Annotated in this window: 53 protein-coding genes, 1 tRNA gene and 3 pseudogenes (2 of these 57 cut by a window edge); 4 read left to right on the top strand and 53 right to left on the bottom strand. The window is 36.9% G+C overall.

Translation table 11 applies throughout. The features are described from left to right. Window positions 1–1395: the 3' portion of a polysaccharide pyruvyl transferase family protein gene (locus tag GL301_RS00565; protein WP_117383374.1), read on the top strand. The gene continues 123 nt to the left of window position 1, outside the view; only the last 1395 of its 1518 coding nucleotides appear in the window; its start codon lies off the left edge, out of view; it ends in the stop codon at window positions 1393–1395. A gap of 40 nt (window positions 1396–1435) precedes the next feature. Here the strand turns inward: GL301_RS00565 and GL301_RS00560 are convergent, their stop codons facing one another. The 16 genes from GL301_RS00560 to GL301_RS00485 all read right to left on the bottom strand — a co-directional run bounded on the left by GL301_RS00560 (window position 1436) and on the right by GL301_RS00485 (window position 21166). After that, on the bottom strand, window positions 1436–1786 hold the full coding sequence (locus GL301_RS00560; RefSeq protein WP_003721726.1) for a DUF2200 domain-containing protein: 351 nt from the start codon (window positions 1784–1786) through the stop codon (window positions 1436–1438). 121 nt (window positions 1787–1907) lie between these two features. After that, complete coding sequence (locus GL301_RS00555; protein ID WP_003728363.1) at window positions 1908–2297, bottom strand: DUF956 family protein; 390 nt, start codon at window positions 2295–2297, stop codon at window positions 1908–1910. A 126-nt stretch (window positions 2298–2423) separates the two neighbouring features. Further along, the gene (locus tag GL301_RS00550; protein WP_003721724.1) at window positions 2424–3335 is read right to left on the bottom strand and encodes a PTS system mannose/fructose/sorbose family transporter subunit IID; all 912 of its coding nucleotides are present in this window, start codon (window positions 3333–3335) and stop codon (window positions 2424–2426) included. 21 nt (window positions 3336–3356) lie between these two features. Further along, window positions 3357–4163 (bottom strand): PTS mannose/fructose/sorbose transporter subunit IIC, encoded by an 807-nt coding sequence (locus GL301_RS00545; RefSeq protein WP_003724931.1) that lies wholly within the window; start codon window positions 4161–4163, stop codon window positions 3357–3359. Window positions 4164–4186: 23 nt separating this feature from the next. Next, entirely contained in the window at window positions 4187–5152 is a 966-nt protein-coding gene (locus tag GL301_RS00540; RefSeq protein WP_003721722.1) for a mannose/fructose/sorbose PTS transporter subunit IIA, read from the bottom strand. A gap of 297 nt (window positions 5153–5449) precedes the next feature. Beyond that, window positions 5450–6082 carry a hypothetical protein gene (locus tag GL301_RS00535; RefSeq protein WP_003728364.1) on the bottom strand — a complete coding sequence of 211 codons (633 nt, stop codon included), beginning with the start codon at window positions 6080–6082 and terminating at the stop codon, window positions 5450–5452. Between the two features lie 174 nt (window positions 6083–6256). Continuing rightward, complete coding sequence (locus GL301_RS00530) at window positions 6257–6817, bottom strand: hypothetical protein (RefSeq protein WP_003724929.1); 561 nt, start codon at window positions 6815–6817, stop codon at window positions 6257–6259. After that, the gene (locus GL301_RS00525; protein ID WP_003724928.1) at window positions 6798–7130 is read right to left on the bottom strand and encodes a hypothetical protein; all 333 of its coding nucleotides are present in this window, start codon (window positions 7128–7130) and stop codon (window positions 6798–6800) included. The genes GL301_RS00530 and GL301_RS00525 overlap by 20 nt, the downstream gene beginning before the upstream one ends. A gap of 12 nt (window positions 7131–7142) precedes the next feature. Next, window positions 7143–8513: a F0F1 ATP synthase subunit beta gene (gene atpD / locus GL301_RS00520; RefSeq protein WP_003724927.1), complete on the bottom strand. Its 1371-nt coding sequence runs from the start codon at window positions 8511–8513 to the stop codon at window positions 7143–7145. Next, complete coding sequence (locus GL301_RS00515; protein ID WP_003724926.1) at window positions 8514–9383, bottom strand: F0F1 ATP synthase subunit gamma; 870 nt, start codon at window positions 9381–9383, stop codon at window positions 8514–8516. After that, window positions 9380–10876, bottom strand: a complete 1497-nt coding sequence (locus tag GL301_RS00510; protein WP_003728365.1) for a F0F1 ATP synthase subunit alpha — start codon at window positions 10874–10876, stop codon at window positions 9380–9382. Before GL301_RS00510 ends, GL301_RS00515 begins: the two co-directional genes overlap by 4 nt. Further along, window positions 10873–11904 carry a F0F1 ATP synthase subunit delta gene (locus GL301_RS00505; protein ID WP_077952675.1) on the bottom strand — a complete coding sequence of 344 codons (1032 nt, stop codon included), beginning with the start codon at window positions 11902–11904 and terminating at the stop codon, window positions 10873–10875. Before GL301_RS00505 ends, GL301_RS00510 begins: the two co-directional genes overlap by 4 nt. An 11-nt stretch (window positions 11905–11915) precedes the next feature. Further along, entirely contained in the window at window positions 11916–12158 is a 243-nt protein-coding gene (locus GL301_RS00500) for an ATP synthase subunit c family protein (RefSeq protein ID WP_003721714.1), read from the bottom strand. A gap of 56 nt (window positions 12159–12214) precedes the next feature. Continuing rightward, window positions 12215–14524: a hypothetical protein gene (locus GL301_RS00495; RefSeq protein WP_003728367.1), complete on the bottom strand. Its 2310-nt coding sequence runs from the start codon at window positions 14522–14524 to the stop codon at window positions 12215–12217. Continuing rightward, the gene (locus GL301_RS00490) at window positions 14521–20400 is read right to left on the bottom strand and encodes a hypothetical protein (RefSeq protein WP_014929309.1); all 5880 of its coding nucleotides are present in this window, start codon (window positions 20398–20400) and stop codon (window positions 14521–14523) included. The genes GL301_RS00495 and GL301_RS00490 overlap by 4 nt, the downstream gene beginning before the upstream one ends. Before the next feature lie 76 nt (window positions 20401–20476). Further along, window positions 20477–21166 (bottom strand): cyclic nucleotide-binding domain-containing protein, encoded by a 690-nt coding sequence (locus GL301_RS00485; protein ID WP_003724921.1) that lies wholly within the window; start codon window positions 21164–21166, stop codon window positions 20477–20479. 390 nt (window positions 21167–21556) lie between these two features. Here GL301_RS00485 and GL301_RS00480 point away from each other — a divergent pair, with 390 nt between their 5' ends. Next, window positions 21557–22540, top strand: a complete 984-nt coding sequence (locus GL301_RS00480; RefSeq protein ID WP_274758821.1) for an aldo/keto reductase — start codon at window positions 21557–21559, stop codon at window positions 22538–22540. Between the two features lie 55 nt (window positions 22541–22595). Continuing rightward, the gene (locus GL301_RS00475) at window positions 22596–22964 is read left to right on the top strand and encodes a MerR family transcriptional regulator (RefSeq protein WP_003724919.1); all 369 of its coding nucleotides are present in this window, start codon (window positions 22596–22598) and stop codon (window positions 22962–22964) included. A gap of 66 nt (window positions 22965–23030) precedes the next feature. Here the strand turns inward: GL301_RS00475 and GL301_RS00470 are convergent, their stop codons facing one another. The 7 genes and pseudogenes from GL301_RS00470 to GL301_RS00440 all read right to left on the bottom strand — a co-directional run bounded on the left by GL301_RS00470 (window position 23031) and on the right by GL301_RS00440 (window position 27494). Beyond that, the gene (locus GL301_RS00470) at window positions 23031–23372 is read right to left on the bottom strand and encodes a hypothetical protein (RefSeq protein ID WP_003724918.1); all 342 of its coding nucleotides are present in this window, start codon (window positions 23370–23372) and stop codon (window positions 23031–23033) included. A 125-nt stretch (window positions 23373–23497) separates the two neighbouring features. Continuing rightward, window positions 23498–23842 carry a DUF7957 family protein gene (locus GL301_RS00465; RefSeq protein WP_003724917.1) on the bottom strand — a complete coding sequence of 115 codons (345 nt, stop codon included), beginning with the start codon at window positions 23840–23842 and terminating at the stop codon, window positions 23498–23500. A gap of 183 nt (window positions 23843–24025) precedes the next feature. Continuing rightward, window positions 24026–24130 (bottom strand): annotated as a pseudogene (locus GL301_RS00460) (hypothetical protein); the annotation flags it as partial. A 184-nt stretch (window positions 24131–24314) separates the two neighbouring features. Further along, on the bottom strand, window positions 24315–24692 hold the full coding sequence (locus GL301_RS00455) for a DUF7957 family protein (protein WP_003724916.1): 378 nt from the start codon (window positions 24690–24692) through the stop codon (window positions 24315–24317). After that, window positions 24674–26197 carry an LXG domain-containing protein gene (locus GL301_RS00450; RefSeq protein ID WP_003724915.1) on the bottom strand — a complete coding sequence of 508 codons (1524 nt, stop codon included), beginning with the start codon at window positions 26195–26197 and terminating at the stop codon, window positions 24674–24676. The genes GL301_RS00455 and GL301_RS00450 overlap by 19 nt, the downstream gene beginning before the upstream one ends. Window positions 26198–26377: 180 nt before the next feature. Continuing rightward, window positions 26378–26450 (bottom strand) — tRNA-Lys (locus GL301_RS00445). A gap of 87 nt (window positions 26451–26537) precedes the next feature. After that, window positions 26538–27494, bottom strand: a complete 957-nt coding sequence (locus GL301_RS00440) for a 2-hydroxyacid dehydrogenase family protein (RefSeq protein ID WP_010958669.1) — start codon at window positions 27492–27494, stop codon at window positions 26538–26540. Between the two features lie 130 nt (window positions 27495–27624). Here GL301_RS00440 and GL301_RS00435 point away from each other — a divergent pair, with 130 nt between their 5' ends. Beyond that, window positions 27625–28263, top strand: a complete 639-nt coding sequence (locus GL301_RS00435) for a pentapeptide repeat-containing protein (RefSeq protein ID WP_003742409.1) — start codon at window positions 27625–27627, stop codon at window positions 28261–28263. 21 nt (window positions 28264–28284) lie between these two features. On the opposite strand, the gene GL301_RS00430 is transcribed toward GL301_RS00435, so the two are convergent. The 30 genes and pseudogenes from GL301_RS00430 to GL301_RS00285 form a co-directional block, all read right to left on the bottom strand. Continuing rightward, window positions 28285–29337 carry a bifunctional transcriptional activator/DNA repair enzyme AdaA gene (locus tag GL301_RS00430; RefSeq protein ID WP_274758820.1) on the bottom strand — a complete coding sequence of 351 codons (1053 nt, stop codon included), beginning with the start codon at window positions 29335–29337 and terminating at the stop codon, window positions 28285–28287. Beyond that, a complete protein-coding gene (locus GL301_RS00425; RefSeq protein ID WP_003724912.1) occupies window positions 29334–30107 on the bottom strand; it encodes an isocitrate lyase/PEP mutase family protein in 774 nt (257 codons plus the stop codon). Before GL301_RS00425 ends, GL301_RS00430 begins: the two co-directional genes overlap by 4 nt. 237 nt (window positions 30108–30344) lie before the next feature. Next, window positions 30345–30794: a hypothetical protein gene (locus GL301_RS00420; protein ID WP_003728376.1), complete on the bottom strand. Its 450-nt coding sequence runs from the start codon at window positions 30792–30794 to the stop codon at window positions 30345–30347. Further along, window positions 30782–31066: a hypothetical protein gene (locus GL301_RS00415; RefSeq protein WP_003728377.1), complete on the bottom strand. Its 285-nt coding sequence runs from the start codon at window positions 31064–31066 to the stop codon at window positions 30782–30784. Before GL301_RS00415 ends, GL301_RS00420 begins: the two co-directional genes overlap by 13 nt. A 68-nt stretch (window positions 31067–31134) precedes the next feature. Beyond that, a pseudogene (locus GL301_RS00410) lies at window positions 31135–31333 on the bottom strand (hypothetical protein); the annotation flags it as partial. 839 nt (window positions 31334–32172) lie between these two features. Beyond that, on the bottom strand, window positions 32173–32895 hold the full coding sequence (locus GL301_RS00405) for a membrane protein (protein WP_010958667.1): 723 nt from the start codon (window positions 32893–32895) through the stop codon (window positions 32173–32175). 136 nt (window positions 32896–33031) lie between these two features. Further along, a complete protein-coding gene (locus GL301_RS00400; protein WP_003728380.1) occupies window positions 33032–33325 on the bottom strand; it encodes a hypothetical protein in 294 nt (97 codons plus the stop codon). Between the two features lie 166 nt (window positions 33326–33491). Next, complete coding sequence (locus GL301_RS00395) at window positions 33492–33815, bottom strand: Imm59 family immunity protein (protein WP_010958666.1); 324 nt, start codon at window positions 33813–33815, stop codon at window positions 33492–33494. Further along, window positions 33816–34235 (bottom strand): TNT domain-containing protein, encoded by a 420-nt coding sequence (locus GL301_RS00390; RefSeq protein ID WP_149806079.1) that lies wholly within the window; start codon window positions 34233–34235, stop codon window positions 33816–33818. A gap of 141 nt (window positions 34236–34376) precedes the next feature. Further along, window positions 34377–34529 (bottom strand): annotated as a pseudogene (locus GL301_RS00385) (TNT domain-containing protein); the annotation flags it as partial. 420 nt (window positions 34530–34949) lie between these two features. Next, window positions 34950–35384: an SMI1/KNR4 family protein gene (locus GL301_RS00380; RefSeq protein WP_009918314.1), complete on the bottom strand. Its 435-nt coding sequence runs from the start codon at window positions 35382–35384 to the stop codon at window positions 34950–34952. A 1-nt stretch (window position 35385) separates the two neighbouring features. Next, window positions 35386–37083: a ribonuclease YeeF family protein gene (locus tag GL301_RS00375; RefSeq protein ID WP_010958664.1), complete on the bottom strand. Its 1698-nt coding sequence runs from the start codon at window positions 37081–37083 to the stop codon at window positions 35386–35388. Window positions 37084–37096: 13 nt separating this feature from the next. Then, entirely contained in the window at window positions 37097–37429 is a 333-nt protein-coding gene (locus GL301_RS00370; RefSeq protein ID WP_009912885.1) for a hypothetical protein, read from the bottom strand. Then, entirely contained in the window at window positions 37430–38131 is a 702-nt protein-coding gene (locus GL301_RS00365; RefSeq protein WP_010958662.1) for a DUF5081 family protein, read from the bottom strand. After that, complete coding sequence (locus GL301_RS00360; RefSeq protein WP_003727546.1) at window positions 38128–38427, bottom strand: WXG100 family type VII secretion target; 300 nt, start codon at window positions 38425–38427, stop codon at window positions 38128–38130. Before GL301_RS00360 ends, GL301_RS00365 begins: the two co-directional genes overlap by 4 nt. Further along, the gene (locus tag GL301_RS00355) at window positions 38420–38815 is read right to left on the bottom strand and encodes a hypothetical protein (protein ID WP_003727547.1); all 396 of its coding nucleotides are present in this window, start codon (window positions 38813–38815) and stop codon (window positions 38420–38422) included. The genes GL301_RS00360 and GL301_RS00355 overlap by 8 nt, the downstream gene beginning before the upstream one ends. Before the next feature lie 19 nt (window positions 38816–38834). Further along, complete coding sequence (gene essC, locus GL301_RS00350; protein ID WP_014929141.1) at window positions 38835–43331, bottom strand: type VII secretion protein EssC; 4497 nt, start codon at window positions 43329–43331, stop codon at window positions 38835–38837. A 13-nt stretch (window positions 43332–43344) separates the two neighbouring features. Further along, window positions 43345–44541, bottom strand: coding sequence for a type VII secretion protein EssB (gene essB, locus GL301_RS00345; protein ID WP_003724888.1), 1197 nt, complete (start codon window positions 44539–44541; stop codon window positions 43345–43347). A gap of 21 nt (window positions 44542–44562) precedes the next feature. Continuing rightward, window positions 44563–44814: an EsaB/YukD family protein gene (locus GL301_RS00340; RefSeq protein WP_003721683.1), complete on the bottom strand. Its 252-nt coding sequence runs from the start codon at window positions 44812–44814 to the stop codon at window positions 44563–44565. Window positions 44815–44831: 17 nt separating this feature from the next. After that, window positions 44832–45347 (bottom strand): type VII secretion protein EssA, encoded by a 516-nt coding sequence (gene essA / locus GL301_RS00335; RefSeq protein WP_003724887.1) that lies wholly within the window; start codon window positions 45345–45347, stop codon window positions 44832–44834. Beyond that, window positions 45337–48543 carry a type VII secretion protein EsaA gene (gene esaA, locus GL301_RS00330; protein ID WP_010958660.1) on the bottom strand — a complete coding sequence of 1069 codons (3207 nt, stop codon included), beginning with the start codon at window positions 48541–48543 and terminating at the stop codon, window positions 45337–45339. The genes essA and esaA overlap by 11 nt, the downstream gene beginning before the upstream one ends. A gap of 148 nt (window positions 48544–48691) precedes the next feature. Then, a complete protein-coding gene (locus GL301_RS00325) occupies window positions 48692–48985 on the bottom strand; it encodes a WXG100 family type VII secretion target (RefSeq protein WP_003721680.1) in 294 nt (97 codons plus the stop codon). A gap of 302 nt (window positions 48986–49287) precedes the next feature. Beyond that, window positions 49288–50580 carry an adenylosuccinate synthase gene (locus tag GL301_RS00320; RefSeq protein ID WP_003724884.1) on the bottom strand — a complete coding sequence of 431 codons (1293 nt, stop codon included), beginning with the start codon at window positions 50578–50580 and terminating at the stop codon, window positions 49288–49290. 258 nt (window positions 50581–50838) lie between these two features. Beyond that, the gene (gene dnaB / locus GL301_RS00315; RefSeq protein WP_003721677.1) at window positions 50839–52191 is read right to left on the bottom strand and encodes a replicative DNA helicase; all 1353 of its coding nucleotides are present in this window, start codon (window positions 52189–52191) and stop codon (window positions 50839–50841) included. Between the two features lie 24 nt (window positions 52192–52215). Then, window positions 52216–52662, bottom strand: coding sequence for a 50S ribosomal protein L9 (gene rplI / locus GL301_RS00310; RefSeq protein WP_003724881.1), 447 nt, complete (start codon window positions 52660–52662; stop codon window positions 52216–52218). 2 nt (window positions 52663–52664) lie between these two features. After that, window positions 52665–54638 (bottom strand): cyclic-di-AMP phosphodiesterase PdeA, encoded by a 1974-nt coding sequence (gene pdeA / locus GL301_RS00305; RefSeq protein ID WP_003721675.1) that lies wholly within the window; start codon window positions 54636–54638, stop codon window positions 52665–52667. Between the two features lie 166 nt (window positions 54639–54804). Then, window positions 54805–55533: a LytR/AlgR family response regulator transcription factor gene (locus GL301_RS00300; RefSeq protein ID WP_003721674.1), complete on the bottom strand. Its 729-nt coding sequence runs from the start codon at window positions 55531–55533 to the stop codon at window positions 54805–54807. 18 nt (window positions 55534–55551) lie between these two features. Then, window positions 55552–56847 carry a sensor histidine kinase gene (locus tag GL301_RS00295; protein WP_003721673.1) on the bottom strand — a complete coding sequence of 432 codons (1296 nt, stop codon included), beginning with the start codon at window positions 56845–56847 and terminating at the stop codon, window positions 55552–55554. Window positions 56848–56942: 95 nt separating this feature from the next. Then, on the bottom strand, window positions 56943–57104 hold the full coding sequence (locus GL301_RS00290; RefSeq protein WP_003721672.1) for a cyclic lactone autoinducer peptide: 162 nt from the start codon (window positions 57102–57104) through the stop codon (window positions 56943–56945). Next, a protein-coding gene (locus GL301_RS00285) for an accessory gene regulator ArgB-like protein (protein ID WP_003727551.1) crosses the window boundary here: on the bottom strand, window positions 57088–57671 show its 3' portion. It continues 31 nt past the right edge of the window; 584 of the gene's 615 nt are visible here — the last part of the coding sequence; its start codon lies off the right edge, out of view; the stop codon is at window positions 57088–57090. Before GL301_RS00285 ends, GL301_RS00290 begins: the two co-directional genes overlap by 17 nt.

Genomic DNA, 57671 nt, shown 5'->3' with positions numbered 1-57671 from the left:
ATACATGCTGACGGTCTTTCATCTAACCCCAATCTCGCAGAAAAAATCAATGAAAATTACGACCTCTATGTTATGCCTTTAGCTGACGCATTTCGAGACGACTTTAGGCCAGTACTCCGCAATTACACCCAACTCATTCGCAAATTAAAAATCCCAGTCATCGTAACAGGCGTCGGGTTAAGAGCGAATTACGAACCACAACTAGACGAAGGTTTTTCTTTTGATGAAGATGTTACTAACTTTGTTAAAGCAGTCCTAGAAAAATCAGCTCAAATTGGGGTTCGAGGACAAATTACTGCAGATTATTTAAAAAAACTAGGATTTAACGCAGAACTTGACTTCCGAGTAATTGGTTGTCCGTCCCTTTATACATTCGGACGAGAAATAAAAATAAGAGATTTTCACTTAACAGATCAATCCACCATCGCTATTAATGCATCCCCAACTTCTTCAGAAATAGCTATCAATTTCCTTAACAACATGATTACTACATATAAAGACTATCACTTTATCCCTCAACACCTAGACGAATTCCATTTAATGTATGCCGGCGGTCCAGATATCTCTAGTGATATCAATGGCTACCCAACAAATATCCAACATAAGTATTATCAAGAAGGTCGAGTAAAATATTTCACTGGCATGCCTAGTTGGTTCGATTTTGTGAAGAAAGTTGATTTTAGCATTGGCTCTCGCCTACATGGAAACGTCATTCCAACAATAGTCGGAACACCTAATATTTCTTTCGTACAAGATGCCAGAATGCGTGAACTAGCTTCCTACCATGCGCTTCCTCACGTAACCATCGATGAATTAGAAAAAACCAACAACCTCCAAGAATTACTAACTAAAGTGGACCTGAAATCAGCCGAAAAAGTCCAAGCAAGAAATTTTGATAATTATATTGATTTCTTAGATACTAATGGTCTCAATCATATCTATAAATACGATAAAAACAGAAAATCAGCTCCCATGGATGAACTTATAAACTCCATTACTTTCCCAACAAGTCCAGACCCCATTTCCATATTAAACCCTCAAGAAATGCTAAACCGAGTAAAAATCTCCACCAATTTATTAAAAGAAAGACATGATTTTAGCACAAGATACCGCGTCAATCTCGTAAATAATCAACTTACCCAACTGAAAAAAACAACTTCTGAACAAAACAAAAAATACCAACAAAAAATTACTGAAACACAAGAAAAAAATCAGCAATTAGAAAAACAACTGACAGATACTAAACAAAAATTACAGTTGACGATTAATAAAAATCACGAACTAACTAATAAAATCAGACATTATCAAGGAACATTAAACCGAAAATCTGTAAAAACTACTTTAAAAGTAGCGAACTCTCTAGCAAATTTAAAAAAGAAAGTCTCCAGAAGCTAAGCAATAAAAAAGCAGCCATCCAAATCCGGCTGCTTTTTTCTTATTTCCTTAAAATCTTCTCCATTTTTTTCCCTTTTGCGAGTTCATCCACCAATTTATCCAAATAACGAATTTGTTGCATTAGTTTATCTTCAATTTCTTCTACTCGGTAGCCGCAAATAACTCCGGTGATTAAGGAAGCATTCGGATTCATTTTTGGTGCTTCGGCAAAGAAGGTCTCGAAATCAATTGCTTGGTCGATTGCTTGTTGCAAAGAATCTTGATCATAGCCGGTTAGCCAAAAAATAATTTCATCCACTTCTTCTTTTGTGCGGTCTTTTTTCTCCGCTTTTTGTATGTAAAGAGGGTATACACTAGCGAATGACATCGTGTAGATTCTTGGTTTTTTCATATTGGTGTTCCTCCTTTGTTTACTTTAGATTATAACAAAGTACGTGGTTTGTTCAATTATTATGTACGAAAAAAAGCATCAACAGACATAAATCCATTGAAGCTTTTCGGTATAAATCGGCTTATTTATTTTTGTTTTTTTTCTTGCTAAATATCGACCGAAACGAGCGCTTCATAACATCAAAGAAACTGAGCGAGCTCACCATATTGGCTGGGTCGACATAAACTCGTATTTTACGTAAAACTTCTTTAGGTCGTTTAGAAGCAAATGTGTATGTGCCGTTGCGCTTTGTTTTAATGGCGTAGCGAGGGATCCACTTACCTTTTAGCATAACGGATACGATAACTTGATCTACTTCTTCCCAAGGGATTTGGACGAATTTACGCACATCACGTGAGTTAAAAAATTCAAAACCTTTGTCGCCAATCATAATTTTCCCGTAATCTGTAAGTCCAGTATACGCGGTGGCATCTATTGTTAAGTCTACCTTTGTATTAATCGATTGAACCAACTGTATTCGCTCCATTTCTTTTCGCTTGTTTTGTTTATTATACCGTATTCGTTTATCTGTGTCATATATCTAAACGAAAAGAGGCTCGGTGAATATTGCACCAGCCTCTTTTCGATCAGCTTATTTTTACAGAAGCCCGATTAAGTGACCAACTATACCAACTACGAATAGACCTAGAATGATGATAATTGGGCTGATTTTTTTCTTAAGTAACCACATACATAGGAATGTAAGAGCTACTGCTGCAAGTCCTGGGATTAAGTTATCCAAGTTATTTTGCAAGGTTGTTACTTTAATTTCAGAAAGAGCTAAACCTGCTTGTTGTTGTTCTAAAGCAGTTTTGATACCTTGAGCGCCTTGTGGAAGATGACTCCAATCAATATACGCACCTTCATCAAGTTTAACTTTCGAGATAATTGGCGCAAACTGGATATTTACCCATCTCTGCACCAAGGCGGCGAGGACGAACATCCCGAGTATCGAAGCACCTTTTGTAATGTCTTGTAGTAATCCACCAGAAAGGTCATCAGTAATTTTAGAACCAGCTTTGTAGCCGAATTCTTGTGTATACCACATGAAGCCCCAACGGATTACGTTCCAAGCAACGAAGAATAAGATTGGTCCAAGAATGTTTCCACTCAAGGCAAGAGAAGCACCTAATGCTCCTAACATTGGACGAATTGTAAACCAGAATACTGGATCACCAACACCAGCTAGAGGTCCCATCATACCAACTTTAACCCCTTGAATTGCTACATCATCAACTTCTGCTCCATTGGCACGTTCTTCTTCAAGAGCAAGTGTTACCCCTAGAATTGGAGATGCAATATATGGATGTGTATTAAAGAATTCTAAGTGACGTTTTAGAGCTTGCGAACGATCTTCTTTAGTTTTATATAATTTTTTAATAGCGGGAATCATAGAGAATGCCCAGCCACCATTTTGCATACGTTCGTAGTTCCATGAACCTTGAATGAACGTAGAGCGCCATGCTACGCGTAGACGGTCTCTCTTTGATAATTCGATTTTTTCTGCCATTCTATTCTCCTCCTTTTTTTATTAATAGTCGTTTAATATATCGCCCAGTGGATCGCGAGAGTTTCCGCCTCCACCGCCGTTTGAGTTACCGCCACCCATTTTAGATAGGTTAAGGTAAATAAGAGCAAGTGCAACACCTAGAGCACCAATTGCGATAAGTGTAAGTTGAGAAATTGCAGCTACTACGAAACCGATTACGAAGAACGGCCATACTTCTTTAGTAGCCATCATGTTGATAACTAGTGCATAACCAACGGCAACTACCATTCCTCCACCGATAGCCATACCATCTGTTAACCAAGCTGGCATTGCTTCTAAGAAAGATTGAACGCTGTCTGCTGGAATGAATAAAAGTGCTGCTGCAGGAATCGCGATACGAATACCTTGCATACAAATTGCTGAAATATGTAACCACTCTACGCTGCGTATATTCCCTTTTTCAGCGGCTCTGTCCATCAAGTGAACAATTGGAACTGCCAATGTACGAACGATCATTGTTAAGAAAAGACCTGCTACTGCTAGTGGAATTGCAATCGCGATTGCAGATGGAATACCTGCTACCCCTTGTCCACCTAATACTAATATAATTGCTGAAGCTACTGAGGCAAGCGCGGCATCTGGTGCTACGGCTGCTCCGATGTTTGCCCATCCAAGTGCGATCATTTGTAGAGTTCCGCCAAGGATGATACATGCTGTTAAGTTACCTGTTACGAGACCAATTAATGTACATGCGATTAATGGCTGATGGAACTGAAATTCATCTAGAATTCCTTCAATACCTGCTAAAAATGCAATAAGTACTACTAAAATTATTGATATGACAGACATAATAAACCTCCTATTTTAATTTTTTATTGTGTCTTTAGTTCGTGTTTTGCTTTTTTGATGATGTCTTCCATGTTTGCGCTTGAGTCATTAGGGACTTTACGCACATCGAATTTAACGCCTTTTTCTTTTAGTTTCTCAAAGGTTTCAACATCATCTTTCCCCATGGAAAGTACTTTGCTAACAACAACTTTACCTACAGAGTGAGCCATGGAACCAACGTTTACTTGTTCGATTTCTACGCCACCTTCAATTGCGCGTAAAACATCTTGAGGATTTTCGAATAATAAAAGTGCTTTTGTATTGCCGAAACGCGGATCTTTTGAAATCTCAATCATTTTTTGGACTGGGATAACGTTAGCTTTTACTCCTGGTGGTGCTGCTTGTTCGATTAATTTTTTACGAAGGTCGTCTTTTGCAACTGCATCTGAAACGACGATAATTCTTGTTGGGTGTGTTGCTTTTGTCCATGCAGTGGCTACTTGACCATGCAAGAGACGTGAATCAACACGAGTTAAAACGAATTCGATTTTTCCATCACCAACTGCAGCGATTTCTGCTTGTGGCTGTTCAGTAGCTGTTACTTGCGGCTGTAGTTCTTCTGGTTTAACGCGGACACCTTCTTGAGCTGGTGCAAGAATATTTGCTGCGATTTCGTGTGCGCTTTCCATTGTAAAACGTGATGAGAAAGCTTCAATCAGCATTGGCAAATTAAGTCCTGCTACGATTGCCCACTTATCTTTATGTAGTTCATAAAGACCGTTTGCTTGATTGAATGGTGTGCCTCCCCAAAGATCCACTAAGAATAAAACTTCATCTTGGCTATCAAAGGATGCAATTGCAGCTTCCATTTTAGCTTTGATGTCTTCTGGACCTTCGCTTGGCATCAAAGTGATTGCTTTAACGTTTTCTTGCTCGCCGAAAATCATTGTTCCGGACTGCAAAATACCTTCAGCAAATTCACCGTGAGTTGCGAGGATAATTCCTACCATCTTTTTCCCTCCTAATATAATTCATTTATTTTGCTACCCGCTATATTTATTGCAAGTTCTGTGCCAATTTATAGTATTACTCTCAAAACCCTTATACACCAATGATTTTAACATCTATATTAATACTATAATCATTAGTGTATCGCCTATTGATACAGAAAATACGTTTTGATTATTTAGTGTATCTGAAAATTGTTGTATCTATATCAAAAAAACGTAATAAATTTATCTTTTTTTATAGATCGCGTAAAAAAACCACGCAAATGTCATTTAAGCGTGGTTTTTTACAGGTCTGTTTTAAGCACAAGTTGCCTGATAAGGTCGAGTCAATAACCAAGGTGTTCCTTTTATATTTAAGTCACCTTCATTGACTAGTTCGTTTACAACTGACGACATAGTAGACACTGAGCATTTGGCAAATCTTGCTAGTACATTTATTCTTAACCATCTTGGAAATTCTGGTTTGTTCTCTGAATTTATTTGATAACGCTCGATAATTTTCGCCAAAATCATTTCCGCACGTTCTGCAGGATCAACAGAAATTAGCGTTCTTTGCCAGTCTAGACCTTTCTCAAAGTCTTCCGCTATTTCTAAGAAAAATGTTGGTAATAAATGTTGGTCTTCTAATTTTCCAATTAATTCTTCTGCTCGAATGATGCTATAAGAGGTATCTTCTAACGCCGTTAAGGTAATGTCTCCTTTTGTTGTAAAAATAATTCGTTGATCGATAAAAACACGATACAAATCATCTTTACCTTCCTCGTTTACTTGTACTAGTAAACCTTTCTCCATGACTATTACTTGTTCACGGTTCATCGTTATTTCGCCACCCGCCATTAATTTTTGACGCGTAAGGTGAAAATTTTTTATAATCCATGAATAAATCAACAAATCTTCTTTGACCAATTGATGGAATTCTAAAAAAGTCATTTGAATTTACTTCCTTTCGTTCATTTTCTTATGGCTAATCAACAGCTTATTTAAAGTATAGTACAAGTATGTTAGAAATATGTTAGAAAAATTCTTTTTTTATATTCATTTATAAAAAAGGATGCCACGTAGACATCCTCACTTTTCTTGGTTATGCTTTATTCACATTCTTAGTCATTTTAGTAGTTTCACATAGATGCGCTGCCAAACAATTAATGCCCCACACGCCACAAAAAAACTACAAATAGTTAGATAGGTTCTTATTCCGAACTGAATAACTCCCGGAAAATCTGCTACTTGTATAATAGAAAAATGCACTGACTTCATTGCAAAAAAACCAACAAAATAAAGCACTGTGATCAAAAGAAATCCTGCTAATTGCTTCATTTCGTTCTTCATTTTTTTAGGTACTCTTATCTTCTTCCAAAAAGAAAGTAAGTGGAATAGCCAACTACTCCAAAATATTAGCACCGTATATTGAAAAGGAATTGCGGTAATTTGTAATGTAATAAGGCTTACTGAAAGTGATGCTCCAATAACAATTAAAAAAGAAGTAACCTCTGCATTTAACTGATAGCGATTATGCCATAATTGATAGCGCTGGATTCGTTTTAAGGGTTCCTCAGCGCTACATAAAAAGCGCCGAATCCCCACTAAAATCAATAATATCGCCAGAAAAAAACCAAGTAATAAACCAATAATCAACAGAAGTGTACTAAAAAATTCGCTTGTCATCGGACCGCCTACTCTCTGTTTGTTTTCGCTTGTTTAGTCTTTCAAAAATCCGCTCCGCTTGCTCAGCATCCGTAGAAGCAAACTGTGCCATGATATTTGCTTCATTTTGTACTAAATGTAAATATCCAAGTGCCACAAAGATTGGGTCCGAAGCAACTGCATCTAAAATACTGATTTCACTATAGTCAAAAAAGCTTAAACAATCAATATGCTCTTCTAACACGGTTTGTTGTCCTTCTTTTGTATTAATAACAAAGCCCTCTACTTCTCCTTCAAAAAACTGCCCCATAGGCGAGACGATTTTAAGTTTCATTTCCTTCTCCTCCTATTTCAAGTCTTTGTAGGATCCGATAAATAGGAAATCACGTTCTGAGCGTTCATCATAATCACCGTTCAAAATGCGTTCGATACTCCCTAGCAAATCTTCAATTTCTACAAATGTGCCTTCTGTTCCAGTGAATTTTTCCGAAACATAGAATGGTTGTGAAAGGAAATTCCTGATTTTCCTTGCACGATGAACTAGTTTTCTATCTTCATCACTTAATTCTGCCATTCCAAGTACGTTGATGATTTCTTGCAGTTCCATATAACGCTGTAAGATAAATTTCACTTGCGCCGCTAATTGGTAGTGTCGCTCGCCAACAAAGGTTGGATTGAGTGCTCTTGAGAATGATTGAAGTGGATTAACCGCTGGGAAAATCCCAAGTGCCGCAATCGAACGCTCTAATACAATTGTTGAGTCTAGATGGCTAAACGTCGCAACTGCAGATGGATCATCAATATCATCTGCTGGTAAAAATACACACTGAATCGAGGTAATAGAGCCATTTTTAGTAGACGCGATGCGGTCTTGAAAATCGCCGACCTCTTTGGAAAGTGTGGATTGATAACCTCCAGTAATAGGAATTTTTCCTTGTAAAGAAGAAACTTCAGAACCCGCTTGAATAAAGCGGAAGACATTATCTATAAATAATAAAACATCTTTTTTCTCTTCATCTCGTAGATATTCTGCAATCGTTAGTCCTGTTAATGCCACGCGCATCCGTACACCTGGAGATTCATTCATTTGACCAAGTACAACGGTTGTTTGAGGGAGCACACCACTTGCTTCTAATTCTTTATACAAGCCGATTCCCTCTCTAACTCTTTCTCCAACCCCAGTAAATACAGAGTTACCACCAAGCATACTGATATTATTAATCAATTCTTGCATTAAGACAGATTTCCCTACACCCGCTCCACCGAATAAACCTGTTTTCCCACCTTTTAAAATAGGACAAATAAGATCTATAACTTTAATACCAGTGTAAAGAATTTCTTTATTCGTATCTAGCTCTCGAAGTAAAGGCTGGTCACGGAATATTGGCCATTTTACTTCCGCAGCTGGTTCTGGTTTGCCGTCAATCGCTTTTCCATATACATTTAGCATTCTTCCTTGGACGGTTTCCCCAACAGGTACTTCAATTGGATGTCCTAAATTAACGACTTCCGTACCTCTAGCCAAGCCACTTACCTCACCAATAGCGATGGCAGACACTGTATTAATTCCAGTATGTTGAACAACTTCAGCTAGATAAGTTCCTTGATGTGTATGATACTCAAGCGCAAAGCCAATTTCAGGCAGTTCGCTCTCATTAAATTCGATTTTTAAAACAAAACCACTAATACTAATAATGGTTCCTGTGTTTTTTTTCATTTATTCTTCGTCCTTCCTAATCGTCTGTGCTCCACTAATGATATCGAGTAATTCGCCAGTTTTTTGTTGTAATGCTTGCTTTCTGGCATTAAAAATAGCTTCTTCCAATTGTTTCTGGATATTGTCTTTGGCTTGTTTCATCGCGATTCGGCGCATGCAATATTCACTGGCAACCGAGTAACGAAACATGCTATAAAGCAAGCCACACAAATAGTTTTCTAATAATAACTGCTCCACCTGCTCATCATCCGTCTCGAAATCGAGTACATAATCTACTTCAATTTCCTCCGTATTCGAGTCTTCTGGAATTTCAGGATAAATTTTTTCACACATAGCTTCTGATTGAACTGCATTCAAATATTTCGTGAAAATCACATATAGTGCGTCCATTTGTTCCGAATGAATTAGGTCAATAAAATCAGCAGTAACAGCCGTAGTGGTTTCTAAATCAATATTTTCAAGAGAAAACTGTAAATAAGAGGTGATATTCTGACCTAGTTTTGTTAAATAACGGTGACCTTGTTCACCTACAACTACCCAATTTATCGTTACTTGCTCGCCGAGTGATTCAATCAACTGGTCGATTTCAACAAAAACCTCACTATTATAGGCGCCGCAAAGACCACGCTCAGAAGTTATCGCAATAGCAGTAACATTTTTTTCTTCTTTTACTTGGTTATTACTGGTGTACATAGTTTTTCTCACCCAGCGCAAACTTTTTAAAATAGTTTCGTAATAACTAACAGCCGCTTCCGCTTTTTCTCTTAAGGCGGAAAGTTTTCCGAGTGTCGCTAGTTCTGTTACATGGACTATTTTATAGGTTGAATTTAGTGCTTTAATGGTTTTTCGGGCTTGGTCTATGCTACTCAACTAAAAAGCCTCCCAGCTTCCCGAATGATCTCTTCTAGCATTTCGATGTGCGATTCATTCAGTTCATTAATCGTTTCTATCTGAGCTGAAAACGACTCAAAATCTTTATGCATATGCGCTTTTTCTAGCAAAAGGTCTTTGAAAGTCTGAATATTGGCAGGCGGGATTTTTGTTAGAAAGCCATTTTGGAAAGCATATAAAATAACGATTAATTCCGTTACTGATAACGGGCTTAGAATTTTTTGCTTGAATAATTCTGTTAATAATCGGCCATCCGATACCATTTTCATACTGCCATCATCAAGTGCATTACCAAAATCGAGTAATTCTTTTAATTCCTCAAACTGCGAAAGAATCAACGTTAAGTTTTTACTTAATTTGCGGATAATTGGGTGTTGTGCATCGCCGCCAATCCTTGAAACAGACACACCAACATCTACGGCTGGCTTTTGACCACGGTTGAATAAATCCGATTTTAAAAATAATTGCCCATCTGTAATAGAGATAACATTAGTAGGGATATAAGCTGTTACATCATCTGATAGAGTTTCAATCATCGGTATTGCTGTAATAGAACCGCCACCATGTTCTTCATTCATTTGAACGGCCCTTTCTAAGAGGCTAGAGTGAATATAAAAACTATCTCCTGGATAAGCTTCTCTTCCTGGCGGGCGGTTAAAGAGTAAAGTAATTGCTCGATAAGCATCCGCATGTTTGGTTAAATCATCTAAAATGATGAGTACATCTTTACCTTGATCTCGCAAGGCTTCCGCTACTGCCATACCCGCATACGGTGTTAAATATTGCGCGGTAAGGGAATCACTGGCTGCAGTTGCAACAACCGTAGAATATTCCATTGCTCCATGATTTCGAAGAGTTTCAATAACTTCTGCGATATAAGCTGCTTTTAAGCCAATAGCAACATAGATGCAATGCACATTTTGATCATGTTGGTTAATTATCGTATCCACAGCAATTTGTGTTTTCCCAGACTGGCGATTGCCAAGGATTAATTGACGCTGACCTCGACCAATTGGCGTAATAGAATCAATCACCGCAAGCCCCGTATTAAGCGGGCGTGTTACACTATCAATCGTCATAATAGCTGGAGTTACACAGAAAAGTGGAGAGGTTGCTGTCGGCTTTTCTTCACTTTCTTCATAAAGCATTTTTCCTGTAGTATCAATAACACGCCCTGCCATTTCTTCAAATAGGTCTACTTCGATAAATTTGCCGGAGACCCCAACATGCATACCTTCTAAAATGTCATTCGTCTTATCAATCAAACCGATTCCGACAAATTCCTCATTGAGCTCCAGAATTACACCTCGGTGCCTTTCATCAATTAAAACAGCCTGATGTAGCGCTGCATTTTCTAGGCCTGAGCAGAAAATAACTCCATCAGAAATTTTTTCCACTCGGCCATGTTCTTTCAAATATTCCAAGTCCACATGGGTTTCGTATTTGTTCATATCAAAATGAATTGTTTTCAAAGTTTCACTTCCGCTTCCATTTTTTCTGTTGATCGTTTAATTAATTCCTGGTAGCTCATATCAATTGATTTAGAACCATATTGAATAATCACTCCGCCAATTAACTCTTTTTGTACTTGATACTCGATTTTATAGCTCCTATGCGCCGGCTGCCAAAGTTTTTCAAAGTGATTAGCTGAATCTTTGCTAGCTACATGGATGCAAATAAGACCTGTATAAAAATGAATATTGTATACCTCTAAAAAGTTACGATACAGGTTCCGCGTTTGGCGGTAAGAGTAATGCGTCATCATGTAAAAAAGAAATTGGATAAATTCAGCATCTAACTCATCTAAAGTACCTTCTTCTTGCATCACTTTTAATTTTTGCTCTGGCGATAAATAACTACTTTGGTAAATTTGTTTCACAGGAAGTTTACTCGAAAGCTCACTATATCTCTGAAATGACTGAGCAAATAAATGTAACTGCTCTGGCGAATACATTTCAAATAACTGCAAAATCACTTTGTATGGGAGCGCACAACGTATTTTTTCTGTTCTAACTAATGCATCAAATTCCCGAATTGCTTCTGTAAATAGACGCGCTTCATCTTCTTCCGACTCAATAAAAACTTGTTGAAAAATTTCATTAATGTAACTACTTAGTGATTTGTACGGTGCGTGTGGTGTTGTTTCAAATCTAGGCACCTCCACGATTTGCTTTGGCTTTTCATTTTCCCATGCCTGCAATTGTTGTTCATAGCTTTTATTTTGAGCTATTAATTGATCGATTTCTTCTAAAAAAAGCTCTTCTTTTTGTTCCGATTCAATAGCCAATTGACGATTTTTTTGTTCTTCTTGTGTTGTTGCTACTTTTTGTCGCTTTAAACGGCGTAAAAGACTTTCCTTTTCAAGCGACTGATCTTGACTCACTTCGTAAAAAAAGCTAGTCAAGATATTTTCTAGTTTTCTTAAGGTGAAATGCAGTAAATATAAGAATCCTACTGCGAAAACACTATATAGAATTATTGTTTGAATCATTTTCTCCATATTCTCACCCATCATATAAACGGATTAACCCAAAGCAAGATGACTGCGATTGCCAGTGCAAATAGCATTAATGCAACTATCATGAGAAGTCCCAAAAAGAGACCTCCCATAACTTCTTTCTTTGCATTCGGGTTTTTTCCGATAATTTCTGTTGCTCTACTTACGGCAATTCCTTGTCCAATTGCCGCTCCTAAAGTCGCAAGCCCAATTGCCAGTGCCGCGCCAATTACGCTACATGCAACTACTAAATCCATTGTTGTTTCCTACCTTCTGTTTGAGTTTGTTGTATTAAAATGCATATCATTTTTTACTACTTTTGATAAACGTACAGTTGTAATGCACCTTGAGCATCGTATACAGCTACACGATAATCGAAGCTTTCTTTAGCTAGTTTTGAAATGGTTTCTGTAACCTTCACTTGCCCTGCTTCATCCGTTGTAACTTGTTGACTCTTCCACACGGTCCAATTATCATCGTCTATCCCAGCTATCTTCCTTTCAAATTCCAACTGATACGTTTCGAGAGCTTTACGTTGCATCGAAAAGGACATATCATAAGTTGCGTTTTGAGGGGCTAAAACATCTTCCATCTTAGCTGTTAAATCATTTCCGTTCGTTTCTTTCTCTGCTACTACATCTTGTTTTTCAGATTGTAACTCACTGTTTTCTTCAGTTTGAAACGGCGTTAAGTCCATTGTTAGTTTAGCTTGTTTGTCGTATTCAATTTCTTGCTTAACAGGATACTCAAATGTTTTGCTTTCTTTTGTGTTATTATTTGTCGTTTTGAGTACTAGTTTGGCTTTTAAGTTGATTAACTCCCTTTTCGTGTCTGGAACAAGATGAATATTACCTTTTTCTTGATTAACGATTTGATAATCTACTTCTGTTTTATCTTCCTCGTCTTCCAGTTCGATGGTTGCTTGATTTAATGTATAATCAGCCGAACTCCAATCATATTGCACTTGTAAAACTTTATTCACAGATTGACTAGCTCTTAGATTTCTTAGTACAGTTGCTTGCATAGTGTAATATTTCTCGGAGCTGTTTAATTCAATGGTTTCTCCGTTTTTCATTTCAATAATCGTTTGGAATTGGTAAGCAGTTTTAGGACTTAGCCCAGTTACATTAAGCGTTTCTCCGTTACCATTTAAAAAATTCGCACTAACATTCATATAGAAAAAATCTCCATCTGCTTTGGTTACTTTAATTCTTGCTCGTTTAACATCATCAATTTGTGCATCAAGCGCTATATTTACTTTCATTGTTGTGCTTGTAACGCTTTGCATTTGATAAATTGCGGCAACAGTTTGCGTTGTAAAAGAGTCGCTTTGCATTTTAACTTCCTGAATGCCTTTATTTGTTCCTAAATCATATTGATAGGTAAATTCAAGATGATACTTGCCATTTGGCGAAAGTCCTTTTAGTGTAGCTTCCGTATCTACTGCTGAAACATATTGCGTATTAACTGTTTTTCCAGTTTTTTCATCTACGGCGCTAATTTTAGTGACACCAATTAAAGTGTTATTCGGATCTACATAGTTATAGTTGACTTTCACGCTAGTCACTCCAGGTGCGATATAGCCGATTCTTAGCACTGGAATGTTTCGCTCTAATTTTTTATTTAAGTCCTCTATTTTACGTAAGATTGCTTCATAATTATCAATTTCATTTAAATCTGATTGATTAGTACCACCATTCGCATTACTTCCTGAACCATTATTTTTAGTATCCTTACCATCGTTTGGTTCCGAATCAGAAGTTCCATTTCCAACATTTAAATTATTTCCGTATTTTTTGGTAGCATTGAGTTGATTGCCTGTACCTTTTGTTGTTTGGTTACTTTCATTTTCTGATTGAGAGGAGTTACTTGCTGTTTTCTTCGCAGACTCTTTTTCTTTCGCAGATTCTGCGGTCTTTTTCTTATCTTCTTTTACGACTATCTTTTCATTGTCTGTTCCACCAAAGCTAGCTAAATCAATTTTCCGTTCGCCAACAGTATACGTTTCGTTACTAGCATCTAAAACCGTTTTATCATTGACTTTCAAGGTCATATGACCAAGAAAACGGCTTTTCTTTTTGTTTTCATAAATAGTGACGCTTCCTGTTTTATCAATCAAAAGTAATGGTTTCGACACTTTTTTGATTTCTTTGCCGCCAAGATAAAGTGTTGCATCTGCGTTTAAATAGTATTGACGGTTTGCTAGTTTTACAATACTGTTTTCCGTGATTTCTGAGTTTTTGTATTTATAGGAAGAATTGGTCTGTTGGTAGACTTGTCTTCCTTTTAGTTTGCTACTAACCCCATTTGTATCAATGACGGGAACACTCTTAGTAAACATTAAGGCTTCTTTATTTAGATAAAGGATGGTACTCTCCATAATTTCGTTTCGAGTATCTTCTTTATCGTTTTTCGCAATTAATTGATCACTATTCCAACTGCGATAAAGCGTATTGCCCTTTTGAAATTGCAATGTCTCTTGCTCATTATTTAGGACTACACCGTCATCAGGGAGAGAGACAAGATTATACCTTGCCTCCTTAAAAGACCCCCATAAGACGACAGCAATAATTATTAACGGAACAGCTGCAACGATTATCCCTATTTTCCATGTAGGTTTCATTTGCTCTCCTCCAATTCAATAATTCCAAAATTCTTTCCTGATTTTGTTTCTTCGACAGTAACTTTAGTGTCTTGATAATTTGCATCAATTTTCACACCTGTATCTAGCTCATCTTTTTGGATGTTATAAGTTTCTGTAAAGTCTTTACCAAACCAGGATTGAACTGTTTGCCATGCTGTTAATTCTTTAGGCTCTACAGTTACTGTCATTGTAGTTTCAGCATCGGCTGTGTTATTGCTCATCAGTGTAAAACTATCTTTGTTGATTTCAGCTTTCAGATTATTTTCTTCGTTATTGCCTTGATAAAGTGCGACGGGCTGGTTATCTGGATTAATGACAGTCAACGTATAATCACTTGTTGGCTCCATTGATAACGATACAGTTTTAGAAATATCTTCCGCTGCAACTTTTTCTGTATCAATTACCTCACCATTTTCGCCCTTCAATTCATACGTGTAATCTCCTTTATCGGTTAAATTAACTTGCGGAGTATCTAATTTTACTTCTAAAGTCTTATTTGTTGCTCGCACACTCTTAAATGCTTTTAATCCTGCGGCAATATCTTCTTGTAAAGTAATGAAATTAGATGTTTTTTCATACGTTTTAACTTCATTTGTTGGTGTTCGATAGGTGACAATCATTTTACCCAAGAAACTTTGATTTTTCTTCTTACCTGCCACATTAAAATCTGCTGCAATAGTTGCTGGATAAGAACTTGGTAAAGTGATATTTTTAGTTTCAACTAATTGATTATGTTCATTATTGCCTCCATAGTCGATTAGCTCATAGAACTCCATTTTAATATTTTCAATCGTTGTAGATCCTGGTTTGACTTCTTTAGCCTGTAATTTAACTACTTTTGCTCCAGCATCTAGCTGAATGGTAAGTGAGTTCGAAGTTACATATTCATCATCTGTAGTGAAATTAAAGCTAGTATTCCATGCTCTTACTAATCCACCATTTAGATTATCGTATTGGGTGCTAATTGTTAGCGTATATCCTGTTGCAGGTTCTAATTCCTCAAAAGTATTTATCCAACTAGCTGTATTCCCACCTTGAAACGATCCTTTTTTAATTTCCTTTCCATTTGTCGTGTTTTTTAATACGTACTGGAATTCTTTATTTGTTCCGCCAACAAAATAACTTTGTGGATCATTATAAGAGAATTTCAGAGTCGCTTCTCTTGTTGAAACATTCTCTAGCGTGATTGGAGCAGAAACACCACTTGGCGGTGAAATATAAAGCTCCTTGGCATCACTTAGGAAGATAGGTGCTCTTGTTAGACTTGTCTTCATATATGCTGCAATCACATATGTTTTTCCAGAAACAAAATTTTGAGCTCCAGAACTGTTATATATAGAGAATTCTGGACTATTTGTCATATTATCAAATGTAGCTACGGGAGTTTTATTGCCTAACTCTTGCTCTAAAGCTACTAAATTAGATAAATTGGAAGAAATTGTCGCAGCATCGTACAGACGATATTCAATATTTGTTAATACGCTACTTTCATCAGTAAAATGGATATTTCCTTTAATTGCTCGCTGACCATATGCTGGATTCCATGAATAATCAGTTGAAGTCATACTCGGTAAACTTTTTTCTGTCTTAATTGTCTCTGAAAAATACACTTTGTCTTTTTCGCCTTTACCATCTAACAAATCATATTTCCCTTCAACTTTAACAACATAATCTGAATCTGGTGAAAGCTCTGTAACAGAAACATCGCGTGTTGGTAGTCCATCAATCCGAATTGATTTAACGAGCGTTGTTCCATCTGCTTTATAAACATTTACAAACAGTTCATTCTTGTTATCTTTCTTAACCGTTGTATTGTCTTTATCCTCACCAATAACATCTATTTTGACGCGTTTATCATAAACACTAATGTTCTCAGCTGAAATAGCTGGCTCTTCAAGTGCTTTTACAGAAATAGCTTCCGAAACTTGTTCTAATTTTTCCTGAGTTGAATATAAATCGATTTTTGATCCAGCTGCTTCATCTGTTACTAGTCCAACAGAGAAACTAACATAGCGACCGCTCAATTCTGGTACATAACTTCCATCAGCTTGACGGATTAATTTGAATGAATCAGGAGTCTCGCTATTACTAATCAAAATACCATTTCGATAAGCTATATACTTATCAGTCCAAATATTTTTAAATGTAACACCGGAAATATTACCTTCTGAATCGGTGCTTGCTTTCGTTACTTTGAAAACATCCGCACTATTTACGTTGTTCGTTGTCGAAACCGCTCCGCTTAAAGAGCTAACAAATGACGCTCCATTTCCAATAGATAGATAGTAATTATTGGCTAGGTTTTGGTTATCGATTTTGTTTTCTGTATAATTCATTTTCATATCAAGGGTTAGCTGATAAGAATTATCAAACCAAATATTACCTATAGGCAGATTAAGGTTTTGAGTATTAAATTGATTAGGACCAGATTTTGTAATTGAATAATCTGGTTTGGAGCTTGCAGCATCTTTCAAATCATATTTAGTTCTCATCACAGAAGTTTTTGCAACTGCATTAGGTTCTGGGGCGATAGTCATTGATTTGCCTGAAGCATCCATGGCAATTTTAGCTCCAACTTGTGGTGCAGTAGTATTTAATGCTGCCAACTGTTTCGTCATAAAAATATCTGAAATAGCTGAACTTCCGCTGGTAATAATGTAATCACCTGTTGTTTTAATTGTTGTAGTTCCCTCGCTTGAAAGTGGTAAGGTTACATTATTTTTCCCACTTTGAAGTTGCTCATTACCGCCTGTCGTACTAGTAATTTCAAGCGTTCCCGGTACGATAGATTCTTCCTCATCTTCTACATATACATTTAATTTAATTTCGCTCGCTGTGCGGCTTAAAATTTCGTATTCAACGGTTGGTTTTTCTTTTTTGATTTGGATTGTATCGGAATTAATTTCAATATGATGATCTTCATAATTATCATTCCAAACAACATCCGCTTTTATGACATAAGAATAACCTCGTCCTAAGAGCTTATTAGTTAAATCAAAGTACACGTGCTTCTCAAAGTCTGCCGCTGTTGAAACTTCTTGCTCCACAAGCGGTGTGTTTAAATCGTCTGCTTTATAGATACTATAGGTAATAGAACTAACAGCGTTGTAATCATCAATCAGTGGCTTTTCCGTTGCCGCGATTCCCGCTAGGCCTCCTAATTTCATTTCAGAAGCTTTGTAATCAAGCAATACTTTGTCTGTTTCAGGTGCTTCTTTCTTGGTTTTGAAAATAAATTGCCCTTCAACTGGAACATGATTCATTCCACTATCATAGCCATCTTCTATTTTCACAAGATACTCTTTATTAATACTTAAATCTTTAAAGGGATAACTATTTCCCAAATCGCTCATTAACTTCTCAAAATCCCCGTGTAGCGGAATCGTTTTGACAAGTGTATTTGTTTTCTTTTCATAAATTTTTAAATTAGCGTCGTTTAAATTAACAGCCGCTTCAGACAATTTGACATTAATTGTTGCTTTTGTTGTATCAACTGAATCAAGTGAAAAAGATGCGTTGACCTTTGTAATTTCGGTTGTCCGGAAGACACTTGACTGACCAATAAGCTCATCAACCATAATCCCTGCTCCGTCGTCCAGATTATAGGAGCCTGTCATTACGACAACATAGTAAGCTTCACTTTCTAAACCATCGAATTCTAGTAAATTCGTAATATCACTTTTCTTTGTTAAATCAACTGTAGCAACAGGATTTCCACTATACATCCCTTGAGCGTCTGACTTATAAAGCTTTAAGGTTGGATGTGTTAGATTATCAAAAAGAAGTGTGTTATCTGCATCAAAAATTTCATAGTTGATTGTCAGTTTATCTTGCTCTGCTTCTTTCAGAGAAAACTCTACAGTTGGCTTCGTTTTTTTACCAACGATGACACTGTTCGAAGCTGGAGTTGCAAAAGTATAATCAGACTGACCATTATTGCCAGAAATATAACCAACAAAAATATAACTACCATCATTCATATCAACTGTTCGACCAACTTTAACAGCGGTTTTCTTTTGGTTGGCATCTACTACAGAATAAGCGTATTCCTTGGCATTAGAACCATTTGCTTTATAGTCATCTTCTAAATACGCTACATATCGAATGCTTGTAATTGATTCGTCTCTGTCAATTAGATTAACTGGTGACGCAACAAATTCGCCTTTATCCGTGCTGTATGAAAGATTTATGCCTTCAATTGTTGGTTTCGCTTTTAATGTAGAGGAAATAAAGTACCAACTATCATCTGTCACGTTTTTTCCATCAACAATCAATTCTTCCATTTCGATAATGTATTCTTTAGCACTACTTAATGAATTAAATTTAACTTCTACTTGACCGTCTTTTGTCAATTGACTCGCATCAACAGTAACTTTTTGAGAAGTGGTTACATTGCTGTTGTTTTCTTTGATTTTTAAAACCAGCTTATCAATATGACCGTAAAGTTCGGTTGCAGTCAGTTCCGCTTTCATATAATCTTCGCCACGCTCCGTCACTTTTGGAGTTAAAACAACCGGTTTTGCCTCAACCGTTTGGCGGAAGAAAATAGTATCTTGATTTTTATTGCTTGCTGACTTGTAGCTTCCCTGAACAACTACTTGATATGTTTCGCCATATTTTAAATTGTTAAAGGTGAAGTTTTGATTCGCTTTTGTTGAGTTCAATTTTTCTTTTTTTACAATATTGTTCTTACTATCGTAAAGAATTGCTTCTAAGGAGTTTAGCCTTTTGGATGAGTCTGTCAGTTTTAGTTTAGCTGTAGCCACTTGACCTTTAACTGTCAAATTGACATCCACAATTGGTACTTGAAACGTATTTGTGTTTTCAGCTTCGTTTAGCTTTTTAATAATTTCATTCGCTTTATTAACATCGCCTTCATTTGGTTTATTCTGCGTACCACCGGGCTGAGAGCCGTTTGCACCAGAATCACTTCCGCCTGTTCCATTACTTCTCGCTGTATTGTTATTTGCATTTCCATTTGCATTGTTGCCAGACGCGCCTTGTGTTTGATTATCTTTACCTTCAGACGTCTCATTATTTTGCGTTGTTTTTTGTCCAGAAGTATCATTCGACTGTTTTTCTGGTTCTTTTTGAGTTGAATCTTTTGTTGTTTCATTTGCTGTTTCTTTAGCTGTTTTTAGACTTCTTTTTTCGGCATTATCATCTATTTCCACTTTAATGGAGCGAATATCAATATCTGTTTCTTTAGCTGTTTGACTGACCAACATTTCTTTTTTCAAGTCAAAGTGATAGTGATTGTTCTCCATTTCAATATAAGCATCATCCCCGCCTAATTCTTCTATGGTTTTATCGCCCATTAACGTCACTTTTTTATTTTCGTCTATGGAAACAAGTACGTTTTTAGGTAGTTTCTTATTAAGACCTTGTTTGTTTTTTAGGTAGGCATTATCCAAAATGATATATCTTCCTTCTGCAAGTTTTACAACTGTGCCTTTTGGAAGTTGTGCTAATGTTTTATTACTATCACTTTTTGCTTTGTAACTACCTTTGCTTTCTGTTATAGAAGTTTTGGATGGTAATTCAATCAAATCTGATGCGCTTTTAACGGCTACACTTTTTCCTAAAAATTGAATTCGTCCATCTTTTAAAAATAACGTTCTTGCTAGGTTAATTGGCTTCATTTCTTTTTTATCTGTTATTGTTTTCTCGTTGTTAATCCATGTATCGTTATACTTGGCTTCTGATGAGAAATCTACTACTTTTCCTTTCGGGCTATAAGTAAAGCCTTCCGTTTCAATAGCATAAGCATCGTCTCTCATTAAGAAAAAAGCTGATACAATTGCACTAATTGCAAGTACCGAAACAATCATTACGACTAAAATATTTTTCTTCAAGTCCTACTTCCACCTCTTTTAGTATAATTTTTGTGCTTGGAAAAGTACTCAAAAAGTTTTTTCAAGTCTTATACCATTAGAAAACATTACTCTTATGCTTTCTTTCATTAAGCTTTATTTTCTGGTGCTCATTTTCAAGAATTTCTATCCTCTTTTCTCTGCCTTTAAGTTTCCAGGGCGAAGATTTTATATCTAATATTCCTTCCGCATGTAATTCGTTTACAGTAGAAGAAATGGTAGAGATGGAACAATTCGCTAACTGTGCCAAAACATTTATTTGAAGCCATTCAGGAAAGATGGGTGTTTTATTATTAGATTTATTATTTTCTAGCAAGAAGTTGAGCGTTGAAATAATTTTATTTTTTGAGTTCTCTGTCCCAAGAAATGCTTGTCTTCGCATGTCTTCTTCGTTTTTCTCCGCAATCTGTAGAAAAAAATTGGATAAAATCTGATCTTTTTCTAATTTCCCAAAAGCTGTTTCAGCATTGATAAAACAAATTTCTGAAGTTTCGAAAGCTTTCAATACTATTTGATTTCTAGTAGGAAAAATTAAACTTTTCGAAAAAAAGCATCGTGCTATGCCTTTTTTCTTCCCACTAATTTCTTCAAATATTGCGCCACTTTTCACCAATAGAATATCTTCTCGATCTAGCGTAAAACTTTCCCACGCCTTTATTCGTTTGCGGATATACGGAAAATTATTTTGGAGATAAGCATATATTATCGCGTCTTTATGCATATAATCATGGTAATCGATATACTTCATTCTTGTTATCACCCTTTCTGAATTTCCATCATAAATATTATTATCTTAGAAAATACGTTTAATTCGTATACTCATTTACAACTGATTTACGTGATTTTGAGTATTTGTCGACATTTTTTCGTAACATTTCTTGATGTATTAGTACTATTAAAACTACCAAAATCGTTCCTAGCGCTTATTTAAGACAGCTTTTATGCAATTTTTCCTTCCAAGAACAAAGAATAAGCCCCCATCAATAAAATAAAATTAATCATCGCTTTTGTTAAACTATCTCATGCTCTTAAAAATAAATTAGTTACGCTTGACTTAAAGTTCACTTCAACTGATAAACTAAATACAACATCCTGATATTTCTAATTTAAAAATTTGGTTTAAAAGGAGCATATTTTTATGAAAAAGAGACAATTAGGAAACACTGGTTTAGTAACTTCAGAGCTTGGGTTCGGCTGTATGGGACTCAATTATCACCGGGGACCTGCGAAAGATAGAAAAGAAATGATTGAAGTCGTACGCACTGCAATGGATGCAGGGATTACGATGTTCGATACTGCTGAAGTGTACGGACCTTATACTAATGAAGAACTTGTCGGAGAAGCTTTAGTTGGCAAAAGAAACCATGTTCAAATTGCAACAAAAGGTGGTTTTAAAATTAATGGTTTAAATAACGAAGTCGATAGCCGTCCAGAAAGCATCAAGGCCGCGGTTGAAGGCTCTCTCAAACGGCTAAAAACGGATTACATTGATTTATATTACATTCATAGAATTGACCCCTCTATCCCAATTGAAGAGGTTGCCGGAACCATTCAGAATTTAAAACAAGAAGGAAAAATTCTACACTGGGGACTTTCCGAAGCCAGCGCAAAGACAATACGCCGTGCTCATAAAGTAGAGCCACTAGCTGCTGTTGAAAATGAGTATTCCATCTGGTGGCGAGAAGCTGAAAAAGAAATATTTCCGGTTTTAGAAGAACTTGGCATCGGGCTTGTCGCATACAGCCCACTAGGTCGCGGTTATTTAACTGGCGAATTGGATATAAATGCTAGCTTCAATGAAAACGACAACCGCGGTGGCTTACCAAGATTCCAAAAAGAAGCCATGGAAGCCAACCAAGTACTACTCGATTTTATGAAAGAAATAGCCGACGAGCAAAATGTCACAACGGCACAACTCGCCATCGCTTGGATACTTGACCAAAAACCTTGGATCGTGCCAATTCCCGGAACAACAAAACAAAGCAGAATTAAAGAAAATATCGCCTCCACGGACATTCGTTTTGATGACGGAGCACGACAAAAAATAGCTGATGCTTTATCGCAGATTGAAATTGTTGGTGATAGATACTCAGCAGCTGAAAATAAACGCATCGGAAAGTAGGCATTTCCTATTCAAAATGGTATCCTTATGAAAAACACACAGAAGAGGTGATTAAATGGCTTTTTCTATCGGTGAATTTTCCGAACTAGTAGGCATTCCCAGTAGCACCCTTAGATTCTACGAAAAAGAAGGCTTAATAACCCCTGACCGCGACAAGAATAATTTGCGCATATACAGCGAAGAAGACGCCAATTGGCTAAAATTTTTACTGCACTTAAAAGGCGCCGGGTTATCGGTAGAAGAATTAAAGCAGTACACAATTTGGCGCGCAGCAGGAGACAGCACTATTTCCGAACGATTAAATATGTTAAAAAAGAAAAAGGTTATTTTGGAGCAAGAGATTGAAGACTTGCAGAAGAATTTGGATACAGTGGTTAGGAAGATTGGGATTTATGAAGAGAAGGTTAAGACTAGACGAGTTTAGCTAGGTGAATTTTTCTCGTGTACAGTAAGAGACCATTTACAACAGCATATAGAAAAAGACAACCTGTTATGGGTTGTCTTTTTTGACGTTCTTTTTATCGTAAAGCTTTTTTGCTAGGGAAAAGATAATAGTTATTGCAAGGAAAATTAAGAGAAAGTTTATCATTAGATTGGGCCATTGGATAGTTATACCCTCGTTTCCCGAGAAAAACATCTCCGTAAATGCACCTTTCTTATCTGTCGTACTAATTACAGTTAGCCATCTAAAAGGTGCTCCATATATGTATTCATAAAAACTCACTTTACTTCCATCAGCTATCGCAAATGTTGGGGGTATGATAAATAACGTGGTGATTAGGAGGATAGAGGTTGCAAATAATCGGTTAGTTAGCCATTGTAGTTTTTTCATGTTAGCTCCTTTTGGGTGAAGGTTGGTTTTCCAATTTGGGATTTTATAAAAACATTGCTAAAACATTTAGGCCCTTTTTAAATATGGGTTGCAAGGGTTCTGAACGAGACAGTAAAATGTATTTTTTATTTTACAATTTCCATTTTTTCAGGAATTCCATTTTTTTCACAAACTTTATATTTTCTTCCGCTAAAATCTGTAGCGTAAAGTATTCCTTCTTTTACATTAATCAAAGTATAAACATCATTATCTCCAACGGGTCTCTCTCCTATTTGCCATTTCCGTTCACCCGTATAAGAAAAAGCATAAATATTATGAAAATCATCAAACGTATATTCTTGGTTGGCTGGTATATCTAATAAAACATATACATGATTTTTATCTTCTCTCAAAGTTTGTATTGGATACTCAAATGTGTATTCTTGGTTTTCAAAAATTAATTTATTATTCATATGAGTTATCTTCGTCATAAGCTTTTTCCTCATCTTTGTGTTTGATTCTTTCTTTAGCAAATCTATCAGCTTAACTACCTCAACATCATATCCTCTAAAAAGGTCTTATATTCTCTTGTGGACAGTTCACTTGATATATTTCTCTCATGAGAAAGTACCTTTAGCCAATTTTCACTCATCTTCATTTAAAAATTATTCAAATTAAGTTATCGCTTTAAATGGTGCGTGCCCTGTTTCAGCATTTCTTAATAATGTCGGCTTTCTAAAGCGCAAACTTATTTCCAACTTAAAAATAGTTATTCCTCCGTAATTTGTTTACTTAATCACATGAGTTTTCATTTATTAACTCTTCAATATCCTTGATTTCACCCGTATTATCATTTAAATCCAGTAATTACGAGACTTTTAGTCCACCTCGCTACCTTTAATAGTAAATCCAATATCCTAATAAACTTCAACAAACAAAAATTTATTAGAGTAAAAGGAGAGTTTATTTCACTATTCTCACTTGGTTGAGTTCACCATTTTCTTGATTAACTTCAAACCTCCGCCCCATGAAATCTGTTACAAATAAATCGTTCTCTTCGATATCCATACCTACCAATGGTGCGCATATATAAACATTATTTCCTTTTGGCGCAACATTTTTTATTTGCCATTGAATTTCACCCAATTTATTAATTGCATATACATTACTTAAAGTGTTTTCATTTAATTCTTGACCAGGAACAACCAATAATCTCACAAATAAACAGTTATCATTCTCTTTTAATTCTACAATTTTATTCTTAAATTCAATGCTTTTTCCAAAAGCAGTTAATTTATTATCAATGTATTCTGCGTTAATTGTCACTTTAATCCGCCCCATTCTGAGATTTTTCCGAGTTCTTTAAATTCACCAATGAATTGACCTTTCAAATCAAATTGTATACCCCCACCTTTATTTTCGAAAAGAGGATTTACTTCTCCCATTCTGATATTGCTGCCTTTTGGCAAAGTAACTTCTCCAACAAATTTGGGTATATTAGGTAATGCAAATTTATCTTTAATTTGAGTCGGTGTTAAACCTTTTATATCCTCTGCTTTCATAAGCCATCCACCATGTAGTTTTGAACTTCCCCCATCATATACCCTGACAAATTTAGTTTCTACCAAAAGTTCTAAATCTTGGACAGGTGTTTTAGGTGTATATGGAGGTTGATCATAGTTTTGTTGATGCCAATATTTATTGACACTTTCAGCAGAGTCATACTTCTTTATTTTCACTTTATTATTTAAATCGCCCAACAGGTCATCTAAATAATCATAACCCTTCAGTTTATTTTTCTTACCAAATGTCACACTCCCTCTAATCGCAGCCGTACTCAACCCAAGCCCCAGCACAACATCCGCTAACCCACTCTTATCTATAAACCCTTTCCCAGCTTCAACATATGCCGAGGTAGATAAAATACCGCCAGTTAGTCCATCATACTTGTTACCATTTAGATAATAAACACCATCTCGCCAAGCTTTATTGATTTTCTTATTCAAGTCTTCATTAGTAATAATCGAATAATCTTCTGGATTAAGATATTTTCCGTTTTTTTCTAAATAGGCTTTAAGTTCGGCATTCTCCACTCCTAAGCCGTCTCGCTCTAATAACCACATCACCTGTTCTTTTCCATTACTATCTAAATATACCACTGCAAGCACTGTGTAGTCTTGTAGTTCTTTTATAATATCTTCTTTTATTCCTCGTGCTTTATTTAAAGCTTGTTGCATGTGGCTCACTGTAGCGTGATTCAGCTTACTTAGATCGTAAGTGCCTGTCTGGCTGTTGAACTGGATATTCGACTGGAGTTCGCGGATGGTCTGCTGAACTGCTTGAACTAAGTCAATCAAATGGTCAAAAAAGCTAGCGTGGCTTTGTTCAAATGACAAATATTTCTCGAGAATGTTTTCCTGTTTATACGCAATAGCTAACTGAGAACGATAATTCTGCATTTGCCCTTCTGTTCCACTGTTCATTCGCTGTGCTAAAGCTTCTTTTTTGCTTTCTATTCGGTCAATCATTTTACCCAGTTCATATAAACCGTCCGCATCGATTTTGGCATCTGGTGAGCTATCAACTTCGGCATGAAAATCTTGGATGTACTGCCCCAATCTTTCTTCACTTTCGTCCATAGCTTCGATTATTGCATCACAGAGAGGGAAATAAGTCATTTGATAATAATTTTTCGATGCATCAACTGCTTTTCCTTTTAAACTATTATCTCCCACATACTTTGTCACGGCCGCTTTGATAGATTGGATAGTTTTCCTTCCTGGTTCATTGGCTGCACGTAGCTGGTATAAAAAAGCTTGTATTTCTCCGATGTCAATTCTACTCACTGAAACAACTCCTTTTGTATATCATGTAGTAAATTATTAGATACTTTGAAATTCCACTTATTTTCTATGTAATCGATAAATAATCAAAAAGAAATCAGCTTATTATTGAAATTATTAACATTTTGCCCGTAAAAACGACAAAACACCAACGACTTTAACAGTCACTGGCGTTTGTTTTTATGGGTTGTGAGGGTTTCGAACCCCCGACCCGCTGATTAAGAGTCAGCTGCTCTACCAACTGAGCTAACAACCCGTTGTCGTATTCCGACAAAAAATATTATACCATAATTCAGCGATAAAACACAGCCGCAGCCACTCGCTGCGGCTATATTTTTCGGTATTAATAAACAGAATGTAGTGGTGCTTTTCCTGCTAAGACAGCTTCAACATTTGCAATGGCTATTTTGCCCATTGCTGTGCGTGTTTCCACAGTTGCGTTTCCGATATGGGGTGTTAATACGACATTATCCAGTTTAGCCAAATCCTCGCCAATCTTAGGCTCGAACTCAAACACATCCAGCGCAGCGCCGGCGATAACGCCTGTTTCTAATGCCTTAATCAGTGCAGCTTCCTCTACAACAGGACCGCGAGCAGCATTGATCAAAAAGGCACTTGATTTCATCGTTTTCAGTGTTGTTTCGTTCAACAGATACTTCAAGCTGGGACTGTATGCCGCATGGATTGTTACAACATCGCTGCGCTTCAATAATTCTTCCTGACTCACAAACTCTGCATTCCACTCTTTCGCTGCTTCTTTCGGATGGTGCCCAGAATAAATAATTTTCATTCCAAAAGCAGCCGCACGTTTTGCAACAGCTTGTCCGATTCTTCCTAATCCAATAATTCCGAGCGTTTTGCCACTTAATTCAGTACCTAAAAAGAACGTTGGTGCCCAGCCTTTGAATTGCTCGGGGGTTTCGCGGCATAATCGGTCGCCTTCTGAAATTCTCCGTGCTACGTCCAAAATCAATCCAAGCGTTAGTTCCGCCGTTGCTTCCGTTGACACATCTGGCGTATTGGTCACTGCAATGCCCAATTCTTGCGCTTTTTTTACATCGATATTGTCAAAACCGGCACCAATATTCGCCACGATTTTAAGATTTTTTGCCGATTCCAATACCTTTGCCGAAATTGGGGAAGAAAGCGGGCAAATAATCGCATCCACTTCCGTTACATTTTTTATTAACTCTGCTTCTGTAATATTTTCCTCACCTGAAAAAGCTTTAACGTCCCATTTGCTAAGAGCTTCCATCGTTTCTGGTAGTAATTTTCCTGCCACAAATACGCTCGCTGTCATCACGTTCACTCCTCAACTGCCATTTTTATTCTACATTCATTGTAATCCGTTTTTTATGAAAGGTAAACGATTTTCCGCTCCTTTTCCTAGCAAAATACGGTATAATGAAAGCGGAAGTGAGGTCGATATAATGAAAAAAATTACTGCGCCGCGGATTCCTGATGAGGATTTGACGGTTTATCCGAATGATACATATTTTATTGAAGATATTGGAGAAGTTAGTGAGCAAATCTTTAGAAAAACAACGCTAACTGGGGAAATTTTCGAGCATTTTCATTTAGAAACGATTATTTTTGATGGGTGTGTGTTCGATTCTGTTTCTCTTGTAAGCGCGAATTTGACTGATGTTGTATTTAAAAATTGTGATTTGTCGAATTTAGATTTAATGGGCGCAATTATTCACCGAGTTCGTTTTGAAAATTGTAAATTAATTGGTGTGAATTTCAGTGATGCTACGCTTAGAAATTGCGTTTTCGTTGATTGTTATGCGGATTATGTTGCCTTTCGTTATGCTAACTTGAAATGGGTGGCGTTTGAGGCGGGCGCGTATACGAATAGTGATTTTAGCGGGGCTCAACTGGTCGATACCTATTTGGAACGGCTTGATTTGAATAAAGCGCAGTTTTTAAATTGCGCGCTAAATGGTGTTGATCTTAGCTCATGTATTTTTGAGTCTATCACTGCAATGCCGCAAGATTTGAAGGGCGTGAGCATTGATTTTTCGCATGCTCCTGCTTTGATGCCGTTGTTTGGGATACGGGTTAAATAATTGAAAAAAGATGGTTCCGCGTTACCTTGGAACCATCTTTTCATGTTTAATTAGCCATTCTTTGCGCGCAAGACCGCCACCGTAGCCTCCTAATGCTCCGTTAGTATTGATTACACGATGGCACGGGACGATGAGGGATAATTGGTTAACCCCATTTGCTCTTGCCACAGCTCGACTTGCTGTTGGCCGCCCTAGTTTTTCTGCCAAACTTTTGTACGAAATTGTTTCGCCTATCGGAATTCGTCGCAGTTCATTCCAGACACTCTGTTGAAAATCTGACCCGATATAGCAAATCGGTGTTTTAAAATCAATCAACTCACCATTAAAATATCGCGCTAATTCGGCTTCTATTTGTTGAATTATTACTGTTTTTTCAGGTGTAATAGCCGCGTTTAAGCGCATTCGTAATTTTTTAATTTCTGTTTCCAAGCCTTTTCGATCAACAAATTCCAGAAGCAATAGACTATCATCATCAGAAATTGCGAGCATTGATCCAAGTTTAGTCTCAAGCCAAGCGGAGTATAAAATGGTGATATCGTTTGATTTATGAGGAACCTCCCCCATCGTTTTTGAAAAAGCATCTCGGAACCCATTTCCAGACTCATAACCACTTTCAATTTGTGCATTAATGATCGAATTTCCACCCCGAATATGCTTAAAAGCAAGACCGAGACGCCGCGAACGCGCATACTCAATAAAAGTCATCCCAAACTGCTTCTTAAACTGGCGCCGCGCTGTATTTGCGCTAATGGATAATTCATCAAAATCTTTATCCGTCCATTTTTTCTCTGGATTTTTCTCAATTGCATCAACAAGCAACTTCACAGCTGGCGACAATTTCGTCGGATTGGAGAGTGGTTCACAACGCTTGCAAGGCCGGTAAGATGCAAGTAGCGCCTCCTTGGCTGTACTGAAAAACTCACAATTCTCTTTTAAAGGTTTCTTCGCCGGACACGTTGGGCGACAAAGTATTCCCGTCGTTTTCACTCCAACAAAAAATACGCCTTCATAATTCGAATTTTTCTCCACTAACATATCATAATATTTATCAATATCCCGCTGATTCGTTATCACAAGGCTTTCCCTCCTTCGAAAATCCGCTCAACTTCCAGCTGAATCGCTAAATTAGCCTGAAAAAAACTAAACGGTCCATAACTGATTCTTTTCACACCGATTTTTTGTAAGTCCTCGTTTGAGAGCATCCCATCCATCCTCATGACGTTGACCGGAAGCGGTGATTTCTCCACAAATGCGCGAATTAATTTTGGTAATAGCAGACCCGGAATAAAAATAGCATCTGCCCCAGCCTCCTTGTATGCCTTTGCCCTGTCAATCGCTTCTTCCAACAAGTCTACCGTCTCATCCCGCCCTTGGAAAAAGACATCTGTACGCGCATTGATAAAAATTTCCGTACTCATTTTCGCCGCCGTTTCTTTGATTGTCTCGATTTTATCACATTGCTCCTCAGTACTGCATAACCCCGGATTTGTAACGCCAATAAGCTGATCTTCCAAGTTCACACCACAAACACCAATCGCTAGCAACCGCTCCACATTCTGAGCCAGTTCCTCTAAATTTCTAGCATACCCAGTCTCTATATCCACCGTTAGCGGCAAACTCACATTCTTGGCAATGCGCGAAATAACTAAAAACATTTCGTCAAAAGTTAAATGCTCCCCATCCACAGCGCCGAGTGACTCTGCAATTGCATAACTGCTTGTCGCTATTACTGGTGCTCCGCCTTGTTGGATTGCTCTGGCAGAAGCGACGTCCCAGCAGTTGTAGAGGATTAGTGGGGTGGGTAGTTCGTGTAGGGATTTTAGTTTTTTAAAGTTTTTTGTCATTGGTTTCAACTCCATTTGTTAGGATGGGGTTAGTATAACAGGTGTGGGGGTTGGGGGTACCAGGAAAATTAACATGGATGTTTTTTTATTTTTTGGATTGAGTCTAATTTATATGTAAGTGTTGCCTTTTTCTTTCTCTGCTTGTTATTGTCATATTCAAAGTAGTTCTTAATTACTGCAATCCTTGGATAGAAAACCATTAGGAACTTTACAAAATAGTTATTTATATTAAGCTCCCTATTCTTCGATATGAAATTCTTTAAAATTAAACTTGCAGTATGCAGTGAAAAGGTGTTCTGGGAATAAGGATACTCCAGCTATACCAATAAGAATACATACAATAAGAAATAGACTTATTATAATTTCTTCAAGTTCTCCACCAATTAACATTCTTATTAGAATAAACAAACCAAAAGATCCAAAAATTAGAAAATAAGTTCCTTTACTTAAATTTAAACCTAAATTACTCCGTTTCTGTTGCAATTTCGAATCTTTTCTATAACCGCCTTTATCTAATTTTCTCTTAAAACGAAAAGAAAAAATAGCAAACGAAATTACCCATATAATGCATAATGTAATATAAGCATTGGTAATAAATTGAGCAGTTACTAAGATTTCATTTTCAAGAAGGTAAAATATATCAAAATAAAATACCCTTATTATCATAAATATCATCAATTGAAACATACATACAATAAATATTGAACATTTTGGAATTTCATTGCCATTTTTTTAGGATATAATATAAGTAAAGGCAGGGCTGGAATTGTTGCTAATAAAACATCTAATTCCGTTGTGTCAAAATCTCCAGGCAATCCAGCCATAACGACTCCTTGTATCCAAATCAGAAAAATAAACGCTACATAAAGAAGCGGTAAATTTTTTCTGATAATTAGTGGATGAAATCTTAAGCCCATTGTGAAATCTAATGTGTATATTTGTTCTAAATCTATTTTCATAACAATTCCTCCTTTTTTTATAATTAACTTACTTTACTCCCAATCCAAAACCTATTATCCCTCCACCTACTGCTCCATGCCGACTCATAATAGCAAAAATCACCTAATAGAATTGTAACTGAATTGTTAGTAATTAGTTGATTTTGTCTGGTCATACTTCTTTTTATCGTTCTCATACACTTCTAAGGTTTCATCATTTAAATAATCTGCTTCTGGCGGTAACTTCACTGTTATAAGTTGTTCATGCTGCGGCTTCCCTTCATTACTTGAGAAAATCTACTACTCTACTTATTCACATTTGAACTTATAATTATATATGTATAAATATTTCATCTTAGACTACCCAATTTACTTTATATCTCTACACAATCAGAGTTCAAAGTCTGGTGGAGCGATTTTAATCCGTTTCGATTAATTTTTGGATTAAACTCCATCTCTTTTTCTATATTTTTTATGAAAAGCCTTATATCTCCAATCGTCAACCGAGTTTTTATCTTTATACTCGTTCTTTTTACCAGTCCCATATTTCTATAATAATTTGTGTTGCTAAAAAACCATGGACGCTAGTTTACCGTTCATATCGTTCATGATTTCAGCAATCATTTATATTTGTCATGCCTATTATCATCCCGCTGAAAACCCTCAATTTTTGATTATCATTTTTGGGAATTCAATTAAATATCCTCACTCATCATAAGGATCAATTCCAACACACACATCCACATAAGGCACATTTTCCACATAATTCAATACTATGAAAATAGGCGTAATAATTTCTTTCCTATTACTTTCCACATATTCTACCATTTTCTCAAGAGTAACCGGCAGCCGCTTCTCCAAATCACCAACAACTCTAGTATGCAACATATTTTTGATTAAAAAGTATTATTGAAACGTGACTCCTTCTACCTCGCCAATAGTCGATTTATCTACTTCTGCCAAAATTTTTATTTCATAATAAATATAAATTTAATTACTGAAAATCTTAAATAAAAACACTGTTCAAAGTTACTAACTACAAATTTGCCATAGGCCGATTTTACTAATACTACAATCTGCACATATTTATATCATTCCTTCATAAATTAACTATTTTGATGATATTTCTATTCTTCTATATGAAACTCCTTAAATTTAAATTTACAATATGCAGTAAAAAGTTGTTCTGGAAATATGACAATTCCCATAGAACACAATGCGATACCTACAATTTCTATAGAAATAATCATTATATCTACCATTATTCCTCCAACAATTTGTGAGGACAATATAAAAACAAAAAATGCTCCTATTAATATGTAAGATCCTTTGCTTAACTTCAATCCTAAGTTACTACGTTTTTTTTGAAGTTCAGAATCTTTTCTATAGTCTCCATTTCTTAATTTTTTTCTAAAATGAAAATAGAAAAAAATAAAAGCTAAAACCCATAATACTAATAAAAATACATATGAGGCGACCAGAGTCTGGGCTGTTAAACTAACCATGTTTTGAATAGCATAAATCAAGTTAGAATAAAAGTATCTTATAACCATAAATACTAAAAACTGAAAACAACAAATATATAATAGGTATTGAAGGTTTTGAAATCTTATAGTCATTTTTTTGGGATACAAAATAATATAACAAAGCAAAGCCAGTAGGACTAAAGGCATATCTACTTTAGTTATATCTAGATTTCCCGGAAGCCTATTCATAAAGTCACCTTGTAGCCAAGTCACAAATAAAAGCAATAAGAAAATCAACTTTATATTATGCCTAATTTGCATTGGCCTATATCTTAAACCCATTGTAAATTCTATAGCATATATCTGTTCTAAATTCTTTTTCACATTATACTCTCCTTAAATTTTTTTATTTTTTGCTATTATAGTCTAACTTTTTTAGTGAAAAGTATTATTTTTATCAAGTTTTTTTGGTTTTTAAAACAGAAAATCCTCAATACTTCACAGAACTAATCCGCTTGCTCTATTTCGCTTCCACCCTAAACCAATCTTCCAAATCTTGCATTTTTTCGTTAATACTATTTTTCCAAGTATCTTTTGTACCGTTTAAGCTCAGAATCGTATCCAACACTAGTCCAACTCCTAGTCCACCTATTGCACCTGGAAGCCCAAAAGAACTACCTACTTGTCCAAGTACTGCTGTTAAACTTCCTGAAACACCCACATCAACTGTTGAATTCACTGTAATCTTCCTTACATCTGTATATCCTTGAAAACCATCTGCTAATTCACTATTTATATTAGATGTAACTGTCATTGCTATACCAATTAAATCTAGCTAATTTCACCTCTTTTATTCTCTTTGTTTTACTAATATTTCACTGGTTATACGCTAAAATACTACCTTTAAAGTTGTTAGTCCCATAGTTATTGCCAATATCACTTGTTGGTGTAGCAATTGCTATGCTATTTGTTCCTTGATTTCATTTCTCCCATAATGCACAAAAATATTCTGGTGGTTCGCCATCTCTCACTCTTCGTCGATTCTGCAAAATACTAAGTTGTAATTTAAACAAAAAATTATGATACGCTTCAAAAAAGTTTTCAAATTGTTTTTTCCCAGAAATGGAAGCGCGCTCTCCCGTTGTATAGACTTCATAGTGGTTTTCTATATATTCAATCCTTACTTGATACTCAATCCTATTTACCTTTTCCCCTTCAAAAATGGCATGTCTTAATGGCGTGTAACCTAACAAATTCACAGCATCTTCAATTATATTTTTATATTCTCTTAACTCTTCAGTCATTTATTTTATCTCCTTTAAAAGATTTAATCTTTCATACCAATCAACAACTGTCGCTAGCTGGATTTGTGTACCTCCTCCAGCCCCAAAAACTTTTGCTATTTCGCCTATTTGTGGCGTTGCCATGCTTTTAATGCTAAAGTCATAATAAGCCATATCGTCTATAAATTTCGCTTTTTCCTTAGAGGGTAAATTATCAAACGCCTTCACAACATTCTCTATATTAATATCGGTCACTACTTCATACTGATGATACGTTTTAGCACTTTCAGGATAAGGTAATCCTCTTGTATCATAAGCTAAAATGTTCCCATCTTCTACAGGGCTAGTAAATTTACCAAATGAGTTTCCATATCGATCAATAATCTGACCTGCTTTCAAATCAGCATTTACCGTAATAGGTTTTCCAGCCTTATCTACCACAAATCCATCCGCTTCTGGCCACTTGATATTGCCTTCTTTATCTAAGTATTCTGGTGAACGGACTAATGCACCGTCTTTTGCTTTATAAGCAATTTCTCCATTTTCTAAGGTTACTTTTTGGGGTGAGAAATGCTTACTAGTTTCCTCAATTATACCAGCTTTCCCGCCGCCCTTCACATTCAAATTATCCATGTTTCGCATAACATCTTTCAGCTTTTTCTTCGCGGCTATCGCGGCGGCTCCGGTAGCACTTTGTTCCGAGATACTGCCTCCTACCGCAAAAGCGAGCACTTCCATTTAGATAGAAACATTCAAGTATATGTTAGAACAAATGATTATTACCGTGAACCAGCTGAATATGTATGCAAAAAAGGCTTAATAAACTAATTGACTATTCTATTAAAGAAGTTCGTAAAAACAGAATAACAAACCTTAGCATTATGAAAAATTGAAAAAATATTAAGATAGAAAATACTGTACCTATACAAATTATTAGCTTATTCATAGCTTTATAAATGTTCCTTTATATTCCATTCACCCGATTGCAAAACCCGTTTCCTAATTGAACATGCCTCCACCCTCTTAAAACCCCATAAGTATACCCCACAGGAGAAACTCACCCTATGGGGTACACTGTTTACTAAAGAAGGTCTATCATTTCAACGAGACTACGTCTTCGAATTGTAACCATTTCTAAAAATATTTCTTCTTAGTTTAATCAATTAAATCCATATAATACAAATCATTTTCTGATATTTTTGCAAGAAAATCTTCTAGGGAATCGGCAATTTTAAATTCATCATAATAGATTTTATTCTTTTCCTCTGTTGTTAATTTAATTGAAATTAAGGCTGTTTCGCTACCTTCAAAAAAGATAATCTCTTCTTCAAGTTCATCATAAACTTCAATATCTGGAAAAAATTCATAATCATTTTGCTTTAATCGAAAATCTCTAATAGAATACGGGTCCATGATACGATTAATATTGTATTTAGAACCTTTAATAAAGCCATACCCAACATTTAAGAAAAAATCTTTTAGCTCTTTTGGAATTTTTAAATCTAATGTCTCTTCCACTTCTTCTATCTCTTCTAATGATACTGGATAAAAGCTATTATTTTTATTTGATACTAGATAACTATACTTCATACTATTTACCTCCATTATAAAGTTCATTTCCTGGTGCACCAGAACCATGAATACCACCTTGATGCTCATCAGGAAATTTAGCAGGATGAATATTCCACCATTTGTGTTCTCCACCATAAGAGTTTTCAATTATATGATGAGCATCATAAAGTTCTCCTTTTTTCCTTAAAACTTTTCCGGTTTTCTCTGAAATCACATCCTCTGTATAAGTTGGCCATATTTGATCAGTTTGCTTTTCCCATTCATCAATTAATGAATTCTTAATTTTATTAAACTCCCGTCTATATCTCTTAGTTTCTGAAGGAGTCATCTTTTTATATTCAGTATTTCTTAATGCATTTTTTAATTCTTCCATTTGTTTTTTGGGTATTTTTCTATTTGTCTGCGTTTCAACATCACGAACATATTTTCTGATTAGTTCTCCATCAATCTTACTTTCAGCCCCACTGGCTCCCTTAATTATATCATCTTTCCCGCCGCCCTTCACATTCAAATTATCCATTCTCCGCATCATATCTTGTAGCTTTTTCTTCGAGGCGGCTCCAGCGGCGCTTTGTTCCGAGATACTGCCTCCTCCCGCAAAGGCGAGTTGCTCTCTCGGTGGAAGTGTGAAGGTTTCTTTGGTTTTGTTTTGGATGGTTTTGGCCATCGTGCCGATATCGTCGAGGTCTTTGGTGAGTTTCTTTTGGACAGCTTCGCTGACTTTTTTCGCATTGGCTAACCGGAGATCCATCGCTTGTTTTCCTGCTTGAATGCCATTGTCGATGGTTCCTTTGCCGACGTTCTTGCTACCTGCTAAAGCATTATCGCCTACGCGGACAAGTTTCGAGCCGGCACTGGCAGCTTTCGCTCCTGTGCTCAATGCTTTCACACCTGGAACGATATCTAGCAGTGCTAAACCACCACGAAGCGCTCGTTCTTCCGCACTTAGTTCTCGGCCAGATACCCAGTCCTTCCCGCTTATCGCCGAACCAGCTTCTAAACTCCCGTATCCTACGGCTAAGGCAAGGCCGGCTGGTGGGCAGAAAATACTGACACCCACAATCACCACGGTTGCCACAATGTTGACCCAAAATTCTTTCTCTTGTTGTTCATCTTTAATCGATTTATATTCAAATGCCCGACTATGTAACATTCCCATTTGAAAGTCTTTCTTACTCACATCTTGATCTGGATTCGCTCGTTGCCAGTCCCTGTATTGTAGTTGCATTTGGTTTGCGTAGAAGTTATCGCCATTCATCAAGTCTTCGATCGTCGCATTGTCTTTCACGGATTCAATTACTTGTGGCTGATTGCCGTAAGAAGACATGTACGTTTGTTTCGACTTCGCACCAATCCGGTTGGTGGTAGAATACGTCGAAATACTCAAATCTTGCATGCCATCCACAAACGCGTCCAACTTCTCGTAAAAAGGTTGGTCTACCAGGGTTTCCATCTTTTCCCCTGCATGACAACTAAACTTATACAATACCATCAAATCGTCTTCGATAGCGCTGTACTTTCCACGATAGTTGGTGTGTTGAAACGAAATCGCGTGGTCTGAGTCCAACTCTTGGATATCTTCTTCCGCTTCTTCCATATTTTTCGATACTTTTTCTAAATTATTGAATAAACCGCCTACCCAATTCGCTGCGGCAAATGGGGCGAGGGCACTTTTGGCTTCACGCCAGTCGTCTTCTCGGTAGTTGACTTCCTTCATTCATCTGGCCTCCCTATACCTCTAAAGCTGCGATAATTTTTTCAGCAATATCTCTGTCTGCATCAACCATGGTTTGGAGTATATCAAACACAACAGAGGAAGCCATATTGTATTGATCTTGAAGTTCCATTACACGTTCATTCGCTTTAGGTACTTTATCCATTGCTTTTTTTGCTTTGCCTTTTGTTAAATACTTATTTGCTTTTAACTGATTTACTGCTGGCTTTATTACTCCTTCAAACTCATTAGCAATTGCTAGTAATTCCTTGGCAATATGAGTCATTTCATCTGGATTAATATCTATTGTAGAAGCGGCTCCTGCACCGCCCATCGTTTGTTGTGCCATCTATTTAGCCTCCTCATAAGGAAATTCAAGTTCATCAAACAATAATTTTAATAAAGCATACTGACTTCCACGGTAATAGGTATCGTTTACAACATCTATCATCATTAATTTGTCTTCCATCTCAAATGCCAAGTACTGTTTGTAATATTTAGCATTGTTTTTTTCTTTTGGTTCCTCATCCACATGAAAGAATTCCATACTAATAAAATTTTTCTCCGGATCAAAAGCAGTTGCTCGTTTACGCTCTTCATTAGTCAACTCTTCTTTTAGAAACTCAGTCTCTCTTTCACCAGGTTCTCTACGAATGAGCGGAAAGAAATCTTTTATCATTTCTAGCGCATAAATTTTATTCATTCGTTCAAATCGATATTCTTTTTGAGGGGTTATCTCAATCATTACAAGTAGTTCATTGGGTGTTTTTTCTGGAAAAGCAAACATCAACTGGTTCATACGCACATACTTTTTACTTTGATAATATTCAATTAAGGAATCAATCAAAAAGCCGCCGCCATCCGTTAGCTCGCCTGCATCATTTAAAATCCCTTTACCCTTGAGCCGGTCAAACCCTTCAGCAAAAACATCTTCTCCCTTTAATAAAAAAGTAAGCTTGTCAGGAACACCAAATAAGTGTTGCGCCTCGATTGGAGAAAGTAAAAGGTATAACTCAACAGGGGAAAATACGTCTATCGTTTCCACTGTCATAGTCTTTTCACATCCTTGGAGTATGAAGTATTCTCAAAATCCTCTACATAATCTTCTAAGGCAGTTAATGCTTTCTTTTGCTTTTTATAGTTTTTCTTCACATCGGCATGATACTTTTCAATTAATTCCATGAAGGTAAGGAAAGCGTCCCGCGATTTACCACTCCAAGATGCGCCTTCTACATAAGAAATAACTGATTTGCATTTTTTATGTGTTGATTCTAAGCTTTTTTCCACTATGGCAGCCGATTTTTTAGCTTCAGCAACTTTTGCGGCATCAATTTTCACATTACCCATTCTTTAGCCTCTCCTCTCGTTCTTTTTTCTCCTTCTCTTTCTTTGCTTGCTCTGCTTTTTCTTCTTTTATGGCCAATGCTTTATACTCTAAATATTTTCTATAAGCTGTATCAATGGCACTTTTCAAACTGGCACGTTTATCTTTTTCTTTATCTATATATTTTTCAAGCTGCTCTAAGACTTTCTCATTTTTTTCTACAAATGGATTTGCAGGAATACCTTTGCTCGGCATATCTGGCATTCCTTTTTTATACGCGCTCAAATCGCTTTTTACTTCTGCCATTTTTTCATCATGTTTTTTTAGGGCATCTTTTAGATAGTCATGTAGCTTGTCGTATTCATCTCGTTTTTTCTCAGTAGGTGTTTTCCAGAAATCTGTTAGACCCATCATTAACAGCTCCTTTCAATTATTGATTTGGTGCAATAAGTTTAATTTTTTCGTATTGACCTTGTTTAATGTAATACGCTTCATACGGCGCTAGCAGAGCTTCTTTATAGATGTTGTTTATGAGACTGAGAATATTTTGATCTGAAATCCGTCCAAGTAAGATACCGGTTTTTTGTTTTCGTAATTCACCAGAAATTTCATCTCGAGCTCTATATAGAATTCCTGTTTGGCTTCCGGAAACAAAGTAGATACCTAGTTTAGGTCCATTTTCAATTAGTCGGACAATATTTTTCCTAGCTTCCAGAGACATCTGTTCCGCAGCATAGATACTATCCGTTAGTAGTACATACATTGGGCGTAATTCTTCAACATACATTTTGAGTGTGATTTCTCCGTTCGATGCCCGTTGAATCTCCTTCCAACCATCTTCTCGAGCTTCGAGTACGCTAACCATTTGCGCTGAGGCACTATTCATGGTAGTTTCCTCGCCTGCGTATATATTTACGTTGTTTCTGTACTGTTGGAATCTGTTAGATGAATTGTCATATAGAGCAATATCCACTTCCATATTCTGACCAATTAGTTCAGTTAGCGAAACCATGGTTCTTTCCAAAACATCTGGATTATCTGTTAAAACTAGGGTGTTGCCATCTGTTTGCACATCTAAGTTGACTGGTAATACATCTTCAAAATCTACTGCTATTGGCGTTTTTCCTTCTGAAAGTGATTTTTGGACTTGTTTATTTTCTAGATATTCAAGCATATTGATTACTTCAGGTACCATTGGAATTGGCGCAGGTCGTGATCCGTTCCACTCGCTAAACATCGCTTCACTTTCCGCTTGGATTTTTTCAATAATTTCAAGTGTTCCATCTGCGCAAACTGGCAGTGCCGTTTGGAAAACAGTTGGCTCTTCTAATTTAACTAATCCGCGGCCCGGAAGTTCTTCAATGGTTAAATCGGTTTTTCCTACAATACTTCTTGATTCACCTGGTTCAATCATAAATAACGGTATTTGATGTTTTATACTTGCTAACATTTGTACGCGAATAGCATTTTGTCTAACTGCACTCATAACTAAATGAATTCCTACACTCGCTCCTTCACGAGCAATTTGAGCAATTAGTTTTTCAAATACATCTTTATAAGGGGCTTCTCCAACAGAATCAAATGCATCTATAACGAGTAAAATTGCTGGAACTTCTTCCTTACTTGCTTTTTCATACATTGAAATATTCGCAACACCATATTTACTCAGTTTTTGCTTACGTTCTTTTAATTCTAGTGTTAAGCGACGAATAAGTTTTCCAATTTTAATTTCCTCATCTACCATAATCGTGTCAGCAACATGTGGTAATTTTTTCAAAGGTAGTAGCCCATTTGTTCCTAAATCTAGTAAATAAATATGCAATCTTTCAGAGTTATGCTGTCTTGCTAAGTCCATTGTTATTGTTTGTAAGAAAGTCGATTTACCGTAACCCGGACTAGAAAACACAGCTAAATGCCCATCTTTTGCCAAATTAATTGTTAATGGCTCTTGCGCTTGCATTTGTGGTATGTCTAAAAAGCCAATGGTAGCTTGAAGAGGTTGTTTCTCACCGCTCCATAGCTCTTCAGTATTTACTTGGTGCAATTCTGGTAAGAAAATTCGTTCCTCCAGAGGCGGCAACCAAGGTCTCGGCAACGCCTCAATCCCAGAAGCCTCCGTATACGCATGAATATGATCAATCACCGCATCAAGTTCACTCGGCAACTTAGTCAAATCATCCTTCTTATCTAATCCGCTCAAATCCTCTGTCAAAATATCATACTGACCTAAATCATTAATCGCATAAATCGTCGTATCAATATAATCCGTGCTTTCCTTATCTGGCACGTAATCCGCACCACTCCAAGCACTTTGGAACAGTTCGTAAATTTCGTTATTACCAACTTGCAAGTACGAACGGCCTGGTAGTGTGATTTCTGCTGCGTCTGGTGTTTTCAAAATTTCGTTTGAATCGCTGGCGTTTTGTACTTTGAGGGCTAGTTTGAATTTGGAGTTGGACCAGATTTGGTCATCCACGACGCCACTTGGTTTTTGGGTTGCTAGGATTAAATGGATTCCGAGTGAACGCCCGATACGTGCTGTCGAAACAAGTTCTTTCATGAATTCTGGTTGTTCTGATTTCAACTCGGCGAACTCATCTGAAATAAGGAATAAATGCGGCATTGGTTCGGTCGCTTTTCCTTGTTTGTATAGTTTTTGGTATTGGTTGATGTGGTTAACATCGTGCTCGCCAAATAACCGTTGCCTTTTCTGCAATTCGGCTTTGATGGAAGCTAGTGCACGCATGGATTGCGCGCCGTCCAAGTTTGTAATTGTTCCCAGTAAATGTGGCATATTTTTAAATAAGTTCGCCATACCGCCGCCCTTATAGTCAATCAGCAAGAACGCGACTTCATATGGGTGGAAATTGACGCCAAGTGAGATAATGTAAGACTGAATGATTTCTGATTTACCAGAACCAGTTGTTCCGGCTACCAAACCATGCGGCCCGTGCGCTTTTTCATGTAAATTCAGTTGAACGATATCGTCTTTTCCGCGCAAGCCAAGTGGTACAGCAAGGCTCTTATACGTTTCATTTTTCGCCCAGCGTCCAGCAATGTTTAACTCTTCGACGCGCTCTACACCGTACATTTCAAGAAAAGTAACGGATTCTGGGATCGAGTTTTTCAAGTTTTGAAGATGGTTTAGCGGCGCAAGAGCCCGGCTGATTACTTCTTTGTCAAAATCTGCTGGCAAATGATCCGGCACGAACGCTCGGTTTACAAGGTCGCCTTGTTCCAAAATAATGTTCCCGCTCTTCGCATCACGAATATCCACGACCGTTTTCACGTGTTCTGGCAAGCTCTCCATTACGTCCTGTACGAACACTAAAGAAACACCTAGTTCGCTTGGATCTTCATTGAAGAATTCCATAACCGTGTGATCGAGTACTAATTTTTCGTCGGTAATTAAAACCACATAATGTGGCGTAAAGTATAATTTTTCCTGTTTGCTCGCTTGTTCGGTGAGCGCTTGTTTACGCTCTTTTAAAATTTGATAAAGCGAGTTCAACACTTGGTCGCGCGAACGTTCATGGTAAACAAAACCACGCACATTCACATCACGCATATTCGCATGCGGTAACCAGCGCATCCAGTCCCAATCCGCCTTCTCTTCTTCTGGGAAAATCGTAATAAATTGCAAATCATAATAACTATGGAAAAGGGATGTTTGCATTACTAACATTTGCAGTTGTTCTAATACTAAACGGCGTGGCCCGATATACCCCACTGGTCCGTGCATTAAATCTGTCGCAACTGGCACTTCATTGATTGATAAATACTGTCCTTTGATTTTCACAGCTTCTTCTACAAGTTCGTCTTTTTCTTGGCTGAACTCTTCCTGTTGGAATTCGACGAAAAAGCTACTTGCTTCGTCGCCGCGACCAACTCGGAAAGTCAAGAAATCATGATGGAACATTGTTTTTTCGTAAATACGCGAATCCACACGTAGCGCCATTTTTTCTAGTTCAGTTACGTCTGGATAGTGATAGGTTAAAGCGTGACGCTGTTTTTCGCTTGTTTCGTGCAATTCTTTCGTTTTTCGTTTTAAATACAAATCGTAGCTTTCCACGCGTTGTTTGGAATCGATTTTGTATTTTTTACGTGATTTTATGTAGTTAAGAATCGCCATTGTGATTGTCACTGCTGACATTGCGATTGTCATAATAATATAAAGTCCACGTGGTTGGAAAATGGAAATCATGACCGTAATTGCCACCATGATAAGGGGTGGTAAAATAATTTTAATTAAGCCATCTGTTGGTTTTGAGGGTTTACTTGACGGTTTCGCCATGCTGATTTTTTCTTCTGGCGCACGGTAAATAATCCGCGGTGAACGGTGGTAATCCGGATAATCTTCCCCGAACGAATTGTCCGCAGCAAATAAAGGCGCTAATTTGCTCGTCACGCGATTTTTCACAGCTAGCACACTAATATCTTCTTTTCCGATTGTAATCGTCACACCGTCCGTATAGAGCTGATCACCCGGTTCTAGAACGCAGTCTTCCGTTACTAGAGAAAAGTTATGATAAACTTCGCCATTTAATACTTGTAACTTAAACAGTTTTTCCTTTGCATCACGTAAAAGTATAAAATCTGATTTTGTATCATCTAATGTGACATCATTTTCTATTCCAACGCCAAATGTCACAGAAATATTCGTTACAACATCATAAACTTGTGTATGTAAATCTTGGCATAGATAGAATGCTAAGTTCTCTACATTTACAGCTTGATTCGCTTGGAGCGCTGTTGTTCCAGCATTCCAAGAGCCTTCATCGTATTTAACTTCAATCGCCTCAGCCAGTTCAGGATAAGTGATTTCGTGTTCGATTGTATTCCCAATTGTCACGACTTTTTCAGGAGACAAGTGGTTTTTATGACATTGCTGCCCGTTACTAACAATTAATAAAGCCTCTCTATTCATGGTCCATTCTCCCTTATTTTGCTTCTGTATTTGTTGTTTCATCTTCAGTTGTAGTTGATTCATTTACTTTTTCATCGTATTCTTTCAAGCTTTCTTCCAAAGTTTTTAGTTTTTCCACTTTTTCATCGCCGCTTAATGTTGTATCACTTTGTACCTGTTCAATTTGTTTTGTTAAACTGTACATCGCAAGCGTTGGGTCGTCTAAAAGTTTGGCAATATCAAGTGATTTACTAAATTCTCCGCGACCATTGTAAATCCAGTAAAGTAAGTTTTTGGCGTCAGATTTTAAGCTGATTGTATTCATAATGTTTTCTTTCTTTTTATCGCTCATTTTTTCGCCTTTAACATAGGAATAAGCTAATTCATATTGGACAGACTGCGGCATTTTTTCTGGATCCACATTTTCTAGACCTGTAATCACTTTATCGTAATCTGTTTTCAGGAAATTCTCGTTTGCTGTTAATAAATCATTTTGTAAAGGGACTTTAACGAAGGCAAAATAACTTACTGGAATTGCAAGTAAAATAGCGACGATAATGAAACCAACCGCCAACCCACGGAAAGTACTGTATTTTTTCTTCGGTACGCTTGCCATATTTTTTTGAACCGCCGCATGTTCTTTCACGTATGCTTCTTCTAAAATAGTAGCAATATCTTGCACCGTTTTTGCATCTAATATACTCTTCTCAAATTGCGTTCCTCTAGCCCCTGATAGCGAGCCATTGTACAAGTTTTCAAAAGAGAATTTCTTAGAAAACATCGCAATAACGAAACATTGATATTGTTTGAAAAAAGTTTCTTCTGTTAGTTCATAAGGCGGTAATATATTTTTAATGCCCCGATGAACAATACTTGGCACTAAGTTAATATCGAAAATCAGATTATCCGGGTGTAAAAAGAATGTATAGCGCGTGTTTAACAATTCGCCTAAATCCGCAATATTCCGCAGTGCGCGCAGTTTATCTTCACGTCCCATTTTTCGAACTTGTTCAAATCCATAAGTACGTTTCGCAATCTCATAAGAAATTGTATACGAATCGCTATCACTTGAGATTTTTGCAGGAGTAAAATGTGTCGCAGGTTTTTCTAATAGTTCTAGTTGTGCGAGTTCTTTAGCGCGTGTTTTTGATTTTGGAAACGTAATGCTCCAAACTAGATCCTCATAAGTAAAATCGTAAGTTGTTCCGTCCATTTCAATTGTCTTATTCATCGTTTTTATTCTCCTTTTTTTCTATAAAATTTCTAAGATGTCTCCGTCCGCAATTTGAAAATTAGTCAATTTGTCATCATCGCTTAGTAATATCGCTTTATTCGTTGTTTTTATCGTACATTTGGACAAATCTTTGTAATCGATTTTGAGCGTTTCTGCCAAATTGATAATTAATGCTTTGATTGGTTGATGCACCGGAATTCGCAAATCATACTTGCTTGCTCCCCAATTAGTGAAATCAACTGTCACATTCATATGTGTGTTTTTAGCCATTTAAAACTCCCCGCTTTCTATTCAAAAACATTGCGCGCAGCCACATAAATCCCGCCTGCTAAAGCTACAAGTGTTCCTGCAATTGCTCCACCAACTGTTTTTTGTTTTGTTTTTTTCGTTTCATCTTCTACTGTTGTTTCCGTAGTAGTAGGTGTTTCCGTGTTTACAGCTGTTGTCTCGTACTCGTCTGTAAACAACTTCTCTTTCGTTTTTTTCACTGTTTCACCAGATGTAGATTCCTCTTCAAAAAGTGAGTCTTTAATCCGGTCATATTCCGCTTTCTCTGCCGCTTTTTCTTTGGCGATTTTTTCGTCCATTTCGTCAGTAAAAAGTGGAATTCCGTTCTTATCGAGCTCCGTTTCCTCCATCTGTTCTAGTTCTTTTGTTTTTTCTTCTTCTGTTTTTTGAAGTCTATCTGTTTTGATGTCCATTTTCCCATTGTTTTCTAAATAGCTATCTGAATCCGCAGCGAGAACTCCCGGAGCAAAAGCAAAACAAAGTAACATAAGTAGTGCTGCTATTTTAAATTTCATCTGAATCGTCCTCCTCTACTTCTTCTTTAGAACGGTGCCAGACAAATAGGTTGAGACCAGTAAATAATAGAGCCGCCCCAATCAAACTGTATACGACAATAATGTAATCTTTCTGGGCACTTAAAATCCCATTCAATAAGTATTCCATGTATTGAAGTGGCGAGAACGTTCTGAACGTCGCGAAAATAGATTCATTATCAATGTTAAGTCCAACTGCATCCGTTAAGAATAGATACAAACTTAAAACGAGTAAAATAATCGACATCCCAATCATGTTGAACTGACGTAATAAATATGAAAAAGCAGTAACTAACGTCATCATAATTAGAACGCAGACACCTATCCATAGGAACATCCCAATTTCTCCAACTTCAAAAATAAATCCTGAAATGGCGCCTATTATGAGCCCCTCAATAATCCCAACACAAATCGCTAGGAAAGTAATTGGAATATTTTTAAAGACAAGCGACATTTCTTTCTCAAATTCATTTAATTGTTCACGTTTTTTCTCTTGGTGTGAAATAACGTAGCTAGTGAAAATTGCCAGAATCGTACAAATCAAAATCATGAAGTATGGCATTGATTTGTCACCCGCAACAATAGTCCCAGCATTCATCTTATCGACCGGACTACTTAAGAAACTATATAGATTTTCATTTTGTCGATCACCAACACGGCTATTTTCCATAACCTTAGCGAAATTTTTCTGGAACGTTTCGTCGTCTTCCAATTTTTCGCTTAAATCATCGGATAGTGTAGATGCTTCTTTTACTAAAGTTTCTCCGCTTTGTTGAATATTTTTGGCTTCCTTATCAATCGCATCAAAAGTTTTGTACACGACTTCCGCTGACTTCAAATTACCTTCAGAAGTACCAGCTAACGATTCACTTTCCGCTAAAAGCCCGGCAAACTCGGAGCTTAATTGCAGTGCCATCGTGGCTTCTTCGCCAGATTTTTCTAAAACAACGCCATTTTCTTCTATTAAACCTTTACTTGCCTCTCGCCAAGATTCTAGGTTTTGCAACGTTAACGCTAGATTTGTATTTAAATTAATAGCTTCTTGCGTCGTTTCGTTTAATCTATTTGTTACGTCTTCTGATCTGGAATTGGCCTCAGCCATTGTATTTTTGTAGTCATCAATTCGCTTCTCAAAAGCTTTGATTTTTTTCGTATAATCTGCCACAAACCGATCTGTAGTAAGATTTACAAAGCTACCAATCACATCTTCTTTATTAAAAATATAATAATACGAGGATGCTTTCGCAGAATTTTCTAATGTCACTTGATAATTACTAAAATCCGGTATTTGTCCAGAATCACTCGCATCAATTCCGTAATATAAATCAAATAATGCTTGTAGTTTATAGTAATCTTTTACTGTATTAGTAATTGCTTTTACAGAACTCTTCGTCTCATTCAAATATGTTGGTGCAGTGACCTTAATCGGTACAGGTTCTTTTCTAACTATTAATGAAGTATCCGGGGTAGTAGGATCAAGCTCTGATGGAATTGTTGGCATTTCACTATATTCTTTTTTCTCATATTGCTGCAGTGTAGCATTCCAATTTACAGCACCAATTAATGGAACATTCACACCTTCTCGCAACTTCGCTTTTCCGGTGATTTTAATCTCTGCCGGTGTACTTCCAAGCGCCTGTATACTAAGCTTTATGCCATTTTCTCCGTATGCGGTTTGTTGAACTAACTCTGGATTACTGCTTCCATTAACCAAACAATCAACATCTGAAAAAGTGAAATTTTCATCTAAAGTTAGAATTATTTCTGTTGGATAATCGCTACCTTCCACCGTATAGGAACTGCTTTCTAGCGTGACCCCTTCGGATTTCAATCGATTAATCGTATCGCTTTTCAGTGTGTCAGTTGGTAGAGTTTTGGGATCAGTCGTAAAGCTAAAACCTTCGCCAAAAGCACTGCGATGGTTACTATAATATTCCTTAGAGAGCGTTACAACATTTTTGTACATCTCTTCATCAAGCCCAATCGACGCTAATTGATCCGCACTATATGTTGGTAATGATTGTATTTCCTTAACAATCATTTTGTTAAAGCCAGCATTAATATCTTCTCCGGTCAAATCTTTAAGCCCAATTTCATTCAACTTATCCGAGTACTCGTTTTCTCGTAAAATACGCAACAAGTCATTATAAACAGCCGTCCGAAAATCATTTTCGAGCGTTCCCATAATCTCGGCATCCACCGCATCAATCCGTGCATTGGTTTCAGCTATATAGCTCTGTAAGGCCTGTGTTTGTGATAACAATGAATTACTATCTTCTAAAATTTGAAATTCTGAAGTCATTTTCGCATTGGCTTGTTCTAAAGCGGCCGTTTGCATTCGAATATCTTCTGCTGATAAAGTGCCATCAAATTTTGACAAGTTTTCTGTGAATTCTGCCCCAAAAGGAGCATTTTCCTCTTGTGTTTTTGTATAAGCATCCATGTTTTTCATATGTTCTTCGTTTTCTTTTTGAGAGAGATTTAGGCTTTCCTCAAATTCTTTCATAATATCTTGGAAACCTTGGAAGCTCTCTTTAGAAGTTCCTGTGTAGTCTTGCACCGTTTTAAACTGTTTTGTGTAGCTGGATAACGGATTATTTACATCTTTGTTGTAGATAGCGTCATACTTTTTCTCTTCTTTAACTAGGGTTCCAATATTATCCTGCGCTTCTTGTAAAGTTGTTAAAATGCTTGCAAAATAAACATCAATAATCCGTGAATTGAAATCTTCCAATACAGAAGCTGCTGTTTTTTCGGCTTCCGCTTTTAAATCGCTATTTCCTACATCGTTAACTTTGTAGCTAATTGTCACTTTTTCCGGGGCGCTCGAAGTCATTGACATTGCTTTTTCAGAAAAGTCACTCGGGATAACGATCATCATATTGTATACATCTCGTTTCAAGCCACTTTCTGCAACTCCGCGGCTAACAACGTACCATTCATGCGTATCATCTTTTTCAATACTTTTAACAAATTGATTACCAAACTCTACTTGTTTACCTTGGAAGTTGTCTCCTTGGTCCTCATTTACAAGTGCGATAGTCATCTTGTGTGTTTTTTCACTATTATTTTTAGACTCCTTATTCGAACTTTGATTCAAAGCCAAATAAGTAATTCCTGCCGAAAGAAAAATCGCCAAGACTAAAAAGAGTAAAATACTCCATTTTACTTTCTTCATTCATGTCCCACTCCCGCTGTGTCTTTTTTATATAAATACCTTTTTAGGCATAAGCTTTCTATGTTTAGAAAAAGCCATGCAAAAAACTGCATGGCTTTTCGTAAAGCATCCAACGATATTTGTATGTATGCCCCACTTTTTGTTGATTTTAGAATCCGAAGTTTTGAGAAAGTTGTTGATCGTGCTCTTCTACTGCGTTTGCTGTCTTCTCAAGTTGATCGTTAATTTGATCCATTAAGTTTGCGAATTCAGTTACTTTTGGTTTTAATTGTTCAAATTGATCATCAAAACGCATAAAAGCTTGACCTTCCCATTCGCTACGTAGTTGTTCTTGTAGTTGACTTAAACGACTTAGAATATCCTCAATATCCCGACCACTTTGACCGTAAGTTTTCGCGCGATCACGTAGTTCGCTTGGACTCATACGAATTTGACCTGACATTCACTTCATCTCCTCTTATTATCTATTGTGAATAAGATATCACTCTCAAATTATAACATGAATTCACAAAGTAAAATGTGACAAAAATACGAATAAAACTCCTATAAAGACTTGATAATAGGTCTTTTAAAAACAACATCACTATACAAAAAGATGCCTTTTTCACAAACACCTTCCCCTTTTGTTAACTTTTTCAATTTTTCGGATAAAAAATTGTATACTTTTCCAGAATCACTATTATTTTTATACAGCAAAAAAGCCCATCCAAGAATACACCTTAGATGGGCTTGATATTTATTTTATTAAGCTAAACGCCAAACGCTTTTAATGACATGTGTTTGAGCGCGATCAGGGCCTACAGAGAACATAGAAACCTGCACACCAGTTAGCTGTGCAATACGCTCCATGTAATGGCGGCAGTTCACCGGAAGATCATCGAGTGATGTAACTCCAGTAATATCTTCCGTCCAGCCTGGAAGTTCTTCATATACAGGTTCGCAACGAGCTAGATCTTTCAGACTTGCCGGGAACTCTGTAATTGTTTTTCCGTCTAATTTGTAAGCTACGCAGATTTTAAGTGTTTCAATTCCTGTCAAAACATCCAGTAGTGTTAACGATAAATCTGTTAAGCCACTAACACGACGCGCATGGCGAACCACTACACTGTCAAACCAACCTACACGGCGCGGACGACCAGTCGTTGTACCATACTCATGACCAACCTCACGGATAGTGTCCCCAATAGTATCGAATAATTCTGTTGGGAAAGGACCATCACCAACACGTGTTGTATAAGCTTTCGCCACACCAACAACATGATTGATTTTTGAAGGACCTACGCCACTACCGATAGTTACGCCACCAGCAATCGGGTTACTTGAAGTTACAAATGGATATGTTCCTTGATCAATATCAAGCATAACCCCTTGCGCACCTTCAAATAATACACGTTTACCATCATCTAATGCGTCATTTAAAACAACAGATGTATCGCAAACATATTCTTTAAATTGTTGACCATAGTCATAATATTCTTCTAAAATATCTTCTAGTTTAAAGCCTTCTAGTTCGTAAAAACGTTCTAATAAACGGTTTTTCTCGCCAAGATTATGCTCTAATTTCTCTTTAAATGTTTCTTTATCTAATAAATCAATAATACGAATACCTACACGCGCTGCTTTATCCATGTAAGCTGGGCCAATACCTTTTTTCGTTGTACCGATTTTGTTTGCGCCCTTACGTTCTTCGTCAGCTTCATCAATACGAATGTGATATGGTAAAATAATGTGCGCACGGTTAGAAATACGCAAATTAGAAGTATCCACGCCTTTGTCATGAAGATATTTTAATTCCTCCACTAAAGCTTTTGGATCCACAACCATACCGTTACCAATGACACTAATTTTTTCTTTGTAAAAGATACCTGATGGAATTAAGTGTAATTTGTACGTTACGCCATCAAACTTAATTGTATGGCCTGCATTGTTCCCACCTTGATATCTAGCAATCGCTTCTGCATTTTCGGAAAGAAAATCTGTAATCTTCCCTTTTCCTTCATCGCCCCACTGTGTTCCTACTACAACAACTGAAGACATTTAAACACCTCATTTAATTGGTCTTTGATAGCTATGCGTTTTTCATAGCCTCTTCATTTTCCACTATACATTGTACCGTTTGCCACTAAAATAGTCAATGGATTTACGAACATTGATTTGTAAGGTAATTTTATCGTTCGCTTTTTTAATCTTTTTACGGGAATTTCAAAGTCCATTAATAGTAATACGTTACCTTTTTGCATAAAATAAAAACCTTGCGAACTCCAAATCTAATTTGAATTTCACAAGGTTTCCTCATTAAGCCATTGCGTCGTCGTACCGCACTTCTAAATTCACAAACTTATTGTATTCTTTTACAAAGGCTAGTTTCACGTCACCAACTGGACCATTACGTTGTTTCGCAATAATAATCTCAATCGTGCCATCATTTTCACCTTCCCGGTCATAGTAATCTTCCCGGTATAAAAAGGCTACGATATCGGCATCTTGCTCAATCGAACCAGATTCACGAATATCTGACATCATTGGGCGTTTATCTTGACGTTGCTCTACACTACGAGATAACTGCGAAAGTGCAATTACTGGCACTTCAAGTTCTCGCGCCAAAGCTTTTAACGACCGAGAAATTTCAGAAACTTCTTGTTGTCTATTTTCGCCACCACGACCGCTCCCTGCAATCAGTTGCAAGTAATCAATCACAATCATACCAAGACCAGTTTCTTGTTTTAAACGGCGACATTTGGAACGAATTTCATTCACCCGAACACCCGGCGTATCATCAATATATATCCCCGAATTAGAAAGTGTACCCATCGCGATTGTCAGCTTTTGCCAATCATCGCTCGTTAAAGCACCCGTCCGTAAATTCTGCGCATTAATATTTCCTTCCGCACAAAGCATCCGCATAACAAGTTGTTCCGCACCCATTTCCAAACTAAAAATGGCCACATTCTCGTCGGTTTTCGTTGCAACATTTTGCGCAATGTTTAGGGCGAATGCTGTTTTACCAACAGAAGGACGCGCGGCAACAATAATTAAATCATTCCGCTGAAATCCAGCTGTCATTTTATCCAGCTCGTTAAATCCAGTTGGAATCCCAGTAATATCACCTTTGCGATTATGCAAAATTTCAATATCATCATAAGTTTTAACTAGGACATCTTTAATATTCTTGAATGCACCAACATTTTTACGTTGCGAAACTTCCAAGATACTCTTTTCCGCTTCGTCCATAAGCATATCGAGCTCGTCTTCGCGCGAATATCCATCTGTTGCAATTTGGGTAGCAGTTCTAATTAAACGTCTTAGAAGCGCCTTGTCCTCGATAATATGGGCATAGTATTCCAAGTTAGCCGCAGTCGGTACAGCACCGGATAATTCCGTCAAATAAGGCAAACCGCCCGCATCTTCTAAATTACCCTTGGCAGCAAGCGCCTCATATACTGTTAAAACATCGACAGCCTTCCCGTGGTCGTTCAAATCAAGCATCGTTTCGAAAATGATTTGGTGACCAGTTCGATAAAAATCATCCGGCATTAAAATTTCAGAAGCGGTAATCAGCGCATTCGGCTCAAGAAATATCGCGCCCAGTACAGCTTGTTCGGCTTCAATATTTTGTGGTGGTGTTCTGTCCTGGAAATTATTATCCACTGTCTTACGCTCCCTTAAGAAAAATTATTCTTCACTCACATGTACATCAAGTGTTGCCGTTACTTCATGGTGCAACTTCACCGGCACCTTCGTATGCCCTAAAGCTCGAATTGCCTCTGGTAGATCCATTTTACGTTTATCTATTTTAATACCATGTGTTTTTTCAAGCGTTTGAGCAATTTGTTTAGATGTAATAGAACCAAACAATCTGCCGCCTTCACCAGACTTCGCTTTTAATTCCACTGTTAAATTTTCCATTTTTTCTTTCAAAGCTTTTGCTTCAGCTAGTTCTTCAGCAGCTAATTTATCTTCTTTTTTCTTTTGCGCTGAAAGAGTGCTTAAAGCCGCATTATTAGCCTCAACTGCGTAACCATTTTTAATTAAAAAATTGTTTGCATAACCATCAGCAACATTTTTAGTTTCACCTTTTTTACCTTTACCTTTTACGTCTTTCAAGAAAATAACTTTCATAATTATGTTTCTCCCTTCCAATACGCATCAATGGCGCTAATTAATTGTTTTTCTGCTTCTGCAATTGTAACATCTTTAAGCTGTGTGGCTGCATTCGATAAATGTCCGCCACCGCCTAGTTTTTCCATAATGACTTGCACATTGATTTGACCAAGCGATCTCGCGCTAATCCCGATTAATTTATCCGGACGTAGCGTAATAACAAAGGATGCCTGCACGCCTTCCATCGAAAGCATCGTATCTGCCGCCTGCGCAGCTATAACTGTGCCAAATTCCTCGTCTTCATGTCCAGTCGCAATCGCCATACCATCATGATAAATTTCAAGCGACTCAACTAAACGACTCCGCTGAGTAAAAGTAGTAATATCTTCCTTCAAAAATTGCTGAACCAAAATCGTGTCCGCACCAAGCGACCGTAAATAGCTCGCCGCATCGAACGTTCGCGACCCAGTCCGTAGCGTAAAGTTCTTCGTATCAACCACAATCCCGGAAAGAAGCGCCGTTGCCTCGATTTTCCCAACCTGCTCTAAATCCGGTTGATACTCAAACAGCTCCGTAATCAATTCGGCAGTAGATGACGCATATGGTTCGATATAAACAAGCACCGGGCTTCCAACAAATTCCTCTGAACGACGATGGTGATCGACAACCACCACATTCGTAGCCGAGTCAAGCAATTCCTTATTAATAACCATCGAAGGTTTGTGCGTATCAACAACCACAAGCAAACTCTTCTCCGTGATATTTTCTAGCGCGACTTGCGGTGTAACTATATTTTTAATCACATTTGGATATTCTTCAATTTCATTCATTAATCGCTTCACATCTGGACTCATTTTGCCAGGTTCCACGACCACATAAGCATTCCGATCATTCATCTCCGCAATCCGCATCACTCCAAGACTCGAACCAATTACGTCCATATCCGGATAGCGGTGCCCCATAACAAAAACTTGGTCACTTTGCGTAATCAACTCTTGCAAGGCTTGCGAGATAACACGTGCGCGAACACGAGTCCGTTTTTCCATCGGATTTGTTTTCCCGCCATAAAAACGCACTTTTCCTTCAGGTTGCTTAATTACGACCTGATCTCCGCCACGCCCTAAAGCAAGGTCCAGACTAGACTGTGCCAAATCGGCCAGCTGAATCAAATCATCTTCCTTATAACCAATCCCAATACTAAGCGTTAATGGAATATTTTGCTTCGACGTCCGTTCGCGAATCCGGTCCAAGATTTGAAACTTCTCTTCCTCCAACCGCTTCAACATTTCCTCCGTCAAAAAGGCCATAAAGCGGTCTGTCGAAATCCGTTTCAAATAAATACGATGTTCTCTGGCCCAGTTAGTCAACATCGACGTCACCAAATTATTTAAAGCACTGCGACGTCTATCATCCATGCCCTGCGCCCATTCATCATAATTATCTAAGAAAATAACCGCAAAAACAGATTTATTCGCCTGAAACTTCTTATTTAAATCATAATATTCTGTTCGGTCATATAAATACAAAATCCGTTCCTTACGCTTTACTATCGTATCAAAGCGGTGATCACGCCAAGCAATCGACATAATCCCCTTCTCATCATTCCCAGTAATAACGTCCAAAAATTCAGGTCCTACTTCTTCCAAAGATTCCCCAATTAGCTCTGCCTTATCAAAGTATTTCGACATAAACGGGTTAACCCATTCGATTTTGTAATGTTCATCATACAGAAGTATTCCCATCGGCATCTCAACAAGCGCTTCTTCTTCACTACGCTTAATCCGATACGTTAAATTAGAAACATATAGTTGCACATCTTCATTCAAGCGATATTCAAAATAAAACATCGCAACCGTAAGAATAATTCCGCCAACAACAACTAACGCCGATAGCCACCACGAAAAAAAGAACGTGATTACGCTCAAAATAATTGTCGCTGCAATCAGACCGTATAGTGGATATTTAAGCATTCGTTTTTGAAAATAGCCTGACATTTCATCCAGCTCCCCATTTTTTTACATACCTTTTGTCTGAATTTGAGTATCTATATCATAACATAAACTTAACTAACAATTCATCACTATTATTTTACCTATATTTACCCATTTCATCAAATCCAAACTTGCCACTGTACAAAAAAAGCGACCTTTAAGGCCACTTTTATAAACTCAAGCTTTTAATTAATTTCGATGATGCGTAACAATTTTCACCGTTAGACATCTTCACCACACCTTTTGTCGTATCCAGCTCATGAATATTTTTCTTATTCACAATATACGACCTGTGGCACCGATAAAATGATTCGTCCAACATTTTCTCGATATTCTTCAACTTACCATAAAATTCCACTTGGCGATTTTTGCCATGTAAAATTACTTTATGAATAGTTGGGGCTGTTTCAAAAAATAAGATATCGTCTAAAAGTTCATGAATAATCTTCTTATCCGACACTTTAAACGTAAAATACTTCTGCATATCTTGATCATTGGAAATCCGTTCTTCTGCTTGCTTCATACAGGCAAGTACCCGGTCATGCAGCAAATCAATATCGTCTTTAATAATGTAATCAAGCGCTTCCACCTTATACGTGAAAGTCATATAACTTAACTCCGCATGTGTTGTAATAAAAATAATGAAACCACGCGGATCAAACTTCCGAATTTCCTGAGCTAATTCAAAACCATTCATGTCCGGCTGCCCTAAATCAATATCTAAAAAATAAAGCCCCATACCTTGATGTGTAGGCATTCGTGATACTAACTCAAACGGATCTCCTGTTGAAAGTTCTAACTTCATATCAAAATGTTCAACCATAATATAGTCTTCAATATATTTCGTTAACCTTTCTCGCTGCATTCTGTTATCTTCACAAATAAAAACCGGTAGCATAAATTCATCCCCATTCTTCTACATAATTTCTAATTCTTGAATAACTTCTCTATCGGTCACTTTCGTATCTAAGGCAACGTGCGAATATTTCTTCATAATTTCCCGCAAACTAGCAAGGCCTAATCCACGACCCTCTCCTTTTGTAGAGAAACCTTCTTCAAATATTTTATAAATCGGTGGCATATTTACTGGTAAACTATTCGCAAATACAATAATTATACTATCACCTTTTTTCACAAAAGCGATTCGTATAACTGGATTTTCACAAGTTAGCGCCGCTTCAACCGCATTATCTAGCAAAATCCCGACAACTTTGCACAAATCTATGCTATCCATCGAAATCTTATCAATCGGTTCAACTACTTCTAAAATTGCATCAATTTTCAACTCTTGAGCTCGTATTAATTTAACAGCTAGCAAACCCTTTAGTTCAATCACATGAATATTTTGAAGCAAAGAAATCTTATAGTTGTTAGATTCAATTGTTTTATTTATAGGTACAATATTATTTTCAAAGTAATACTTCAAACCCGGCATATCATTATTATCAATATATCCAACAAGTGTTGACAGGATATTCACATAATCATGACGAAAAACGCGCATTTCTCTATGCAGGGACTCTAATGTAGTAACATAATCCTGTAACTGTTCTAGCTGCTCCTTCTGATTCTGTACTTTAAGTTCGTTGGTTGCTGTATTAATAACAACCGTCACTATAACTATTAACAAAATGGTGTACCCTGTAAAAATAAGGGTATTAATCTTCAAAACTGATCCATCGAATCCCGCTATTGATCCCGCATAAATGTTCATATAGAATGCTAAGACAGTAAGAGCAACGATAGAAAAAATAATATATGCATATTTTCTATGTTCTACAAATCTAGAAATATTAACTTTTTCAATCAATTTTCTAAGAAGAAACGAAAATACCAACAAATTCGCCAACATTCCCGCACAATAAATTAACGTTGGTAACAGTTCATTAAATATCTCATCATATTTAAAGTTCAAGCCCGGTACTAAAATAAAACCTACTATAGAATCACTAATAGTAAGTAAAATAATAACCACAAGCGTAATAGAAGCTGAAACTACTACATTTTTATTTTTCCAATATAAGGCACTTACAAAAACAATCAATACAAAAATCATCGACCAGTATTGAACTAATGTAAATAAAGGGAAGGCTAGCATAGCAATTGCTATAGTAACCAATCCCTCTTTAATTGAAAAAACTTTGTTTGTTAAAATCTGGATTGCAATAAAAATACCCGTTATCTGTATAATTGCCATCAAAATACTAAACATATTAATCCTCCACTGTCTAAAATATCTATGTTTAAATATGTAAGTTTGCCTTCTTTTTATTTTAGCATGAATTTTGATGTTATACAGTTTTAAATTTATTTATTTTCGTTTTTCTCTTGCATTTTCACAAATGGACTTTTTGGTTCGTATACAAACATGAAACAAGCTTTACTCATAGAAGAATCCGCAACTTTCATGGATTGTTCTTCTAGTTTTCTAGAAAGGAATTTACCAACTGATTTATTCATATTTTTCATAGTTCCGATACCTCCTTTTCAATAGTTTGTAAGTAAGTGGATTAATACTTATCACCTGAAACAAAGATCCTACCATGATTAATGTTTTCATCTCTGCGAATGGTATTAGCAACGCAATTCCCGTTAAAATTAGCGTCCCTATCATCGCTTTTCTTTTTAGTGTTTTCCGGTGTTCTTCACCGATTAAAGGCAAACTTTCTGTGTCTGCCGGAGCGAATAGAAACATGTTGAGCAGTATAAATCCAAATGTACCTAAAACAATCCAATTATTAGAGGGGATATTTTGAAAAACAAATGGCGCAAGCACAAACATCATCAAGCTAATTAACGTGCAATTCAATGTTTTGGTTGCATGTAATCCAAAAGAATACCGTCTGAGCCATAAATATGACAGATGTACTGTCACTGTTTGCAGTAATAACCCTGTTACTAAGGCAATACCGTATACGAGAGCAAACTTCATGACATTAATTAGGATTATTTCCAGTCCATATTTTACTTTTAAATAACCTTCTTCATCATCTTTCCAGCGGTCTTTCGAAATCAGCACATCCGCCATTCTTTCTG

The sequence above is a fragment of the Listeria sp. LM90SB2 genome (assembly GCF_028867355.1).
Classification (GTDB): Bacteria; Bacillota; Bacilli; order Lactobacillales; family Listeriaceae; genus Listeria; species Listeria monocytogenes_B.
Note: the sequence above shows the minus strand (reverse complement) of the source record. Positions and strands in the feature narration are given on the sequence as shown.

Bases quoted from the DNA above. Each gene is read 5' to 3' on its own strand.
- GL301_RS00545 (WP_003724931.1), bottom strand. From the start codon at position 4,163: ATGTCTGTCATATCAATAATTTTAGTAGTACTTATTGCATTTTTAGCA.
- GL301_RS00525 (WP_003724928.1), bottom strand. From the start codon at position 7,130: ATGAAACTTAAAATCGTCTCGCCTATGGGGCAGTTTTTTGAAGGAGAA.
- rplI (WP_003724881.1), bottom strand. From the start codon at position 52,662: ATGAAAGTTATTTTCTTGAAAGACGTAAAAGGTAAAGGTAAAAAAGGT.
- GL301_RS00375 (WP_010958664.1), bottom strand. From the start codon at position 37,083: ATGAAGGAAGTCAACTACCGAGAAGACGACTGGCGTGAAGCCAAAAGT.
- esaA (WP_010958660.1), bottom strand. From the start codon at position 48,543: ATGAAGAAAGTAAAATGGAGTATTTTACTCTTTTTAGTCTTGGCGATT.
- GL301_RS00425 (WP_003724912.1), bottom strand. From the start codon at position 30,107: ATGACAAAAAACTTTAAAAAACTAAAATCCCTACACGAACTACCCACC.
- GL301_RS00365 (WP_010958662.1), bottom strand. From the start codon at position 38,131: ATGACAGTGGAAACGATAGACGTATTTTCCCCTGTTGAGTTATACCTT.
- GL301_RS00560 (WP_003721726.1), bottom strand. From the start codon at position 1,786: ATGAAAAAACCAAGAATCTACACGATGTCATTCGCTAGTGTATACCCT.
- GL301_RS00470 (WP_003724918.1), bottom strand. From the start codon at position 23,372: ATGAAAAAACTACAATGGCTAACTAACCGATTATTTGCAACCTCTATC.
- essA (WP_003724887.1), bottom strand. From the start codon at position 45,347: ATGAAATTTAAAATAGCAGCACTACTTATGTTACTTTGTTTTGCTTTT.
- GL301_RS00465 (WP_003724917.1), bottom strand. From the start codon at position 23,842: ATGACGAAGATAACTCATATGAATAATAAATTAATTTTTGAAAACCAA.
- essC (WP_014929141.1), bottom strand. From the start codon at position 43,331: ATGAATAGAGAGGCTTTATTAATTGTTAGTAACGGGCAGCAATGTCAT.
- GL301_RS00475 (WP_003724919.1), top strand. From the start codon at position 22,596: ATGGCTTTTTCTATCGGTGAATTTTCCGAACTAGTAGGCATTCCCAGT.
- GL301_RS00500 (WP_003721714.1), bottom strand. From the start codon at position 12,158: ATGGATTTAGTAGTTGCATGTAGCGTAATTGGCGCGGCACTGGCAATT.
- GL301_RS00340 (WP_003721683.1), bottom strand. From the start codon at position 44,814: ATGGCTAAAAACACACATATGAATGTGACAGTTGATTTCACTAATTGG.
- GL301_RS00295 (WP_003721673.1), bottom strand. From the start codon at position 56,847: ATGTTTAGTATTTTGATGGCAATTATACAGATAACGGGTATTTTTATT.
- GL301_RS00550 (WP_003721724.1), bottom strand. From the start codon at position 3,335: ATGGCAGAAAAAATCGAATTATCAAAGAGAGACCGTCTACGCGTAGCA.
- GL301_RS00360 (WP_003727546.1), bottom strand. From the start codon at position 38,427: ATGGGTAATGTGAAAATTGATGCCGCAAAAGTTGCTGAAGCTAAAAAA.
- pdeA (WP_003721675.1), bottom strand. From the start codon at position 54,638: ATGTCAGGCTATTTTCAAAAACGAATGCTTAAATATCCACTATACGGT.
- GL301_RS00495 (WP_003728367.1), bottom strand. From the start codon at position 14,524: ATGAAACCTACATGGAAAATAGGGATAATCGTTGCAGCTGTTCCGTTA.
- essB (WP_003724888.1), bottom strand. From the start codon at position 44,541: ATGAATAAGACAATTGAAATGGACGGAACAACTTACGATTTTACTTAT.
- GL301_RS00300 (WP_003721674.1), bottom strand. From the start codon at position 55,533: ATGCTACCGGTTTTTATTTGTGAAGATAACAGAATGCAGCGAGAAAGG.
- GL301_RS00400 (WP_003728380.1), bottom strand. From the start codon at position 33,325: ATGACAGTTACATCTAATATAAATAGTGAATTAGCAGATGGTTTTCAA.
- GL301_RS00370 (WP_009912885.1), bottom strand. From the start codon at position 37,429: ATGGCACAACAAACGATGGGCGGTGCAGGAGCCGCTTCTACAATAGAT.
- GL301_RS00395 (WP_010958666.1), bottom strand. From the start codon at position 33,815: ATGACTGAAGAGTTAAGAGAATATAAAAATATAATTGAAGATGCTGTG.
- GL301_RS00420 (WP_003728376.1), bottom strand. From the start codon at position 30,794: ATGTTTCAATTGATGATATTTATGATAATAAGGGTATTTTATTTTGAT.
- GL301_RS00440 (WP_010958669.1), bottom strand. From the start codon at position 27,494: ATGACAGCGAGCGTATTTGTGGCAGGAAAATTACTACCAGAAACGATG.
- GL301_RS00535 (WP_003728364.1), bottom strand. From the start codon at position 6,082: ATGACTTTTTTAGAATTCCATCAATTGGTCAAAGAAGATTTGTTGATT.
- GL301_RS00530 (WP_003724929.1), bottom strand. From the start codon at position 6,817: ATGACAAGCGAATTTTTTAGTACACTTCTGTTGATTATTGGTTTATTA.
- GL301_RS00540 (WP_003721722.1), bottom strand. From the start codon at position 5,152: ATGGTAGGAATTATCCTCGCAACTCACGGTGAATTTGCTGAAGGTATT.
- GL301_RS00415 (WP_003728377.1), bottom strand. From the start codon at position 31,066: ATGAAAATAGATTTAGAACAAATATACACATTAGATTTCACAATGGGC.
- GL301_RS00485 (WP_003724921.1), bottom strand. From the start codon at position 21,166: ATGAAGTATATCGATTACCATGATTATATGCATAAAGACGCGATAATA.
- GL301_RS00480 (WP_274758821.1), top strand. From the start codon at position 21,557: ATGAAAAAGAGACAATTAGGAAACACTGGTTTAGTAACTTCAGAGCTT.
- GL301_RS00455 (WP_003724916.1), bottom strand. From the start codon at position 24,692: ATGGGGCGGATTAAAGTGACAATTAACGCAGAATACATTGATAATAAA.
- GL301_RS00290 (WP_003721672.1), bottom strand. From the start codon at position 57,104: ATGAAAAATATGAATAAATCAGTTGGTAAATTCCTTTCTAGAAAACTA.
- atpD (WP_003724927.1), bottom strand. From the start codon at position 8,513: ATGAAAAAAAACACAGGAACCATTATTAGTATTAGTGGTTTTGTTTTA.
- GL301_RS00435 (WP_003742409.1), top strand. From the start codon at position 27,625: ATGAAAAAAATTACTGCGCCGCGGATTCCTGATGAGGATTTGACGGTT.
- GL301_RS00355 (WP_003727547.1), bottom strand. From the start codon at position 38,815: ATGGGTCTAACAGATTTCTGGAAAACACCTACTGAGAAAAAACGAGAT.
- GL301_RS00505 (WP_077952675.1), bottom strand. From the start codon at position 11,904: ATGGAGAAAATGATTCAAACAATAATTCTATATAGTGTTTTCGCAGTA.
- GL301_RS00380 (WP_009918314.1), bottom strand. From the start codon at position 35,384: ATGAAGTATAGTTATCTAGTATCAAATAAAAATAATAGCTTTTATCCA.
- GL301_RS00320 (WP_003724884.1), bottom strand. From the start codon at position 50,580: ATGTCTTCAGTTGTTGTAGTAGGAACACAGTGGGGCGATGAAGGAAAA.
- GL301_RS00325 (WP_003721680.1), bottom strand. From the start codon at position 48,985: ATGTCAGGTCAAATTCGTATGAGTCCAAGCGAACTACGTGATCGCGCG.